52 protein-coding genes and 2 pseudogenes (1 of these 54 running past the window's edge) are annotated in these 56,273 nt (G+C 65.4%); 14 read left to right on the forward strand and 40 right to left on the reverse strand.

Features of this window, described 5'->3' with window-relative positions; translation table 11 throughout:
* From IFT60_RS23225 to IFT60_RS23255, 7 genes are all read right to left on the reverse strand, one after another.
* On the reverse strand, positions 1-229 hold a 229-nt coding region (locus tag IFT60_RS23225), incomplete at its 3' end, for an IS110 family transposase (protein ID WP_192056256.1).
* A 307-nt stretch (positions 230-536) separates the two neighbouring features.
* Positions 537-1,682, reverse strand: a complete 1,146-nt coding sequence (locus IFT60_RS23230; RefSeq protein ID WP_192056258.1) for an MFS transporter — start codon at positions 1,680-1,682, stop codon at positions 537-539.
* On the reverse strand, positions 1,679-2,560 hold the full coding sequence (gene nadC / locus IFT60_RS23235) for a carboxylating nicotinate-nucleotide diphosphorylase (RefSeq protein WP_192056260.1): 882 nt from the start codon (positions 2,558-2,560) through the stop codon (positions 1,679-1,681). The genes IFT60_RS23230 and nadC overlap by 4 nt, the downstream gene beginning before the upstream one ends.
* Before the next feature lie 7 nt (positions 2,561-2,567).
* Positions 2,568-3,737, reverse strand: coding sequence for an acyl-CoA dehydrogenase family protein (locus IFT60_RS23240; RefSeq protein WP_192056262.1), 1,170 nt, complete (start codon positions 3,735-3,737; stop codon positions 2,568-2,570).
* Between the two features lie 49 nt (positions 3,738-3,786).
* On the reverse strand, positions 3,787-4,689 hold the full coding sequence (locus IFT60_RS23245; RefSeq protein ID WP_192056264.1) for a VOC family protein: 903 nt from the start codon (positions 4,687-4,689) through the stop codon (positions 3,787-3,789).
* An 87-nt stretch (positions 4,690-4,776) separates the two neighbouring features.
* Positions 4,777-5,619 carry an alpha/beta fold hydrolase gene (locus tag IFT60_RS23250; RefSeq protein WP_192056266.1) on the reverse strand — a complete coding sequence of 281 codons (843 nt, stop codon included), beginning with the start codon at positions 5,617-5,619 and terminating at the stop codon, positions 4,777-4,779.
* Positions 5,620-5,764: 145 nt separating this feature from the next.
* Positions 5,765-6,460: a TetR/AcrR family transcriptional regulator gene (locus IFT60_RS23255; RefSeq protein WP_192056268.1), complete on the reverse strand. Its 696-nt coding sequence runs from the start codon at positions 6,458-6,460 to the stop codon at positions 5,765-5,767.
* A gap of 248 nt (positions 6,461-6,708) precedes the next feature.
* On the opposite strand from IFT60_RS23255, the gene IFT60_RS23260 reads away from it, so the two are divergent.
* From IFT60_RS23260 to IFT60_RS23275, 4 genes are read left to right on the forward strand one after another with little or no spacing between them, the layout of a single operon-like run.
* Positions 6,709-7,695 carry a substrate-binding domain-containing protein gene (locus IFT60_RS23260; RefSeq protein ID WP_192056271.1) on the forward strand — a complete coding sequence of 329 codons (987 nt, stop codon included), beginning with the start codon at positions 6,709-6,711 and terminating at the stop codon, positions 7,693-7,695.
* An 8-nt stretch (positions 7,696-7,703) separates the two neighbouring features.
* Entirely contained in the window at positions 7,704-8,732 is a 1,029-nt protein-coding gene (locus IFT60_RS23265; protein ID WP_192056273.1) for a cupin domain-containing protein, read from the forward strand.
* Positions 8,729-9,592 (forward strand): fumarylacetoacetate hydrolase family protein, encoded by an 864-nt coding sequence (locus IFT60_RS23270; protein ID WP_192056275.1) that lies wholly within the window; start codon positions 8,729-8,731, stop codon positions 9,590-9,592. The genes IFT60_RS23265 and IFT60_RS23270 overlap by 4 nt, the downstream gene beginning before the upstream one ends.
* Before the next feature lie 5 nt (positions 9,593-9,597).
* Positions 9,598-10,596 (forward strand): PDR/VanB family oxidoreductase, encoded by a 999-nt coding sequence (locus tag IFT60_RS23275; RefSeq protein WP_192056277.1) that lies wholly within the window; start codon positions 9,598-9,600, stop codon positions 10,594-10,596.
* A gap of 255 nt (positions 10,597-10,851) precedes the next feature.
* Here IFT60_RS23275 and IFT60_RS23280 read toward each other — a convergent pair whose 3' ends face one another.
* The 15 genes from IFT60_RS23280 to IFT60_RS23350 form a co-directional block, all read right to left on the reverse strand.
* Positions 10,852-12,252 (reverse strand): MFS transporter, encoded by a 1,401-nt coding sequence (locus IFT60_RS23280; RefSeq protein ID WP_192056279.1) that lies wholly within the window; start codon positions 12,250-12,252, stop codon positions 10,852-10,854.
* A 60-nt stretch (positions 12,253-12,312) separates the two neighbouring features.
* Positions 12,313-12,864: a DoxX family protein gene (locus IFT60_RS23285; RefSeq protein ID WP_192056281.1), complete on the reverse strand. Its 552-nt coding sequence runs from the start codon at positions 12,862-12,864 to the stop codon at positions 12,313-12,315.
* Between the two features lie 46 nt (positions 12,865-12,910).
* Entirely contained in the window at positions 12,911-13,420 is a 510-nt protein-coding gene (locus IFT60_RS23290) for a hypothetical protein (RefSeq protein WP_197986440.1), read from the reverse strand.
* 55 nt (positions 13,421-13,475) lie between these two features.
* Positions 13,476-14,519 (reverse strand): DctP family TRAP transporter solute-binding subunit, encoded by a 1,044-nt coding sequence (locus IFT60_RS23295; protein WP_192056285.1) that lies wholly within the window; start codon positions 14,517-14,519, stop codon positions 13,476-13,478.
* 122 nt (positions 14,520-14,641) lie between these two features.
* Entirely contained in the window at positions 14,642-16,135 is a 1,494-nt protein-coding gene (locus tag IFT60_RS23300; RefSeq protein ID WP_192056287.1) for an MmgE/PrpD family protein, read from the reverse strand.
* Positions 16,136-16,161: 26 nt separating this feature from the next.
* Positions 16,162-16,347, reverse strand: a complete 186-nt coding sequence (locus IFT60_RS23305) for a hypothetical protein (protein WP_192056289.1) — start codon at positions 16,345-16,347, stop codon at positions 16,162-16,164.
* Positions 16,347-16,880 (reverse strand): hypothetical protein, encoded by a 534-nt coding sequence (locus IFT60_RS23310; protein WP_229511127.1) that lies wholly within the window; start codon positions 16,878-16,880, stop codon positions 16,347-16,349. The genes IFT60_RS23305 and IFT60_RS23310 overlap by 1 nt, the downstream gene beginning before the upstream one ends.
* 69 nt (positions 16,881-16,949) lie before the next feature.
* Positions 16,950-18,077, reverse strand: coding sequence for a porin (locus IFT60_RS23315; protein WP_192056291.1), 1,128 nt, complete (start codon positions 18,075-18,077; stop codon positions 16,950-16,952).
* A 194-nt stretch (positions 18,078-18,271) separates the two neighbouring features.
* The gene (gene dmpG / locus IFT60_RS23320) at positions 18,272-19,306 is read right to left on the reverse strand and encodes a 4-hydroxy-2-oxovalerate aldolase (RefSeq protein ID WP_192056293.1); all 1,035 of its coding nucleotides are present in this window, start codon (positions 19,304-19,306) and stop codon (positions 18,272-18,274) included.
* A gap of 16 nt (positions 19,307-19,322) precedes the next feature.
* Entirely contained in the window at positions 19,323-20,282 is a 960-nt protein-coding gene (locus tag IFT60_RS23325; protein ID WP_192056295.1) for an acetaldehyde dehydrogenase (acetylating), read from the reverse strand.
* A 24-nt stretch (positions 20,283-20,306) separates the two neighbouring features.
* Positions 20,307-21,107 carry a 2-keto-4-pentenoate hydratase gene (mhpD, locus tag IFT60_RS23330; RefSeq protein WP_192056297.1) on the reverse strand — a complete coding sequence of 267 codons (801 nt, stop codon included), beginning with the start codon at positions 21,105-21,107 and terminating at the stop codon, positions 20,307-20,309.
* Between the two features lie 37 nt (positions 21,108-21,144).
* Positions 21,145-22,290 (reverse strand): CaiB/BaiF CoA transferase family protein, encoded by a 1,146-nt coding sequence (locus IFT60_RS23335; protein WP_192056299.1) that lies wholly within the window; start codon positions 22,288-22,290, stop codon positions 21,145-21,147.
* A 16-nt stretch (positions 22,291-22,306) separates the two neighbouring features.
* Positions 22,307-23,479, reverse strand: coding sequence for an acyl-CoA dehydrogenase family protein (locus tag IFT60_RS23340; protein WP_192056301.1), 1,173 nt, complete (start codon positions 23,477-23,479; stop codon positions 22,307-22,309).
* A gap of 34 nt (positions 23,480-23,513) precedes the next feature.
* Positions 23,514-24,695 carry a Rieske 2Fe-2S domain-containing protein gene (locus IFT60_RS23345; protein WP_192056303.1) on the reverse strand — a complete coding sequence of 394 codons (1,182 nt, stop codon included), beginning with the start codon at positions 24,693-24,695 and terminating at the stop codon, positions 23,514-23,516.
* A gap of 20 nt (positions 24,696-24,715) precedes the next feature.
* Positions 24,716-25,642: an SDR family NAD(P)-dependent oxidoreductase gene (locus IFT60_RS23350; RefSeq protein WP_192056305.1), complete on the reverse strand. Its 927-nt coding sequence runs from the start codon at positions 25,640-25,642 to the stop codon at positions 24,716-24,718.
* A 245-nt stretch (positions 25,643-25,887) separates the two neighbouring features.
* Here IFT60_RS23350 and IFT60_RS23355 point away from each other — a divergent pair, with 245 nt between their 5' ends.
* Both IFT60_RS23355 and IFT60_RS23360 read left to right on the forward strand, forming a co-directional pair.
* Positions 25,888-27,087: a flavin reductase gene (locus tag IFT60_RS23355; protein ID WP_192056307.1), complete on the forward strand. Its 1,200-nt coding sequence runs from the start codon at positions 25,888-25,890 to the stop codon at positions 27,085-27,087.
* A 77-nt stretch (positions 27,088-27,164) separates the two neighbouring features.
* A complete protein-coding gene (locus IFT60_RS23360) occupies positions 27,165-28,058 on the forward strand; it encodes a LysR family transcriptional regulator (protein WP_192056309.1) in 894 nt (297 codons plus the stop codon).
* Between the two features lie 18 nt (positions 28,059-28,076).
* On the opposite strand, the gene IFT60_RS23365 is transcribed toward IFT60_RS23360, so the two are convergent.
* Together IFT60_RS23365 and IFT60_RS26365 are read right to left on the reverse strand one after the other, a co-directional pair.
* The gene (locus IFT60_RS23365) at positions 28,077-28,493 is read right to left on the reverse strand and encodes a hypothetical protein (protein ID WP_192056310.1); all 417 of its coding nucleotides are present in this window, start codon (positions 28,491-28,493) and stop codon (positions 28,077-28,079) included.
* Positions 28,494-28,528: 35 nt separating this feature from the next.
* On the reverse strand, positions 28,529-28,690 hold the full coding sequence (locus IFT60_RS26365; RefSeq protein WP_192088059.1) for a hypothetical protein: 162 nt from the start codon (positions 28,688-28,690) through the stop codon (positions 28,529-28,531).
* A gap of 603 nt (positions 28,691-29,293) precedes the next feature.
* Here IFT60_RS26365 and IFT60_RS23370 point away from each other — a divergent pair.
* A complete protein-coding gene (locus IFT60_RS23370) occupies positions 29,294-34,318 on the forward strand; it encodes a diguanylate cyclase (RefSeq protein ID WP_192056312.1) in 5,025 nt (1,674 codons plus the stop codon).
* Positions 34,319-34,670: 352 nt separating this feature from the next.
* On the opposite strand, the gene IFT60_RS23375 is transcribed toward IFT60_RS23370, so the two are convergent.
* The 5 genes from IFT60_RS23375 to hxsB form a co-directional block, all read right to left on the reverse strand.
* Positions 34,671-35,786, reverse strand: coding sequence for a hypothetical protein (locus IFT60_RS23375; RefSeq protein WP_229511128.1), 1,116 nt, complete (start codon positions 35,784-35,786; stop codon positions 34,671-34,673).
* Complete coding sequence (locus tag IFT60_RS23380) at positions 35,783-36,322, reverse strand: hypothetical protein (RefSeq protein ID WP_197986441.1); 540 nt, start codon at positions 36,320-36,322, stop codon at positions 35,783-35,785. Before IFT60_RS23380 ends, IFT60_RS23375 begins: the two co-directional genes overlap by 4 nt.
* A 287-nt stretch (positions 36,323-36,609) precedes the next feature.
* Positions 36,610-37,182 carry a His-Xaa-Ser repeat protein HxsA gene (gene hxsA, locus IFT60_RS23385; RefSeq protein ID WP_192056314.1) on the reverse strand — a complete coding sequence of 191 codons (573 nt, stop codon included), beginning with the start codon at positions 37,180-37,182 and terminating at the stop codon, positions 36,610-36,612.
* Positions 37,179-38,306 (reverse strand): His-Xaa-Ser system radical SAM maturase HxsC, encoded by a 1,128-nt coding sequence (hxsC, locus tag IFT60_RS23390; RefSeq protein ID WP_192056316.1) that lies wholly within the window; start codon positions 38,304-38,306, stop codon positions 37,179-37,181. Before hxsC ends, hxsA begins: the two co-directional genes overlap by 4 nt.
* Positions 38,294-39,829, reverse strand: coding sequence for a His-Xaa-Ser system radical SAM maturase HxsB (gene hxsB / locus IFT60_RS23395; RefSeq protein WP_192056318.1), 1,536 nt, complete (start codon positions 39,827-39,829; stop codon positions 38,294-38,296). Before hxsB ends, hxsC begins: the two co-directional genes overlap by 13 nt.
* Positions 39,830-39,994: 165 nt before the next feature.
* Between hxsB and IFT60_RS23400 the strand changes: the two genes are divergently transcribed.
* From IFT60_RS23400 to IFT60_RS23405, 3 genes and pseudogenes are all read left to right on the forward strand, one after another.
* Positions 39,995-40,597, forward strand: a complete 603-nt coding sequence (locus tag IFT60_RS23400; protein WP_192056320.1) for a hypothetical protein — start codon at positions 39,995-39,997, stop codon at positions 40,595-40,597.
* Positions 40,598-40,798: 201 nt separating this feature from the next.
* Positions 40,799-40,954 (forward strand): annotated as a pseudogene (locus IFT60_RS27125) (DUF4236 domain-containing protein); the annotation flags it as partial.
* A gap of 72 nt (positions 40,955-41,026) precedes the next feature.
* Positions 41,027-41,989 carry a DUF4236 domain-containing protein gene (locus tag IFT60_RS23405; RefSeq protein WP_229511129.1) on the forward strand — a complete coding sequence of 321 codons (963 nt, stop codon included), beginning with the start codon at positions 41,027-41,029 and terminating at the stop codon, positions 41,987-41,989.
* 295 nt (positions 41,990-42,284) lie between these two features.
* Here the strand turns inward: IFT60_RS23405 and IFT60_RS23410 are convergent.
* From IFT60_RS23410 to IFT60_RS23425, 4 genes and pseudogenes are all read right to left on the reverse strand, one after another.
* Positions 42,285-43,265, reverse strand: a pseudogene (locus tag IFT60_RS23410) (aldo/keto reductase).
* Positions 43,266-43,386: 121 nt separating this feature from the next.
* Entirely contained in the window at positions 43,387-43,908 is a 522-nt protein-coding gene (locus IFT60_RS23415) for a (R)-mandelonitrile lyase (RefSeq protein ID WP_192056324.1), read from the reverse strand.
* Positions 43,909-44,074: 166 nt separating this feature from the next.
* Positions 44,075-44,686 carry a flavodoxin gene (locus IFT60_RS23420; protein WP_192056326.1) on the reverse strand — a complete coding sequence of 204 codons (612 nt, stop codon included), beginning with the start codon at positions 44,684-44,686 and terminating at the stop codon, positions 44,075-44,077.
* Positions 44,687-44,739: 53 nt separating this feature from the next.
* On the reverse strand, positions 44,740-45,030 hold the full coding sequence (locus tag IFT60_RS23425) for a carboxymuconolactone decarboxylase family protein (RefSeq protein ID WP_192056359.1): 291 nt from the start codon (positions 45,028-45,030) through the stop codon (positions 44,740-44,742).
* A gap of 115 nt (positions 45,031-45,145) precedes the next feature.
* On the opposite strand from IFT60_RS23425, the gene IFT60_RS23430 reads away from it, so the two are divergent.
* Positions 45,146-45,703 carry a zinc-binding dehydrogenase gene (locus tag IFT60_RS23430; protein WP_192088063.1) on the forward strand — a complete coding sequence of 186 codons (558 nt, stop codon included), beginning with the start codon at positions 45,146-45,148 and terminating at the stop codon, positions 45,701-45,703.
* A 166-nt stretch (positions 45,704-45,869) separates the two neighbouring features.
* Here IFT60_RS23430 and IFT60_RS23435 read toward each other — a convergent pair whose 3' ends face one another.
* Positions 45,870-46,697, reverse strand: coding sequence for a 3-oxoadipate:acetyl-CoA acetyltransferase (locus tag IFT60_RS23435; protein WP_192056329.1), 828 nt, complete (start codon positions 46,695-46,697; stop codon positions 45,870-45,872).
* 252 nt (positions 46,698-46,949) lie between these two features.
* On the opposite strand from IFT60_RS23435, the gene IFT60_RS23440 reads away from it, so the two are divergent.
* Positions 46,950-47,090, forward strand: coding sequence for a hypothetical protein (locus IFT60_RS23440; RefSeq protein WP_192056331.1), 141 nt, complete (start codon positions 46,950-46,952; stop codon positions 47,088-47,090).
* A gap of 31 nt (positions 47,091-47,121) precedes the next feature.
* Here the strand turns inward: IFT60_RS23440 and IFT60_RS23445 are convergent, their stop codons facing one another.
* Entirely contained in the window at positions 47,122-48,000 is an 879-nt protein-coding gene (locus IFT60_RS23445) for a sugar phosphate isomerase/epimerase family protein (protein WP_192056333.1), read from the reverse strand.
* On the reverse strand, positions 47,987-48,892 hold the full coding sequence (locus tag IFT60_RS23450) for a 4-hydroxyphenylpyruvate dioxygenase (RefSeq protein WP_192056335.1): 906 nt from the start codon (positions 48,890-48,892) through the stop codon (positions 47,987-47,989). The genes IFT60_RS23445 and IFT60_RS23450 overlap by 14 nt, the downstream gene beginning before the upstream one ends.
* A gap of 294 nt (positions 48,893-49,186) precedes the next feature.
* Between IFT60_RS23450 and IFT60_RS23455 the strand changes: the two genes are divergently transcribed.
* Positions 49,187-50,311 (forward strand): porin, encoded by a 1,125-nt coding sequence (locus tag IFT60_RS23455; protein ID WP_192056337.1) that lies wholly within the window; start codon positions 49,187-49,189, stop codon positions 50,309-50,311.
* Positions 50,312-50,377: 66 nt separating this feature from the next.
* On the forward strand, positions 50,378-51,787 hold the full coding sequence (locus IFT60_RS23460) for an MFS transporter (RefSeq protein WP_192056339.1): 1,410 nt from the start codon (positions 50,378-50,380) through the stop codon (positions 51,785-51,787).
* 62 nt (positions 51,788-51,849) lie between these two features.
* On the opposite strand, the gene IFT60_RS23465 is transcribed toward IFT60_RS23460, so the two are convergent.
* From IFT60_RS23465 to IFT60_RS23480, 4 genes are all read right to left on the reverse strand, one after another.
* On the reverse strand, positions 51,850-52,707 hold the full coding sequence (locus IFT60_RS23465) for an IclR family transcriptional regulator domain-containing protein (protein WP_197986442.1): 858 nt from the start codon (positions 52,705-52,707) through the stop codon (positions 51,850-51,852).
* Between the two features lie 102 nt (positions 52,708-52,809).
* Positions 52,810-53,763: an AEC family transporter gene (locus IFT60_RS23470; protein ID WP_192056341.1), complete on the reverse strand. Its 954-nt coding sequence runs from the start codon at positions 53,761-53,763 to the stop codon at positions 52,810-52,812.
* Between the two features lie 26 nt (positions 53,764-53,789).
* On the reverse strand, positions 53,790-55,715 hold the full coding sequence (locus tag IFT60_RS23475) for a bifunctional sugar phosphate isomerase/epimerase/4-hydroxyphenylpyruvate dioxygenase family protein (RefSeq protein ID WP_192056343.1): 1,926 nt from the start codon (positions 55,713-55,715) through the stop codon (positions 53,790-53,792).
* Between the two features lie 9 nt (positions 55,716-55,724).
* Positions 55,725-56,273, reverse strand: partial view of a shikimate dehydrogenase gene (locus IFT60_RS23480; protein WP_197986443.1) — the 3' portion only. 321 nt of this gene lie beyond the right edge of the window; only the last 549 of its 870 coding nucleotides appear in the window; its start codon lies off the right edge, out of view; its stop codon occupies positions 55,725-55,727.

Raw genomic sequence — 56,273 nt, forward strand, 5'->3', positions numbered from 1 at the left:
CCACCAGGCCTGCATCGGCTAATGCCAACGCAGCGCTTTCGTGATACATCCCCGTCGGTTCCATGATGACCTGGGGATTGATGGCTTTATTCTTTTCCAGCCATTCCAGCAGCTCTTTAAAACCAGCTAGTGTGTTTGGAACGACCTTCGATTTCGTCTTGCCGCTCGAGGTGTCGAGCAGCATGCAATCAAGCTTTTTCTTGGCAACGTCTACACCCAGGTAAAACATAGTCTCTCCTTGTGTTCTCGATCAACACACCCACTCTCCTTGTGCATACAGGGTCATTGCCCTTGGCTACCGTCCAGTGTTTGGTATGGTGTGGGAACGAGGTGAAGGGCTTGATCTACCTTCCAAGGTCGAGCCTTAAGGGTGGGCCCAAGCTGGTCTTCACCTCTGCTGGTAGTAGCTAACCACCAACTCGTCCAAGATACAAGGGTGGGCGCCCTGTGCCCACGCGTGGACGTCATGTCATGTTGGCGCGCAAAGCAGGCTGACAATGTGCAGGCTTCACGCGTGGACACGGGCGCCCACCCTACTATTGGTCAGACAAACCCTGGCGCGCCCGGTTCAGGGCGAACCCGATCCCGCACGCCAGGATCGTGGCCAATGCCCAGAACACGAATCCCGTCCCCCCGGCCGCACCGAGCGCGCCGAACACCAGCGGCAGGGCCGCCTGGCTGGCATTGGCCAGCATCGTGCGCACCCCGATCGCTTCGCCGCTGCGGCCGGGCGGCGCGCTGCTTTGCAGTTCGCTCATGATCATCGGCAGCGCCGAACCGAGGCCCACGCCGAGCACGAACGACAGCATCAACAGCACCGGCAGCGCGTTCGACAGCGGCAGCAGCGCATACACGAGCGCCGCCAGCGCCAGCGCGCCGGCCAGCACGCGCCAGGGCGCGAGCGCGCGGCCGAGTACCGGCAGGGCGAGGCGCACGGCGAAGGTGCCGGCCCCGAATGCGCCCATCACCAGCCCGATCGCCGACGCCGACAGACCGATGCGCGCGCCGTGCAGCGGCATCATGAAGGTAAACAGGTCCCAGCCCATCGACAGCAAGGCGCTGACGATGAACACGGCGCGCAGCGGCGCGTGGCGCAGCAGGTCGCGCATGCGCGCCCGCGTGGGCTGCACGGCGCGCACCGGCGCCAGCGCGGCGCCGGCACGTTCGTGCCACAGCAAGGCCAGCGCCAGCAGCGGCAGCGCGGCCAGTAAACGGAAAGCGGCGCCGTGGCCGGCGGCGTCGACCAGCGGACCGGCGATCACGGGGCCAAGGATGGTGGAGGTGGAAATGCCGAGCGCCAGCATCGAGTAGCGCTGTGGGCCACCGTGTGGGCTGCCGCTGCCGACCGCGTTGTTGACCGCGAGGTGCACCAGCATGAAGCCGCAGCCGAGCAGCACGGCGGCCACGCCCAGCACGGGCAGGCGCGGCACGGGCGCCAGCAGCAGCCCCGCCAGCAGCATGGCCAGCGCCAGCAGGAGCGGCTTGCCGACTGCGCTGCGGTCGGTCCAGCGCCCGGCATGCACCGACAGGAATACCGGCATCACCGCCAGCAGGCTGACCACCAGCCCGACCTCGAACGGCGTGCCGCCCAGTTCGACAGCGCACAGGGTCAGCACGACGCGGCCGCCGGCGAACGCGGTGTGCGCCAGCACCATCAGCGCAATCAGGCGCGACAGTTTCACGCGGCGGCGCGCGTGCTTTCGACCGGCGCCGCATTGAAGCGCATCGAGAAGTCGATGGCGCGCAGGTCCTTGACCAGGGTGCCGGCGGAAATCCGGTCGACCCCGGTCTCGGCCAGCACGCGCAGGCGCTCGAAACTGACGCCGCCCGAAATCTCGAGGCTGCAGCGGCCGGCGGCGAGCTGCACCGCTTCGCGGATGCGCGCCAGCGGCATGTTATCGAGCAGGACCATTTTCACGCCGGCGGCAAGCGCTTCCTCGAGCTGGGCCAGCGTCTCGACCTCGACCTGGATGAAGTTCGCGGCGGCCCCATTCGCCTTGGCCGCGCGGTAGGCGGCCCGGTAAGCAGCCGTCAGGCCACCGCAGGCGGCGATGTGGTTTTCCTTGATCAGGATCGCGTCGTGCAGGCCCATGCGGTGGTTCTTGCCGCCGCCGCAGCGCACCGCGTACTTCTGGGCGACGCGCAGGCCGGGGATGGTCTTGCGCGTGTCGAGGATGGCGGCGCGGGTGCCGGCCACCGCCTGCACGAACTTGGCGGTGGTGGTGGCGACCGCGCTGAGCGTCTGCAGGAAGTTCAGGCAGGTGCGCTCGGCCGTCAGCAGGCCGCGCGCGCTGCCGCAGATCTCGACGATCGTCGCGCCCGGCGCGCACAGCCTGCCGTCGGTGACGTGCCAGATCGCCTGGCTCGACGGCGCCACCTGGCGCAGCGTCTCCATCACCCAGGGCTGGCCGCAGATGACGGCCGCCTCGCGGCAAACGATGGCGGCACGCGCCGTCTGCCCGGCCGGTACCAGCGCCGCCGTCAGGTCGCCGGCGCCGACGTCTTCCTGCAAGGCGCGCCGCACGTCGGCCTCGACCTGCTGCGCAAATGACGTTCCCATGCGCGCCTCAGATGACGACGCCGCGCGGCACCGGCACGCCGTACAGCGAGCCGGCATAGGCCGCATACACCGGATCGTCGACGTTGCAGGCATGGCCCATCGCCACCGACAGGTCGCGCCAGGTGCGCTGGATCGGGTTGGTGACGCGGCTGGCGTTGCCGCCGGCGTGCTTGAAGACCTCGGCGGCGGCGTTGGCGGCGCGGCGCACGGCGCGCACCTGGTTCACGCGCGCCTTGTACTTCATCTCCCTGGTGACCTTGCCGCCGGCCTGCACCAGCTTGTAGATCTCGCCGATCTCGCCCAGCACGTGCTGGCAGGATGCGTCGATGTCGGCCAGCGCCGCGCCGAGCGAAGCCATGTGGTAAGGATTCTGCGTCTGGCTGGTGCCCATGCGGGTCACGCGCGAGCCGGTGTATTCGGCGAAATGCTTGACGACGCCGGCGGCGATGCCCAGCGTGGCGGCCGAGATCGCGCCCGGGAAGAACAGATCGAACGGAATCTGGTACAGCGCCGTGCCCGGGCGGTTGCGGCTGGCGTAGACGCAGTCGTTCAGGTCCTGCACGTTGTAGGTGCGGTATTCAGGCACGAACACCTCGTTGACCAGCACGTCCTTGCTGCCGGTGCCCGACAGGCCCATCACGTTCCACGAATCCTGCAGGATCTCGTAGTCGGCGCGCGGCAGCACGAAGTGGGTCAGCACGTTGAACACGCCCGGCGCCTCGGCGCTTTCGGCGAAGCCGCCCAGCACGGCCCAGGTGCAGTGGTCGGTGCCCGACGAGAACGGCCACTGGCCGGAGAGGATGTAGCCACCGTCGACGCGGCGCGCCTTGCCGATCGGGGCGTAGGGCGAGGCGGTCCAGGTGTCGTGGTCCTGGCCCCAGACTTCTTCCTGCATGCGCGGGTCGCCCTGGCCGAACTGGAACGGGTGCACGCCCACCACCGAGCCGACCCAGCCCATCGACGAAGCTTTCGAGGCCAGGTCGATGACGGTCTGGTAGAACTCGCGCGGATCGGCTTCGAAGCCGCCGTACTCCTTTGGCTGGAGCATGCGCACCAGGCCGCTGTCGCGGATCAGGCGCGCGCCTTCGTCGGTGATGCGGCCCAATGCGTTGCTGGGCAGTTCCTGGGCGGCAAAGCTGTCGATGTTGCCGATGATGGTTTCTCGTACCGGATGCATGCTATCTCCTGAATGTGTCGTTTGTGTGGGTGCGGATGGCTGCGCCGGCTCAGCGCCGCGGCGCTTCTTCCATCATCAGCGCGGTCAGTTCCTTGTGCTGGCGGCGGTGGCCCCAGCTGCTCGGCTTGTCGTAGGTGCGCGGCACCCACAGGTCGTGCTCGACGTCCAGCCCGCCCCAGCCGTATTCGAGGCGGAAGCCCGACGGCGTGTACATGTAGAACGAGATCATGTGGTCGTTGCTGTGGCGGCCCAGCGTGGTCGTGATCGGGATGGCGCGTTCCTCGCAGATGTCGTGCGCGCTGCCGACGTCGTCGAGCGCATTGACCTCGATCATCAGGTGCAGGAAGGCGACTTCGCGGGTCGGCAGGCTGGCGATCGCCAGCGAATGGTGGCGCCCGTTGATGTGGTAGAAGTGCGCTTCGAGCGGACCGTCGCGCACGATGTCGGACGGGTGGAAGCCCATCGCCTCGCGGTAGAAGCGGTCGCCCTGTTCGAGGTCGGCCACGGCCAGCACGACGTGGCCCAGGCCCTGCTCGGCGGTACGGAAGCCGCTCATGGCACGGCTCGGGTGGAAGGGCGCGACCGTGTGGTACTGGCCCCAGCTCAGCTCATGGCGAAAGCCCGACGGGTCCTTGAACCAGTAAAAGCCCTCGACCTTGCGCTCGGCGCTTTCCTCGCGGGTGCAGCGTGCCGTCTCCAGGCCCCAGGCGCGCACGCGCTCGATCACGGCCAGGGCGCCGGCCTCGTCCTGCACGCTCCAGCCGATGTAGGCGACCGCATTGCGCGCGCCCGGATGGATCGTGATGCGGTGGGCCGCTTCGTCGAGGCGCAGGCGCACCGCGCCGTCGGCGCCATGGCCGGCCAGCTGCAGGCCCAGCACTTCCGGACCGAAGGTTTCCCACGCTGTGTGTTCGGGGGATGCGACCCCGAGATAGGCAAGCGACTTGATCATGCGCCGTCTCCGATTATTTTGTTGAGTACAAGCTCTGGAATATTCATTCATCCAGGGCCGCAAGCGGCCCGGATTGCGTGCGGATTGTCAGGCGGCGACCGGATTGCCTTCGATGAAGGAATCGATCACGCGGTTGAATTCCTCGGTGTGCTCGAGCTGTACCCAGTGGCCGCAGCGATTGACGATGTAGGCGCGCGCATTCGCGATCGTACGGGCCAGCACCAGGGCCGAATTGAAATGCACGGTGCGGTCGTCGCGGCCATGCATCAGCAGGGTCGGCGCGGCAATGGTGGCCACGCGCATCGGGTCGAGTTTGACCATCGGCTTGCCGTGGCCGCTCTTCCAGCCTTCGATGTGGTCGGGACGCGCCAGCGTGGCCTTGACGCGCTCGGCCAGCAGTTCGTCGGTGACGTGGCGCGTATCGAAGGCCATGCCCTCGACGAACTTGCGCATGGTCTCGATCGACGGATTGAAGTAGGCCGCTTCCAGCGCCTTGACGCCTTCGGACAGGCCGGCCGGATCGAAGATGCCGGGCACGCCGGCGGACGAACCCATGGTGATCAGGTGCGTCACCAGCTCCGGACGCTCGTAGGCCAGGCGGATGCAGGACGAACCGCCCATCGAGTTGCCGACAAAGGCGGCGCGTTCGATGCCGAGGGCTTCGAGGAATTCGGCCAGCGCGCCGCTGTTGTCGCGCTGCTCGTAGTGGACGGCCTGGGATTTGCCCCAGCCCGGCAGGTCGATCGCCAGCACGCGGTACTTCTTCGCCAGCGCCGGGATGTTCGGGTTGTAGTTGCTCCAGGACGAAGCGCCCGGTCCGCCGCCGTGCACCAGCACCAGCGGGTGGCCCTCGCCCGCCTCGTGATAGTGGATGTCCCAGGTCCTGGTCTTGATGCGCTTGCTGGTGCTCGCTTCGGTGATGTTCGCCACGTCTTCCTCCATTGAATAAGGGTATCGGTCGCCTGCTGGCGCCGCGCTCAATGGATATTAACTGAATCTCCGTTCTAGAATCAATATTTTATTTTCGCGTGATTCGGCGTCTGCGCCCACCCGTGTGTGGGGGGCGCCTTCCCCGTCAGGCCTGGCGTGCGCGCCGGGCCGGCTTGCGTGCAGCGGCGCCCGCGGGCAGGCTGGCCTGGGCCTGGGCGACCAGGTGGACCAGGCTCGCCGCCAGCATCGGCCTGAAGGACTGGATCGATTCGCCCGATGCGCCGGCAATGGCGTTGCCGTCCTGCAGCGCCAGTGCGAAACCGCTCAGCCGCTCCGGCAGGTCGGGGTCGTGCGCGACCAGGGCGTCCGGCATGGCATTGCGCCACCAGGCCGCCAGCTCGGCGCGCTGGCGCTGGCGGATCGCCAGGAAGCGCTCGCGCGCCACCTGTTCGCGCACCGATTTTTCCACGCTCAGGATGACCCCCAGGCGCCAGAAGTCGGCGGCGTCGTATTGGCGGCCCGGTTCCGCACTGCCGAAGATGCGCGCGATGTGCTGTTCGAACGCTTCGCCCGGTCCGGGCTGGAGGGTCGCGGCGACCTGGCTGTGCCAGCGCTCGAAGCTGGTCTCGATGAGCGCGGCCAGCAGCAGGTCCTTGTTTTCGAAATGCCAGTAGACGCTGCCGACCGGCAGCTCGGCCCGTTTGGCGACCTTGGCCATGGTGGCGCCGCTGTAGCCGTCGTCGCAGATGACTTCGAAGGCGGCATCGAGGATGCGTTCGCGCGAGGCGGCGCTGGTGCGGTGTTCTCCCGAACGGCGGGGACGTGGTGGGGTGAGGGACATGGTAGCTGGGGCATTCTCCTGAATCGAAAAAAAATGGTAACACGGGCGTTGGCAAATTACTTACTGCCGAGCGATGCCGCGCACCCTGCGCGCTTGCGTGGAACGGTGACGTTCCATGCGTTTTTCGAATGATGCATGGCGATTCATGCTTGATATGCATAGCTGAAATGAAGCTTTCCGCGTTGCTTCGCTTGCCCCGATCACAAAAAATAGGGCCAGTTGATCACGCCTCAATCGTCAAGGAACACATGAACAAACTGAATCTCTCCGTGGCCATCGGTAACTACGACCGCTGCCGTCCCCTGATCGACGGCGCCGTCCAGATCGATGGCGTCAATCCGATCTTCATGACGCTGTCGCCGGAAGAGATTTTCTTCCGTGCCTTCCGCGGCGAAGAATTCGACATCTGCGAACTGTCGCTGTCGAGTTCCACCGTCAAGACCGCCGACGGCAAGCTGCCCTATGTCGGCGTGCCGGTGTTCCTGTCGCGCGCCTTCCGCCATACCGCGGTCTACGTGCGCACCGACCGCATCAGGAAGCCGGAAGACCTGCGCGGCTGCCGCATCGGCCTGCCCGAATACCAGCTCACCGCCAACGTCTGGGTGCGCTCCTTCCTGCAGGACGACCATGGCGTGGCGCCGGAGGACGTGACCTGGGTGCGCGGCGGCATCTCGCACGCCGGCCGCCCCGAAAAGATCAAGCTCGACCTGCCGCCGAACGTGAAGCTGGAAGACGCGCCGGAAGGCGAGACCATCTCCAGCCTGCTGGCCAAGGGCGAGATCGACGCCTATGTGGCGCCGCGCGCACCGGACCTGCCGCCCGGCACGCCGAACGTCGGCTGGCTGTATCCGGACCCGGTCGCCGCGGCCCAGGATTACTTCCGCCGCACCCGCATCTTCCCGATCATGCACATCCTCGGCGTGCGCCGCGAACTGGCCGAGCAGCACCCGTGGCTGCCGGGGGCCGTCTACAAGGCGTTCAACGAATCGAAGGCCGTGGCGCTGGAACACCTGAGCGAAACCTCGGCCACCAAGATCACCCTGCCCTTCGCCGAGGAGCGCCTGAAGGAAGCGCGCGACCTGATGGGCGAGGACTTCTGGTCCTACGGCATCGACGGCAACCGCCACGTGCTCGAGAAATTCTTCGACCACCACCACCGGCAAGGCCTGTCCTCGCGCCTGGTGACGCCGGAAGACCTGTTCCATCCGGGTACCTTCGAATCCTTCAAGCTGTAAGGAATGCCATGATCGAACATACTTCCGCCGTCTATGCACAGTGGCACGCCGCCCACCTGGCGCCATTGTGGGCCAGCCCGAACGCGCACAAGCCGCCGCCCGGGCCGCTGGGGCCGCACATCTGGCGCTGGAGCGAGACCCGTCCGCTGGTCGACCTCGCCTTTGCCGAAACCTCGCCGGCGGCGGTGCAGCGGCGCGTGCTGCAGATGCTCAGTCCGCACGCGGCTTCGCCCGCCGACGAACATACCTGCGGCAACGTGCTGGCCGCGCTGCAGTGCCTGCTGCCGGGCGAGACCGCGCGCCCGCACCGCCACACCATGAACGCGCTGCGCTTCCTGCTCGAAGGATCGGGCGCGGTCACGCTGGTCGACGGCAAGGCCTGTCCGATGGAATTCGGCGACCTGGTGCTCACTCCCGGCATGTGCTGGCACGAACACCGCCACGACGGGGCCGAACCGGTGGTCTGGCTCGACGTGCTCGACGTGCCGCTGCACCAGAATCTCGGCACCGTGGTGTTCGAGCCGGGCCCGATGGAAACCGCGCCGGCCACCATGACGGACGCGGCCTTTGCCTCGGCGGGCATCCTGCCGGTCGAACTCGCGGGCCGCAGCGCGCACTCGCCGGTGTTCCGCTATCCCTACGCCGACGCCGTGCGCGCGCTCGCCCATGCGCCGCGCTCGCCCGACGGTGCGCGCCGCGTGCGCTACGTCAATCCCTTGAACGGCAGCGGCGCCGTTCCGCTGCTCGACACCGCGATGCTGCAGCTCGACGCCGGCGTGGCCACGCTGCCCACGCGCAGCAACGCCAACCTGGTCTGCACCGTGGTCGAAGGCAGCGGCGAAACCCGCATCGGCGAGCGCACCATCGCCTGGGGCCCACGCGACACCTTCACCATCCCCCAGCACAACTGGGCGGCGCACCGCAGCTTCGACGCCGCCGCGCGCCTGTTCATCGTTTCCGACGCCGACATCCTGCGCCGCCTCGGCCTGCTGTCGGAAGACATCGCAACTGCTTCCTTGAAAGACGCAACACCATGAATATCTGCTGGTACGACCAACACCAACTCGGCGTCGTCGCCGACGGCCGCGTGTATGCCGTGGGCGGCGCCCTCGCCGCCCTGCCGACGGCGCGCTACCCGGCCGCGCCGGGCGACCTGCTGATCGCCCACCTCGACACGGTGCGCGCGGCGATCGAGCGCCTGCTGCCGAACGCGCCGTCGAAACCGGCGAGCGAAGTGCGCTTCCTGAGCCCGGTAGCCAACCCGGGCAAGATCATCGGCGTGCCGGTCAACTATGCCGACCACGTGGCCGAGGCGAATGCCGACCAGGCCACCTTCACCGACCGCTACAAGGGTCCGATCCGCGAACAGGGCCTGTTCCTGAAAGCGGCCAGCGCCCTGGTGGGGCCGAGCGAGGGCGTGGCCCTGCGCTTCCCCGAGCGCCTGTCGCACCATGAAATGGAACTCGGCGTCGTGATCGGCAAGACCGCCGCCAACGTGGCGCAGGAAGACGCGCTGTCGTACGTGGCCGGCTACGCCATCGCGCTCGACATGACCGTGCGCGGCCCGGAAGACCGCTCGCTACGCAAGTCGCTCGACAGCTACGCCGTGCTCGGTCCGTGGCTGGTGACCGCCGACGCCATCGGCGACGCCCAGCGGCTCGACATCAGCCTGTCCGTGAACGGCGAACTGCGCCAGCGCGCCAGCACCGCCGAGATGATCATCGGGATCGCCGAGCAGATCGCCTGGGCCTCGAGCTACTACACGCTGCATCCGGGCGACATCATCATGAGCGGCACCTGCGCCGGCGTCGGCCAGGTGCTGCCGGGCGACGTCATCGACTGCGCCATCGAAGGCGTCGGCGAAATGCGCGTGGCCGTGCGCGCGGCGCAGGGGTAACCGGCATGTCCGCGCCCTCCTCCGTGGCCGCCGCCGCAGTAGCAGCAACTGCACCGGCGCGCGAGCGCCTTCAGGTGCGCCTGCAGTCGGTCGCCTACGCCACGCCCGACATCCAGGTCTACGAATTCGTGCGCCCGGACGGCGCGCCGCTGCCTGAGGCCAGCGCCGGTGCCCACGTCGACGTTCACCTGGCCAACGGCATCACGCGTTCGTATTCGCTGCTGCACGCGGAGCCGGCGCCGGCGCGCTACGTGGTCGGCGTCAAGCGCGACCCCAACAGCCGCGGCGGCTCCCAGTACATGCACGAGCAGCTGCGCGTCGGCACCCTGCTCGAGCTGTCGGCGCCGCGCAACCACTTCCCGCTGACCGAAGACGCGCCGCACAGCGTGCTGTTCGCCGGCGGCATCGGCATCACGCCGATCCTGTGCATGGCCGAGCGCCTGCGGGCGCTGGGCGCGTCCTGGGAACTGTGGTACGCCGTGCGCGCACGTTCCGACCTCGCCTTCCTGCCGCAGCTGGCGCGCTTCGGCGAGCGCGTGCGCGTGCACGTCGACGCCGAAGCCGACGCCGTACTGGACATGGCGGCCATCGCCGCGCAGGCGCCGGCCGGCACGCACTTCTATTGCTGCGGTCCGGGGCCGATGCTGACGGCCTATGAGGCGGCCACCGCCGGCTGGCCGCCGGAATCGGTACACCTGGAACGCTTCGGCGCCAGCGCCCCGCTCGTCACGGGCGGCGACGGCTTCGTGGTGCAGCTGGCGCGCAGCGGCGTCGAACTGCGCGTACCGGCCGAGTCGACCGTGCTGCAAGTGCTGCAGCAGAACGGCATCGCCGTCGATTCGTCGTGCGAAGCCGGCATCTGCGGCTGCTGCGAAATCGGCGTGCTCGACGGTGAAGTCGACCACCGCGACGAAGTCCTGACGGCGTCGCAGCGCGCCGCCAACCGCTCGATGATGGTCTGCTGCTCGCGCGCGAAAAGCGCACGCCTGGTGCTCGACCTGTAGTCCTCCCCGCTTCCTCCTTTACCGCGCACCGGCACCTGCCGCTGCGCGGTTTTTTCTTGTTGCTCCTCCTTCGGCATGCGGCCTGGCCCGCAAACGTGCGTTGAACGCGTGGGCGGCGCGGTGGGCGGCTATACCCGGCGGCCGGCGGGCACGCTGCGCCTGCGCCGCCCACGCGTTCAAGCAGCGCGTGAAACCACGCGCCCATGAAAAACGGACCCGCGCGGGGTCCGTTTTTCATGCTGCGGCCGGAAGACGTCAGCCGGCGCGCGCCTTGCCGATGCCATTACGCAGCGCCTCGGCCTCGGCCGCGGCCTCGTTGGCCTCGTCGGTGCCGGCGGTGTGCACCGGCAGTTCCTGGTCGAAGCGCTCGGCGCTGAAGTAGAAAGCGATCGCGCTGACGATGCACAGGCCGCCGAAGAACAGCGCCACCAGCACCGGGTCGGTGCCGCCGCGCACGGCCAGCAGGGCCGAGGCGATCAGCGGCGCCGTGCCCGAGCCGATGGTCGAGGCCAGCTGGAAGGTCACCGCGATGCCGCTGTAGCGTACGTCGGCGGCGAACTTCTCGCCCATCCAGGTGTTGACCGGGCCGCCCATCATCGCCTGTACCAGCGGCAGCGCCAGGATCAGCGCCAGGATCAGGCCGCCCAGGCTGCCCTCGTTCACCAGCATGAAGATCGGCCAGGTGACCGCGACGCCGAGCAGCGCGCCGGTGATCAGGAGCGGACGGCGGCCATAGCGGTCCGACAGCGCGCCGAAGCACGGCATGGTGAAGATGTGCAGCAGGTTCGCCACCGTCATCGCCAGCAGCGCGTCGCTGCGCGAGTGGCCGACGGTGACGGCGTAGTTCAGCAGGAAGGCTGCGGCGAAGGTCGCAAAGGCGAGCGGCGCCAGGCCGCCGATCACGCCCGACAGCACCTGGGCGCGGTTGTGGCGGAACACGGTCACCACCGGCAGCACGCTGACCTTCTTGCCCGAGGCCAGGCGCTTCCTGCGCGCTTCCTCGAATTCCGGCGTTTCCTCGAGCTGCATGCGGATCACGACGCCAAGCACCACCAGCAAGGCGCTCAGCAGGAAGGGCACGCGCCAGCCCCAGTCGAGGAACTGTTCGTTCGGCAGCTTCGAGAACATCATCATCACCAGGGTGCCGAGCACGGCGCCGCTGGGGCCGCCCGAGGCGACGATCGAGACCGCCAGCCCGCGTCCGCCGGGCTTGGCGTGCTCCATCGACATCAGGGTCGCCCCGCCCCACTCGCCGCCGATGGCCAGGCCCTGGATCAGGCGCAGCGCGACCAGCAGGACCGGCGCCCAGATGCCGATCTGCTGGTAGGTCGGCAGCAGGCCGATCAGCACGCTGGCGCCGCCCATCATCATCAGGGTGATCATCAGGATTTTCTTGCGCCCGAGTCGGTCGCCGTAATGGCCGAACACGACGGCGCCCAGCGGACGCGCGAAATAGCCGGCCGCCAGCGTGGCGAAGGCCGACAGCGTCGCCGCCGCCGGGTCGAGGTTGACGAAGAAGATATGGGGAAAGACGATCGCCGCGGCGACGCCGTAGAGCAGGAAATCGTAGTACTCGAGCGTGGTGCCGAGGTAGCTGGCGATGATCGCGCGGCGCCGGCTCTTGATCTGGGTATCGGTGCTTGAATGGTCAGCCATGGTCATGTTCCGCAAATGTGGTGAATGGAATATCGGATGAAGCAGGTGGACCCGCGCGCGTCATCGCGCGCCGTTGCCCGGTTCCTGCGGCTTCTCGAAAATCGCCGGCAGCGCCTTGAAATCGGACGGCGTGCCCATCGGCGCGTGCATGCGCAGCATCGGCAGGTAGTAGCGGATGTACGCCAGGATCAGGATCAGGTTCAGGTACAGGCACCAGACCGACATGTAGGTGCTCAGGATGCGGTCGTAGCGCAGGTTCAGCACGATCGAGTTGTGGAACACCATGTACGAGACCGGCAGCGCCGCGGCCAGCGCCAGCGGCACGAAGACGTTGAACACGAGGCACAGGCCGACGATCAGCTCGACCGTCTTGACGAGGTCGAACATGCCCACTTCGAGCAGCGAGACCAGCATCACGTTCGACGGGTGCAGGGTGCCCAGCGGTTGCGGAAAGATCGGCGCATGGCCGAACATCGACAGCAGGTGGCTGGCGCCGCTGACGATCATCCAGGCGCCGAGCATGATGCGGCAGAAGACCAGCACCAGCTTGCCGATGAAGCGCAGGTCGAGTTTGTTGGTGCGGTCATGCACCGCGGGGGTGGATATTGCCATGCTGCGTGTCTCCGGTTGAAACTGTTTTGTGATGGATGGGGCGATGCTATGCCTTGGGTGCGAGGCCCATGTCGAGCGCCCTGCCGAGGGCGCTGCCGGCGCAGTCCTGGCCGTCCAGCGGTTGGGCGATGGTCTTGCGCCAGACGATGCGTCCGTTCCCGGTGCGGAACATGTCGACCAGTTCGTAGGCGCCCGGTCCTCCGCCCTGGACGCAGTGGTGCACGGCGACATTCAGGCCTTCGGCGACGACCTGGCGCACCGTCGAGGCGAGCGGGGCGCCGCCGTGGCGGTAGACCGCGTCCGGCGTGAAGTCGATCGTCTTCGGCGTGTAATACAGCTTGGCGGCTTGCGCCGCGTCGCCCTGCCCGTAGGCCAGCGCCATGTAGCCGGCCACGACCTCGCGCGGCATCTGGCCGACCCCGGGGCCGGTGTCGCCATACCAGCGCGGATTGAAATGCAGGTCCTGCGCGACATACCCTGTCAGCAGGACGCCCAGTGCGATCGAGATCGCGTTCAGTTTTTTATCGGTGATCACCGGGAAGTCTCCTGTTTGCATGCTTGTAGTTTGTTTGTTTTCCATCGGCGCCCCAGCGCGCTTTTCAGACCGCTTTTCAGTGCGCCTGCGCCGTCCCGGCGTCGTACAGGGTCCGCAGTTCCGGCTCCTGCCCGGCGAAATGGCGTTCGCGCAGCGGCGCCGTCAGCGCGCGCAGCATGGCCGACTGCGCCGGCGCCGGCGTGTAGACCGCCATGCCGCGCGTGGCCAGGGTGTCGCGAGCGGCCGCAGCCTCGGCGCGCGCCGCGCTGCGCTGCACCCGCGCAGCATCCGCCGCCGCCTGGCGCAGGATGCCCTGCTCCCGCGGCGTCAGCGCGGCCCAGGCGCGCGCGTTCGCGGCCAGCACCAGGGCGCTGTAGGAGTGATTGGTCAGGCTGAGCGAGGCCTGCACTTCGTACAGGCGTCCGGCCAGGATCTGGGAAATGAAATTGTCCTGCGCGGTGACGCGCTTCGCCTTCAGCGCGCCGTACAGTTCGCCGAAGGGCAGCGCGACCGGGTTGGCGCCAAAGGCGCGCGCCGTCTCGACGAACACCGGTTCGCCGATGACGCGCATCTCCAGGCCGCGCAGGTCGCGGGCGTCGCGCACCGGCGCGCCCGAGGTGGTGATCTGGCGAAAGCCGTTTTCCCACCACGCCAGCCCGACCAGTCCGGCCGGCGCCAGGCGCGCCAGCAGGGCCTGGCCGAAGGGACCGTCGAGCAAGGCATCGGCCTGCCGTTCGCTGGCCACGAGGTAAGGCAGGTCGAGCAGTTCGAAGGCTTTCACCTGCGGCGCCAGGCCGGTGCCGGCAACCAGCATCAGCGTGGGCGCACCGGGCGCGCCCGCCTGCAGCGCGGCGATCTGCGCGGCCGGCGAGCCGGGCACGGCATCGCTGCGCACCTTGACCTGCAGGCTGCCGCCGCTGGCGCGCGCGGCGCTGTCGGCGAAGGCGCGCATGCCCTGGCGTACCGGATGCTGCTCGGGGAGGTAGGCGCGGTAGTCGGCGATCTCGAGCTGGCGCACGGCGGGCGCCGCGGTGGCGGACACTGCCAGCAAGGCCAGGCCGCACGCGGATAAAGCACGGCGGGCCGGCTGCCCCGCACGTCGGAAGATTGTCTCCAGCATGGCTCTTTGCTTTCTAGTACTTCTGAAGATTATCATAGTTGCCCACCGTGCCTTCCTTCAATGCCGTCCATGAAATGTCAGCTATGCGGCAAGCGCATAGCTTATGGGTGGCAACTACCCGCCTAGCCGATCGCCAGCGCGGCGTTCAGGGCCGCCACGTCGGCCTCGGCCTCGAGCTTCTGCAGGCGCGCCACGACGGCGTTCGCCTGCGCCCGCTTCATGCCGGCCGCGTCGGTGCACTCGAACACCTTCTTGCGGTACTCCTCGGCCGTCATCGGGTTCTTCGGGTCGCCCTTGGCGAAGCGCACCTCCTTGCCTAAGCGCCGGCCGTCGCGCGTCTTCAGTTCGAGGCGCACGAAGCCGGGACCGCCGTCGGGGCGCACCAGGCTCTTGTCCTCGACGGTGACCATGCGTTTGGCGAGCGCGCGCAGGTCGGCGCGGCGCAGGGCCGCATCGGTGAAGTGGCGCAGGCCGACCTCGCGGTCCTGGATCGCCGCCGCCACCATCCACGGATTGCTGAACTGCGCTTCGACCACCGTTTGCGGGTTCTGCTTCTTTTCCAGCGGCGCGCCCAGCAGCATCATCTCGGCCGGAGGACTGTAGATCGTCACCGTGTCGACGTCCGCGGCGCGGATGTCGTTCGCCTTGACCAGTTCCAGGATGCCGTCGATGGCGACGTGGCCGCCGCGGCAGGACGGATACGGTTTCGGCGCGATGTCGACACCGGCGAAGCGCGTGCCGAGGCCGCCCAGCAGCGCCTCTTCCGAGTACTTGCCGCCGTGGTACTGCCGGAACAGGCCCTTGACCCCGCCCAGCACCCGGTCCGAACCGATCACGCCGTGCTTCGCCAGCCGCGCCGACATGATGCCGCCGTAGGCCGCGAAGCCGGCGCCGAGGCGCTTGGCATGGGTGCCATCGACGCTGGCCTGGGCATTTCCCGACAACTGGTGGTAAGCCAGGCCGACCGCCGACACCAGCTGGGCGCGGTTCAGGCCCATCAGGCGCCCCGCCACCAGGGTCGCGGCCAGGAAGCCGTACATCGGGGTCGGGTCCCAGCCGACGATGAAGGGCGACACGCCGGGCGAACCGGCACGCGACAGGCGGCAGGCGGCGTCGGTGCCGACCGCCACTGCGGCGATCAGTTCCTTGCCGCTGACGCGCCCGACGAAGTCGGCCATCGCCAGCGCCACCGGCACCGTGACGCAGGAGGCGTGCAGCAGCGACGGCTCGTAGGTATCGTCGTACTCGAGCGCGGCGGCCATGGCCGCGTTCAGGCGCGCCGCCTTTTCCGCCGGCAGGCGCAGCTTCGTGCCCAGCACCAGGCTTTCCGCCTTGCCGCCGGTATCGCGGCTCCAGGCGGCCAACTGGCGGATGCCGTCGGCGCCCAACGCCGGCAGCGCGACGGCCACCGTGTCGAGGATCTGGGTGCGGGTGACCGCGACCACCTCGGCCGGCAGCGCCTCGTAGCGCGTGTCGAGGCAGAAGTCGACCAGGGCGTAGATGGCATCCGGCACCGCGCCCGGCGCCGGCCCGCCCTGGAAGGCAAAGGCCGGGACGGCCCAGCTCGACGCCATCAGCGCCGATAATTGTACGAATTTCCTGCGGCTCGTTTCCATGTTCGTCTCCTCGTCTCGTCCGGTGCTCAGTGACCGCGCTTGCTGTCGCGTACCAGCATCCAGACCAGGCCGGCCCATGAGGCGCCGAAGGCGACCAGGTCGTAATTGCGGATCGGGCGGAAGCTCGTGTAGAACAGGCCCGTCGAGCCGATATAGGCGGCAGCCGTCAGCAGCAGGCACACGGCCACGGCAATCCATTTGTTCTTGGTCATCAGTTCACCTCGCCATGCAGGGAGCGTGCGCGCACGCCAGGGTTGTCGGTATTGTTGCGGGCCGGGACGGCGTCGTCGATGCGGCTGCCGATGCCGGGCTGGTAGGCCTTGCGCCCATCCCACAGCCACAGCGGTTCGAGCTTCGGCTTGACGGCGGCGTAGATCCAGCCGCTGTAGGCCAGCAGCAGCACGCCGTTCATGAACAGTTCCTGCGGGCCGGTGAACAGCTGGCGCGGGGTGGCGACGATGAAGGTGTTGAGCCAGAAGATGTTGACGGTGGCCGGGAATTCGAGGATCAGCCCGAGCAGCGTGAAGCGGTTAAAGAAGATCATCGCGCCGGTAACGATCTCGAGGTACTTGATGAGTTGATACAGGTAGATGTTGGCGTTGGCCTGGACCCACTCGCCGCCGACGCCGGGAATCTCGGGCACGTAGCCGGTCACCGCATAGCGGATGCCGGAAAACAGCAGGTGGGCGCCGAAGTACAGGCGCAGCCAATGGACGATGTAATACCAGGGTGAATTGTTCGACATGACGTTTCCTCGGTTGGACTACGATGGTCCGGGTGCGTGGGCACCCGGTGCTGCGCATGAAGCGAAGAATCAGAAACGCCAGGTCAGGCCGGTGGTGATGGCGCTGACCGGCTTCCCGGCCTGCGGCACGGGACTCTGGAACACGGCGTAGCGCGCCGCGCCGTCCTGTTCGAGGCGGGTGACGGCGGCCATCAGCATCAGGCGCCGGCTGACCTCGTAGGTGTAGGCCAGGCCATAGTTGGTGGCGTCGCTGTCGGCCGCGCCGCTCGAGTAGATGCCGTAGGTTGCGCGCAGCGCGCCGCGCTGCGACACCGGCACGACGACGCCGAACAGCTTCACCGATTCGCTGTTGCCGTTGAGGACGCCGCCGCCGGGCGCGCGCGTCGGGTCGGTCGATTCGCGCCGGATATAGCTGAAATACGGCTGCACCGGGCCGGCCTGGTATTTCGCGCCAAAGGCGATTTCGCTGTTCGAATCGGTGGCCCGGATGGCGCCGGCGCCGGGCGTGCTGCCGGCCTTGACGTAAAGGACGCCGAACTGCAGCGGGCCGGTGACGTAGTCGATGCCTGCTTCGAGCAGGCTCGGCTGGCTGGCCGCGCTTTCGTCGGGGCTGTACGACAGCTTGCCCTGCACGCCGGCCAGGCGCGGCGAGATGTAGCCGACCGTGTTTTCGGTACGGCCGGTCGGATTGATCAGGAAGCCGGTCGGCTGCCCGGTGCCGGAGGCGACGCCCGGCGCCGGCTTGCCCAGCGTGGTGACGACACCCCAGGCGTCCATCGCCGGCAGCAGCATCGGGTCGTAGGTCGGAAAGAAGGCGTAGGTCGGGCCTTCCTGGCGGCCCAGGCGCAGCGCGCCGAAGCGTTTGTTCTCCAGCTCGACGTAGGCCTGGCGGCCGAAGACGCGGTTCGGGTTGCCGTTGGTCGAGCTCGAGGTGCCCGAGTCGAGATTGACGCCTGCTTCGAGGCGGGCGTTGGCGTTCCAGCCCATGCCCAGCGCCTCGCTGGCGAGGAAGCCGATGCGCGAACCGGAACCGCCGGCATGCATGGCGGTTTTCGATTCACCCGAGGTGCGGTAGTGGGCGAGCGAGATATCGGCCACGCCATAGATTTTCAGGCCGGCCGCGGGGGCCTCGGCGGTCTGGGCGAACGGGGTGGCGGACGCGCACAGGGCGGTCATGCCTGCTACGAACTTCTTCATGCTGTCTCCATTGTTATGGTGCTGCTACGCGAATACCGCCGCCCGTCTGCGCGGGCTGTGCGGCTTGCTTGGCCAATCCTCTTTCCGGGACCGATGCTCTGGAATTTCTGTTCTAGAATTCTCCACGGATGCTGCACTTATTGCAACCCGGAAGGCTGCATCGCAGCTATACGCTTTTTGCATCGAAGCCGGCCTCAGGCCGCGACCGCCTCGCGCGCCTTGAGCATATCGAGCGCGACGTCGACGATCATGTCTTCCTGTCCGCCGACCATGCGCCGCTTGCCGAGTTCGACCAGGATGTCGAAAGCCGGCAGGCCATACCGTGCCGCCGCCGCTTCGGCATGGCGCAGGAAGCTCGAATACACGCCGGCATATCCCAGCGCCAGGGTCTCGCGGTCGACCCGCACTGGACGTTCCTGCAGCGGGCGCACGATGTCTTCGGCGGCGTCGATCAGTCCCTTGACGTCGCAGCCGTGCGTCATGCCCATGCGGTCGGCGGCGGCGATGAAGACCTCGAGCGGCGCATTGCCGGCGCCGGCGCCCATCCCGGTCAGGCTGGCGTCGACGCGGTCGCAGCCGTGTTCCAGCGCCACCAGCGAATTGGCCACGCCCAGGCTCAGGTTGTGGTGCGCATGCATGCCGGTCTGCGTTTCAGGTTTGAGCACCGCCTTGAAGGCCTTGAAGCGCGCCGCGATGTCGTACATGTTCATCGCCCCGCCCGAGTCGACCACGTACACGCACTGGGCGCCGTAGTTCTCCATCAGCCTGGCCTGCTGCGCCAGCGCCTCGGGCGTGGTCATGTGGCTCATCATCAGGAAGCCGACCGTGTCCATGCCCAGTTCGCGCGCATACTCGATGTGCTGCTGCGAGATGTCCGCTTCGGTGCAATGGGTGGCCACGCGCACGATGCGCGCGCCCGCGTCGTAGGCGTTCTTCAGGTCGTGGATGGTGCCGATGCCCGGCAACAGCAGCGTCGCCACCTTGGCATGGCTGATGCTGGCGGCCACCGCCTCGATCCATTCGAGGTCGCTGTGGGCGCCGAAGCCGTAGTTGAAGCTCGAGCCGCGCAGGCCATCGCCGTGCGCCACCTCGATCGAATCGACTTTCGCCGCATCCAGGGCTTTCGCAATCGCCACGGCCTGGTCGATCGAATACTGGTGGCGCACCGCGTGCATGCCGTCGCGCAGGGTAACGTCCGAGACGTAGATTTTTTTGTCGGTGTCAAACATGGTGTTCTCCGAAGCCTTATGCCGCCAGCGGCGCGGCGCCCATGCCGGCGGCGATGCGCTCGGCGGTCGCCAGCGCGGCGCTGGTCATGATGTCGAGATTGCCCGCGTAGGCCGGCAGGTAATGGGCCGCGCCCTCCACTTCCAGGAAGATCGAGACCTTCAGGCCTGCCTGGCGCCCGATGCCGGGCACGTTCAGGGCGTTCGCCTCGCCGAAGCGTTCGAACTGCACTTCCTGCTTCAGGCGGTAGCCCGGCACGTAGGCCGCCACCTGCGCGGCCATGTCGCGCACCGAAGCGCGGATCGCGTCCTGGTCGGCATCCAGGTCCGCCAGGCAGTAGACGGTGTCGCGCATCATCAGCGGCGGTTCGGCGGGATTCAGGACGATGATCGCCTTGCCGTGGCGCGCGCCGCCGACGTCGACGATCGCGTCCGAAGTCGTTTCGGTAAATTCGTCGATGTTGGCGCGGGTGCCGGGACCGGCCGACTTGCTGGCGATCGAGGCGACGATCTCGGCGTAATGCACTTCGGCGATGCGCGAAACGGCCGCCACCATCGGGATCGTGGCCTGGCCGCCGCAGGTGACCATGTTCACGTTCGGGGCATGCGCGTGCAGGTCGCCGTTGACGACCGGGATGCAGTAGGGACCGATCGCCGCCGGGGTCAGGTCGATCATGCGCAGGCCCGGCTTCAGGCCGCGCAGGAAGGCGTCGTTCTTGACGTGGGCGGCGGCCGAGGTGGCGTCGAACACGATGTCGATGTCGGCGAAGCCGGGCATGCGCGCCAGGCCTTCGACGCCTTCGTGGGTGGTGGGCACGCCCATGCGCGCGGCGCGCGCCAGGCCGTCGGAAGCAGCGTCGATGCCGACCATGGCGCCCATCTCGAGCCCTTTGCCGCCGCGCAGGATCTTGATCATCAGGTCAGTGCCGATGTTACCGGAGCCGATGATCGCGACCCGCTTTTTTTTCTGCTGGTTCATGTGGAATCCTTGTCCTTGTGTGCTTCAGTTGCCGAACACGGCGCGTACTTCGCCCAGTCCCTCGATGCGGGCGCTGAAGGTGTCGCCCGGCGCCACCGCCACCATCGGGCCCAGGGCCCCGGTCAGCAGCACGTCGCCGGCGCGCAGCGGGGTGCCGACGCGCACCATCATGTCGGCCAGCCAGACGGCGGCATTGAGTGGATTGGCCAGGCAAGCCGCGCCGCTGCCGCTCGACACCGTTTCGCCGCGGCGGTCCATCGCCATCGCGCAGTTCACCAGGTCCAGGCGGCCCAGGCGCACCGGGCGCGAGCCGAGCACGAACACGCCCGAGGAGGCGTTGTCGGCCACCGTGTCGAGCAGCTTGATCTGCCAGTTCTCGATGCGGCTGCCGACCACTTCGATCGCCGGCAGCGCGTAGGCGGTGGCGGAAATCAGGTCGGCGAAGGTATGGCGTTCGTGGGTCAGGTCGCGTTCCAGCACGAGGGCGATCTCGGCCTCGACTTTCGGCTGCAGGGTGCGCGCCAGCGGAATCGGTTCGCCGTCGCCGAAGGCCATGTCGGCGAACAGCATGCCGAAGTCGGGCGAATCGACGCCGAGCTGCTGCTGCACGGCGGCCGAGGTCAGGCCGATCTTGCGCCCGGCCACGCGCGCGCCGGCCGCGATGCGGCGGCGCACGTTGTGCTGCTGGACCGCGTAGGCGGCCGCCACCGGGTCGGCGCCGCCGGCCGCGGCCAGGATGCGTTCGCGCAGCGGCGCGCAGGGTGCGCGCCCGGTCTCGGCCGCCCACAGCACGTCGGCGATGTCGCTGATCTGTTGTTGGTTCATGATGTCGTGTCCGTCGAAAAGTGGAAGTGGTGGAGGATCAGCCGAGTCCGTTTAGTTCAAATTCGCGCCGGATCGCCTCGCTGTGTTCGCCCAGGGTAGGCGCCGCGCGCGTGGCCGGGCCGCGCGCGCCGTCGATCGTGACCGGGCGGTGGATGCCGACCAGCGCACCATGTTCCGGATGCGCGACCTCGTAGAAGGTGCCGGCCTGGCGCACCTGCTCGTCCTGCATGACCTCGGGCACCGTGTACACCGGCGCCGAGGGCACGTCGTGTTCGGCCAGGCGCGCGCACCATTCCTCGCGCCCGCGGCTGCGGAAGGTGGTGGCCGCCTCTTCGTACAGGAGCGCGTAGTTGCGGGTGCGCAGTTCGGCACTGGCGAAGCGCGCGTCATCCAGCAGGTCCGGGCGTTCCAGCACCGCCACGAAGGCTTGCCAGAACTTGTCGACCGACGACAGGTGCACCGTCAGCAGGCGGCCGTCCGCGCAGGGGAAGGCATAGGATTGCGAGATCGCGACCCGCGTTTGCGGTTTCGGGGTCACGCCCAGGCGCGTGAACTGGGCGAAGCCTTCCGGCGAAAACGCGATCGACGCTTCCAGCATGTTCACTTCGACGCGGGCGCCCTCGCCGCTGGTGGCGCGCCCCATCAGGGCGCCCAGGATGCCGTAGGCGGCATACATGCCGGTGATGTTGTCGGAAATCGTCGGGCCATTCATCGACGGCTCTGCCGGATCGAGCATCTGGCTGGCCAGTCCCGACAGGCCGAGGGCGACGGCGTCGTAGCAGGGCCGGTCGCGATACGGTCCGGTGGCGCCGAAGCCGGTGATCGAGCACCACACCAGGCGCGGGTTGAGTTCCCTCAGCCTGGCGTCGGTCAGGCCGAGGCGCGCCATCACGCCGGGACGGTAGTTTTCCAGCAGGACGTCGGCTTGCGCCAGCAGGCGCAGCAGGTCGGCCTTGCCGGCCTCGCCCTGCAGGTCGAGCTGGATGCTTTCCTTGTTGCGGTTGTAGGATGCGAAATGCGGGCTGTAGAGCTTGCCCGCATGGCGGCGGAACGGGTCGCCGCCGTTCGGGTGTTCGACCTTGATCACGCGTGCGCCGAGGTCGGCCAGCATCTGGCCCGCCAGCGGTGCGGTGAGCACGGTGCCCAGTTCGATGACCAGCATCCCGTCGAGGGGGTTTTTCATGTTCGGCTCCAGATGGTCAGCTGTAGTGTTTCAGGATCTGGCGCGCCAGCGTGGTGCGCAGCACCTCGGTCGGGCCTTCGGTGATGCGGTAGCTGCGCAGGTCGCGCCAGAAGCGCTCGATCGGCGTGTCCTCGGTCAGGCCCATGCCGCCGTGCAGCTGCATGCAGGTATCGGCGATGCGGAAGCCCGCCTCGACGCCGAAGGTCTTGATCATGAAGGTTTCCATCTTCGCGTCGACGCCGGCGTCGGTCTTGCGCGCCGCATCGTAGACCAGCAGGCGGGTGCAATACAGCTCGGTGAAGGCGTCGGCGATCATCCACTGCACGCCCTGGCGGTTGGCCAGCACCTCGCCGAAGGTCTTGCGCTGGTGCGCGTATTCGGCGGTGAGCGCCAGGCAGCGCTCGGCGGCGCCGCAGGCATGCGCGCCCTGGCGCACGCGGCCATAGTTGATGTAGCCCTGGGCCAGCGCGAAGCCGCGCCCTTCCTCGCCCGCCAGGTTCTCGAACGGCACCTCGACGTCCTCGAAGCTGATCTCGCAGGGCGCATCGCCCATCAGGGTCTTTTCCGAGGTGGCCAGTTTCACGCCCGGCGCATCCATGTCGACCAGGAAGCAGGAGACGCCGCCCCTGGCGCCCTTCTCCGGGTCGGTAATGGCCATCACAACGGCGAAATCGGCCACCGCCGCACGCGTGATGTAGCGCTTGACGCCGGTGAGGCGGTAGCCGTTCTCGGTGCGTACGGCACGCATGCGCATCATCGACGGGTCGGAGCCGGCGTCGGGTTCGGTCTGGGCGAAGCAGGAGCGCTTGGTGCCTTCCAGTACCGGGGTCAGGTATTTCTCGCGCTGCCGCGGGTTCAGGCCGAGCAGGATCGGGCCGACCATCGGGCCGAACAGGCCGTGGTCACGCACCCAGGAAGCGACGGTGCTGCGGCCGACTTCTTCCCAGAACACGGCCAGCGCCAGCAGCGGCAAGCCCTGGCCGCCGAATTCCTCGGGCACGTCCATCAGCCAGAAACCGGCTTTCTTGGCAGTCTCGCGCAGGGCGGCGGCCTGCTCGGGCGGCAGCATGCCGTTCGGGCCGAGCGCGTGTTCGAGCGGGATCAGTTCGCGTTCGACGAAGCGGCGGATGGAGTCGCGAAACTGCAGCAACTCCTCGGGGAGCGAATCATAAGGTGTCAGATCGAGCATGGGATACCAGTTGTCGGAAGTAGGAAGTCAGGCATCAGGCGCCGGGCTGGGTCGGCAGTGGCGCGGCCTCGTCCAGCTTGCGCCAGTCCTTGGTCGGCTGGCCCGCTTCCAGCAGTTCCAGTTCGCGGAAGAACAGCTTGCGCAGGGTGACGATGCCGAGGTCGGAGCGGCCCAGGATCTCGTCCTCGCGCGCGGTGATGCGCGCCTGGCCGCGGATCGACAGGTAATCCTGGGCGGCGGTCAGGCCGACGAACTTGTCGTCCGGGTTGTTCCATTCGCGCGAGGCGAACAGTTCGTCATGGTGCTCGGCCGGGTCGTACTTGCCGTACTTGGCGAAGTAATCGGTGAAGCGCCGGCGCGACTCCTCGCTGGCGCCGGGCTGCTGGCCATAGATCATGAAGCGCGTCGTGTTCTGTTCGTCGTTCGGGATCATCCACACGAAGACGTCGATCCACGGATCGTCAGGGCTCAAGCCGGGCACGGTGACGTGGTTATTGTTGGGGAAGGTCCAGTCGCTGACGCGCACGTTGGTTTCCGAACGGCGCGCCGTCTGGCGGATGCCGGAACTGGTTTCCTCGTACGACAGCTCGGGGATGGCGCCGGTCACGGCGGCGCCGAAGGGGCCCACCGTCAGCGCCATGTGGACGAAGCTCACGTGCACGGCGTCGAGCGAGTTCTCGACCTGCTGGAACCAGTTGTTGTCCCAGCGTTCGCGCCCGTTGGCGACCAGGGTGCCTTCGCGTTCGAGCTGCAGCTTGCGCGGCAGGTCGAATTCCGGCGCCTCGCCCTCGCCCATGTAGGCGAACACCAGGCCCATGTACTCGCGCACCGGGTAGGCCGGGATCTGCGTGCGCGGCATGCCGGTGTTGGCTTCGGCCGGGCGGTTGACGCAGGCGCCCTTGCCGTCGAATTGCCAGCCGTGATAGATGCAGCGGATTTCCTCGCCCACGATCCAGCCCGTGTGCAGCAGCGTGCGGCGGTGCGCGCAGCGTCCGCCCACCAGGTGCAGCGCGCCGCTCTCGCCGCGGTACAGGGTCAGTTCCTCGCCCATGATCAGGAGCGGGATTGCGGCGCCGGCCTGCACGCTCTCGGCCAGCGCCACCGGCTGCCAGAATTTGCGCAGCAGGCGTCCCATCGGCTTGCAGCGGCTACATTCGGTCAGTTGCTTGAATTGCTGGGCGCGTTCTTCGCGCCGTTGGTCCTGGATAGGGATCATGCTTGTCTCCGTAAGAATAATTAAGAACGCTCGACCGGCTGGCCCAGCAGCTCGGTCAGCAGTTCCTGCTCGACCCCGTAGCGGGTGACGCGGGTGGCGCGTGCGTAGTCGTTGATGGCAAGCGGGTCGTGCTTGCCCGGGGTCCAGGTGGGGTACTTGTGGCGCAGGCCGGCGTCGACCGCCATGTCGGAGCCGGTCATGCAGGACGATTCGTCGGAGGCGAGGAAGACCGTGGCCCAGGCCAGGTCGGCCGCGCGCGGGAAGCGCCGCAGCGGCAGCTGGTCGAGGTATTCCTGGCGCGAATAGAAGCCCCGCCGCGCCGGCTGCTGCCAGGCGGGATCGAACATTTCGTCGCGCATCGTGGTCCACAGCTGGTGCTCCATCGAGCACGGCGTGACGGTGTTGACGCGGATGCCGTGGTGGGCCAGGTCCATCGCCGCCGAGCGCGCGAAGTTCAGGAGGCCGGCCTTGGCCGCGCAGTAGGAAGCGCCGTCGGCCTCGCCGAAGTGGGCGGCCGTGGACATGATGTGGATGATGCTGCCGTGCGCGCCGCAGGCGAGCATGGCGCGGGCGCCGTGCTGGGTCGCCAGCAGGCCGGCGGTGGCGAAGCTGGCGACCGAATCGTCCCAGTCGTCCGTCTGCATGCCGAGCACGTCGTCCCAGTGCACGCGCCCGGCCATGTTCACCACGATGTCGAGGCGCCCGTACTGCTCGACCGTCGCGTCGACGATGCGCTTGACGTCGGCGTCGATGCGCGCATTGCCGACCACGCTCATCGCTTCCCAGCCTTCGCCGCGGATGAAAGCGACGGTTTCCTCGGCCGCTTCCGCCTTGACGTCGCTGACGCACACGCTGGCGCCTTCGCGGGCCAGGAAATGGGCAATGGTGCCGCCGATGTTCGGTCCGGCGCCAAACACGATCGCTACTTTGTTCTTCAGTCTGTCCATGGTCTCACTTCGTCTCAGGTTCTCGGGCCGGCAGCTGCGCCGCCAACGTAGAGCATTGTTAGCCTTGGGCCGAACACGTACAAGGCGAATACCTTCAAGGCTAATATGCAAAAAATGCATGAATGCCCGCAGCTGGAAAAGCCGCAAACTTCTTGAATTATGGTTCTAGAACGGATACTCTTATCCGAGGCCGCCGCCTGGCGCGGCGCAACAAGAACGATTCATGACGAGACAGTGAGGCCCTTATGCAGACCCCTACCACAGCGACGCAATTCGACGGCACCCGCTTCCGCGAGGTGCTCGGCAGCTATCCGACCGGCGTCGCCATCGTCACCTGCATCGACGAGAGCGGCCGCCCGATCGGGATGGTGATCGGTTCGTTCACTTCGGTGTCGCTCGACCCGCCCCTGATCGGCTACCTGCCGATGCAATCCTCGCGCACCTTTGCGCGCATGCGCGCCGCGCCGACCTTTTGCGTGAACATCCTGGCCGCCGACCAGGAAGCGTTGTGCCAGCAGTTCGCCTCGCCCGCCGAGGACAAGTTCGCCGCGCTGGCATGGCACCCCAGCCCGGCCGGCAACCCGGTGCTCGACGGTGTCGTGGCCTGGATCGACTGCGACTACGCCAGCGTGACCGAAGCGGGCGACCATTTCATGGTGCTCGGCGGCGTGCTGGACATGGCGCTCGAACGCGACACCGCGCCGCTGCTGTTCTTCCAGCGCGGCTATGGCCGCTTTGCCCCGGGTCCGCTGGTGGCGGTCGCCGAGCGCGAAACCATCGAGGCGGTGCGCCTGGCGGAAATCGGCCGCGACGAGATGGAGGCGGTAGCTACCGAACTGAATGCCGAATGCAGCATCGTGGCGGCGGTAGGCGGCGACATCGTCTACGTCGCGGTGGACAATTCGTCGCCGCAGTGGCGCCTGCGCAGCCGGCTCGGCTTCCGGGTACCGTGCGCGCCGCCGCTCGGCCCGCTGTTCGTCGGCCAGCCCGGCGCCCCGGCCGACGCCGAATGGCTGCGCCGCCTCGGACGGCCGGACGAGGAAACGACCGCGCGTTCGCTGGCACAGCTGGCGCAGGTGCGCGCGCGCGGCTGGTCGATCGCGCTGATGGGCCCGAACGATGGCGAGAATCTCGACGAGATGGTGCAGCTGTATTCCAATCCGCACCGCACCCCGGGCCAGGAACGGCGCCTGCTGGCGGCGGCGAAGGAGCGCGCCGGCCTGCACGAGCCGGCCGAGCTGCGCGAGGACGTGGCCTACGACGTGCGCCACCTGTCGGTGCCGGTGCACGGCGAGGCCGGCCAGGTCGTGCTGGTGCTGCGCCTGGGCGCGCTGCCCGCGGGCGTGCACCTGGCGCAGATCCACCTGTGGCTGGCGCGCCTGCAGCAAGCGGCGGCGCGCCTGGAAACCACCCTCGCCGCGCGGCCGCAACTGCTGCGCGCCTGAGACGGCAATCCCGGCGCCAGCCCCGCGAACGGTAAAATGCAGGACCACGCGACACCAACCAGGATAGCCGACCCAGTATGGAGATTACCCAGATCCGCCATTTCGTGCGCATCGCCGAAACCGGCAGCTACATCAAGGCGGCCGACCTGCTCGACATCGGGCAGTCGACCCTGAGCCGGCAGGTGCGCGCACTCGAAGTCGAGCTGCGCGCCAGCCTGTTCTACCGCCACGGCCGCGGCGTGCTGCTGACCGAAGCGGGCAAGAAGTTCCTCGAATACGCGCGCGGCGTGCTGCACCTGATGGATGCGGCCGCGATCGCCGTGCGCGACTCGGAATCGGCGTTTTCCGGCCAGCTGGTGATCGGCATGGCGCCCAGCATCGGCCGCGCCTGCATCCCGTCCTTGCTGCCGCAGCTGACGCAGCAGTTCCCGCGCGCCTCGATCAGCGTGGTCGAAGGCCTGTCCGGAACGCTGTACGACGCCGTCCTGCTGGGCCAGCTCGATTTCGCGCTGCTGTACAACCCTGCGGCCTGCCCGAACATCAAGATCACGCCGATCGTCTCGGCACCCCTGTACCTGATCGGCGCGGATGCGGTCGGCCCCGACCCGGTCAGCGTGACCCTGGCCGAAGTCGCCGCGCTGCCGCTGATCCTGCCGCACGGGAATCACTCGGTGCGCGTCGCCGTCGAGTCGGCCGCGGCGCGGCTGGGACTAGGCGTGAATGTCAGGCTGCAGGTCGATTCGTCGCACTCGACGATGGAACTGGTGGCGCAGGCGATGGGCTATTCGATCATGCCGCGGCTGGTGGAACGGGGCTCCCACCTGCCCTCGCTGTCGTGGCAGAAGATCGCCGCCCCGGCCCTGGAGACGACGCTGAGCATGGTGTTGCCGGCGCAGCAACCGAGCAACCCGCTGGTACTGGCGGCGGCGGAGGTGACGCAGACGGCCTTGGGCAAGCTGTTTGCGGAGTAGGCGCGGCATCATGCCCCATCAAACAGGATGCTCGACGCAGGGTCCGAGGCCTGATATCACCTGGGCTGCAGTGGACCCGGCGCCAATCAGGACCAGACGCGTGTGCAGGTCGTCCTTGAGGTACCTGCCTAAATCGTTGCCCAGGTAACGGAGGACTTTGTCGCGTATCTCCACACAAACAAGCGGGTAGCTGGTGCCAAGGGAACGCCATAATGCATGTGCTCCGTTCGATTGGCGTGCCCCACTGATCTCACTGGTAGGGCCGAACTGGGTCAGCAGCCAGGAAGCGTCGTCGGCGCGGCCGGCATCGACCAGGGCATCGAGGAGAGGCTGGTAGTTCGACCCATTTTCATAGTGGCGCAGGACCAACGCAGCCCGCTGGAACAAGGCTGCTTCGCCTTGATAAAATCGTTTGTGATATCCATACCATTTCATGCACGTCTTGCCCGGTCCACGCCGAGGCTGGGTATTCAAAGAGCCGCCACGGCAAAGGCAGCAGCACCGGCCATCATCACAGCAGCGGTCACTGCCATGAGACGGCTATCGCGTTCATTCCTGTTCTTTTTCTCCCTCCAGGCGGTCCAGAGCACACACATGCCCATGACGCCAAGCCCGATTGATGCTGTGCTCATTCGAAACCCCATTCAAATTGATCCCGGAGCGGCGGGACGCCGTTCCGGTGTTGTGTCGATCGGATATCGCCAAGTCCATCGGCGAGTATCGGCCATCGAGAATCGTTTGACCATTCGGGCAGGCGCGTAAGGGGAACGCGTATATGGCACCGCTTCTGCAGACTCACGATACCTGACGATCGGCGAATTACATCTATAAGAGATAGCCTGATTTTGTAGACACGCTTGTCGGATAAAGTTATCTGACAGGGGCCTTTTTGAAGACATCGAAAAAGACATGCATCCTTGAATTTACGGAAGAAGCCGTGAAGCTGGCAGCCGTAGCGCCGGACTGGCCGATGGCTTGGTGCAGGGATTGCGCTTCGAGATCCGCAGCGGGGAGGCTTTGCCTGATGTAGGAGCCCATCCTGCAGAAGGGGCCGACGTCACAATCGCGCCCCCGGCCGCCGGATAGCAGCGCCGTCACGGCGGTCCCGACGTCGTCCGAGCAGGATGTGGATATCCCTGCAGGCAGACGCACTTGCTATAATACTTGCCTGCAAGTACTGTGGCGAATCCTGCCCGTTTCATCCAGCCGCCATCGGCACACTGCAAGCCCAGCCCATGAGCGTCCTCTTCGACTACGAGATCATCGAACAATTGCACGACAGCGCTCGCTCGCTGGTCTACCGTGCCCGTGGCGCCGATGGCGCCGCGCTCATCGTCAAGCTGCCCAATCAAGCCGTCCCATCGTTTCAACAGCTGGCGCAATTCAAACGCGAATATGAGATCGCGCGGCGCTGCCGTCATCCCGGCGTGGTACGTCCGCTTGCGCTGCAATTGCACCGCGGGCGCTGGACCATGATCCAGGAGGATACCGGCGGCCTGTCCCTCGACAAGGTGTTACGCGCACGCACGGCCAGGGGCATGTCCGCGCTGGCTCTGGATGACTTCCTCGACATCGCGCTGCAACTGTGCGTGGCGCTGGAAGAAGTGCACCGACAGGGTGTGATCCACAAGGACATCAATCCGTCCAACCTGGTTTGGAATGGTGAACGGCGCCTGCTCCAGCTGATCGATTTCGGCATCGCCAGCGAGCTGCCGCACGAGAATCAGGCCATCGTCAATCCCGCCTCCCTGGAAGGCACGCTACGCTATATGGCGCCGGAACAGACCGGGCGGATGAACCGGCGGATCGACTACCGCGCCGACTTCTATGCGCTCGGCGCGACCTTTTACGAACTCCTCGCTGGCCAGCCGCCCTTCATGGCGGACGACGAGATGGAGCTGGTGCATTGCCACATCGCGCGCACACCCGGCTGGTCGCATCCGGCCTTCGATGGTTTGCCGGCCCGGCTGGTGGCGATCGTCCAGCGCCTGCTTGAGAAAAATGCCGAGCAGCGCTACCAGAGCCTGCAAGGTCTGCGCAGCGACCTCGAATCCTGCCGCGCGGCGTCACCGTTGCAGGCGCTCGGGCTGTCCGATCACAACGGCCGCTTCCTCGTGCCGCAAACGCTGCACGGCCGCGAGGATGCAATCGCCGCGCTGCTCGGCGCATTCGAGCGCAGCGCCGCCGGAAGCCGTGAAATGGTCCTGGTGGCGGGTTATCCGGGCATCGGCAAATCGGCGGTGGTGAACGAAGTGCAGAAACCGATCGTTGCCCGGCGCGGCTGCTTTTTGGCCGGCAAATCCGACCAGTTCAGGCGCGACGTTCCGTACGCATCGCTGATCCAGGCTTTCCAGGAACTGGTGCGCGAGCTGCTCTGTGAGCCCGAGGAATCGTTGCGACAATGGGCCGTGCGGCTGCGCACTGGCCTGGGCGACGGCCTGGGCGTGATGGTCGAGCTGATTCCCCGGCTGACGCTGATCGTCGGCCCCACCGAGCCTGTTCCCGCGATGGCGCCGGAACAGGCTCAGCTTCGGCTGAACCGCGCGTTCCCCCGTTTCGTCGACGTGTTCGCGACCGCCGGCCGCCCGCTGGTACTGTTCCTCGACGACCTGCAATGGGCCGATGCGGCCACCCTGCGGATGATCGAGCTGCTCATGAGCTCGCGCGACAAGGGTCACCTGCTGCTCATCGGCGCCTGTCGCGACAACGAAGCCGGCGCCCTCGCCCCCCTGATCGCACTGCGCGACAGGCTGCTGGCGGGCGGCCTGCGCCTCCCCACGCTGGTGCTGGGCGCGCTGACCGAGCCCGAGGTGGGACGCATCGTGTCGGCGGCCGTGCGCGCGGCGCCGGCCGATTGCGCCGCGCTGACCCGGCTGTGCTTCGCCAAGACCGGCGGCAACCCATTTTTTCTCAAACAGTTCCTCGGCTCGATCCACGATGCCGGCCACCTGCGCTACCGCGCCGATGATGACAGCTGGGAGTGGGACCTAGCCGCGATTCAAGAGGCCGGCTACACCGACAACGTCGTCGAGCTGCTGGTCAATAAAATCCGCCGCCTGCCGCCCGCGACGCAGCGTCTGCTGCAACTGGCGGCGTCGAGCGGCAGCCGTTTCACGCTTGATATGCTCGCGCTGGTCCTCGAATGCAGTCCATGGGAGGCGCAGCAGGTCTTGTGGCCGGCGCTTGACGCGGGACTGATCCAGCCGCTCGATGGCGGCTACAAGTACGTCGACGCCAACGCGAGCGAAAGCGGGGTCGGCTACCGGTTCCTGCACGACCGCGTGCAGCAGGCCGCGTATCTGATCGTGGATACGGACACGCGCGCGCGCAACCACCTGCGCATCGGCCGGCTCCTGTTGCGGCAAACGCCGCGGGAACGGCAGGACGAGAGGCTATTCGAGATCGTCGATCAGCTCAACGCGAGCCGCGCGCTGATCATCGACGCCGGCGAACGCGTGCAGCTGGCGCAGATGAACCTGCGCGCCGGCGCCAAGGCGCGGCGCTCGGCGGCCTTCACGGCCACACTGGAGCACATGCGCACGGGCCTCGGTTTGCTGCCGGCGGACGCATGGCGAAGCCACGCCGGACTCTGGCTCGACCTGCAACTCGGCACGGCGGAAGCGGCCTACCTGTGCGGCCAGTTCGACGCCGCCGAGGCGATCTATCCGGAGGTACGGGCGCGTAGCCCTGCTCCGCTGCTGCAGGTGCGAAGCATCGTGGTCCAGGCGCACCAGTACCAGCTGCAGGGCCGGCTGCAGGATGCCATCGCGGTGCTGTGCGAGGGACTGGCGCTGCTCGGCTTCGACATTCCACACGATACGGCGCAACAGAAGGCGCGCTTCGAGCACGTCCTGGCCGACATCGAGCACTCGGGCGGCGCGCGCATGCCCGACGATTTGCTCGCAGCTGGCGACATGCACGATGCGGCTTCAGTAGCGGCGCTGCAGATGATGCACGGCCTGTGGATGGCCTGCTACTATGCCGGCAAACAGGAGCTGTGCCAGCTGATGGTGCTGTCGATGACGCATTTGTCGATACAGCGGGGCAGCAGTGATTTCAGTGCGGTCGCCTACGTCGCCTACGCGTCTATTTTGGCGCTGCAGGATGGCAACTTCGCGCGCAGCTACCGTTTCGGCGCGATGGCGCTGGCGCTGGCAAGACGCCGCGCCAACCTGCAGGCACGCACCCAGACAGCCTTGATGTTCGCGGCGCTGATCAACCACTGGACGCAGCCGCTGCGCAGCTCCGACGCGCTGTATGAGGAAGCACTCGGCTGGGCGCTGGAAATCGGCGACTTCGTCCAGGTCGGGGTGGTAGCCGCCGTGCGCGCGACCGAGCGGATCATCCAGGGCGACTATCTGCCGGACCTGATGCACGCCATCGAACATGACCTGGTGCTGATGCGCGCCAATGGCCAGCAGGCGATGGCCGATTGCTGCATGGCGGCGGCGATCCAGCCCATCAAGTCCCTGATCGGCCTGTCGCCGCGCAGCGACAGCTACGACGACGCGGTGTTCAACGAGACGGGCTTCCTTGAACAATATGGCGCATCGAGCTTGTATCGCGCCTACTACCTGCAGGGGAAGATCCGCAACGCTTATCTGTTCGACGCCGCCGATGCCGAGGCGCTGGCCAGTCAGCTCGACATCGTGACGCGGATGATGCGCAACCAGGCCAAGGTGCCCGAGACCTGCTTTTACGCGGCGCTGATCTGGATCCGCGCGTTACGGCGCGATCCCGCGCGCGCCGATGCGGACGATGTGCTGGCGCAGATCGGCGTGTTACAGGCCAGCCTCGCCAAGTGGGCCGAGCATGGCCCGGGCAACGTCGGCGCCAGGCATGCACTGGTGCGGGCCGAAATGGCTCGCTACCGGCAGGACCTGGCGCTGGCAACGCGTTGCTACCAGCAGGCGATCGACGAAGCCGCCCTCGCCGGCTACGTCAATGTCCAGGCACTGGGAAATGAGCTGTGCGGCGAGTGCTGGCTCGAGCAGCAGCAGCCGCGGGTGGCGACGGTGTTCATCAAGGACGCCGTCGCGTGTTACGCCCAGTGGGGCGCGGAGGGCAAAGTGACGCAACTGCGCGAGCGCCACAGCGACTTGCTGTCAAAGGCGGATGGACGCGCCATGCAGTCGTATGCCGGCACGCATACGCAAGGCGGCGCCGCCCTCGACCTGGCTTCGCTGCTCAAGGCGGCGCAGACCCTGGCGAATGAGACGGGCCTGCGCAACGTGCTCCAACGCCTGATCGCCATCGCGCGCGAAAACGCAGGTGCGCAGGTGGCGCGCCTGCTGCTGCTGTCCGACAGCGCCTACCGGCTCGAAGCTGATATCGACGGCGATGCCATCACCGTTTTGCAGTCCCGCCAGATTCATCTCGACGCCGCCGGCGATCCGCAATTCCCGCTGTCGCTGCTGCGCTACGTCATCCGTACCGGCGCCGAGGTCATCGAGGACGACATTGCGCAGGACCCGCACTTTGCCGCCGATCCCTATGTACGACAACACCAGCCGCGTTCAGTCATGTGCCTGCCGGTGCGCCACAGGGGCGGCATCGACGGCGTCCTGTACTTTGAAAACCGGCTGGCCGAAGCGTCGTTCACCGATGAGCGTGCAGCGTTCCTGCGCATGCTCGGTGCACAGGCAATGATCTCGATCGCCAGCGCCAAGCTGCATGACAGCCTGGAACAGCGCGTGGCCGAGCGCACCGCGCAACTCGAGGACGTCAACCGCAAGTTGGCAACGCTATCCATCACCGACGGCTTGACGGGCCTGGCGAATCGGCGTCACTTCGACGAGGTCTTGCGCAGCGAAAGCACGCGCGCCGTCCGCGCAGGCCTGCCGCTTGCCGTCATCATGCTCGACGTCGACTACTTCAAGAAGTTCAATGACCGCTATGGCCACCAGGCTGGCGACGCATGCCTGGTCCGGGTAGCGCATGCGCTCGCGGCCGGCACGCATCGAACCGGCGACCTGGCGGCGCGCTACGGCGGCGAGGAATTCTCGATCGTGCTGCCCGATACCGGCGCCGGCCAGGCGTACTACGTCGGCGAATCGCTGCGCGGTGCAATCGAAGCACTCGACATCGCCCATGCGAGTTCGCCTACGGGACATGTCACGATCAGCGTCGGCATCGCGATCCAGGCAGCACAGGAAGCGCACGATCCGGATGCGCTGCTGCAGCGCGCGGACGTCGCGCTGTACCGGGCCAAAAATACGGGACGTAATTGCGTCGTGCTGAGCGAGGACATCGAACGCTAGTGTCCAGTCGGCCGCTTGCGCTACGACGGTGGGAATTCGACAAACAGCGAGGTCTTGCCACAGTTGGCAACGTGGCACATCAACCCAGAGCTGTGATTCCTGGCGCGTCTGGTCACGCCTGCTTGAGTGATAATGGTATCGATGATTTCAAGCCCATGTACTCTCAAAAAAATCTCGCCTAAGCGAGCTTTTGAAGACTAGCGCAAAAAAAAAATTTTCCAAAAGGAAACTCATTCCCACTCGATGATCAACGGATGAGCTAACCCTCTGATTGCGCAGGAGATCTCATCGATACCTTCTAATCGATACCATGCGCGATACCATGTTGAGGTCGCCTGTACAAAGCCAACGCTTACTCGTCAAGCTCAATGTCATCGAACTTGTATTTCAATAACGCGTCGCGCCTCACCTTTACGACGACGCGTCGGTTGACCATCGGGCCAATGACATCGTCTAGCGCCTCTGCTAAGCCGACGATGTGATGTGTGCCGACGTCGGACGCTACCTCGATCCAGTCCTTGTCCAGATTGACCGCACGCAGCACGCCACGCAGCGTCTCTTCGACCGTCTCCGAGTCCGTAACGCGTTTAGGCTTAAGGCGGCTAATTTCGGCGCTGATCGTCTTGCGGTTTTCTGGCCGCAGTTCCACGACGTCGCCTCCCAAAGCGGAGCTGATCTCCATTTGTCCGAACGTCGTTCCGGTTGGAGCGAGATTGCGTGCGAGCTTTAAGAAGGTGGACCTGTAATCGGCGTCTGGTATGATCAATTCCAACTGCGCGGCGTCGCCGGCGGCGCTTGCGCGAAGCACTGTCAAGAAGCGCTCAGCGATCAGGTCAGGATCAACCGTCGTTTTAAAGAAATCACGTTGGGGAGGCTCTTGAATCGCGACACTGAACTGATAACTTCCAGGAGGCATTTGGAAAAGCCAAGCGCGGCAAGCGTCCTGAACTTCACGCTTGGGGTCGCCCCTGCGCCGCAAAGGCATATCCTGCGACTCTTCGATGGTCCGATAGAAGATCGACTGAATGGTTTTCACCTTGTCGACAATAAGGTCAAGCGGCGCACCGCCGACCACCACCTCCCCTCCCTTCACAGAGAAATTGACTTGCCCTGGCAGGAACGCCACCTCGGCCTCGCTCTTGGACTCCTCAATCCATATCGCTTGCACTAACGCTTTGAGCTGATCTACCGCGAAATCCGGCAAGTCCCCGCGGCCGAGCATCAGATAGCACAACTGAGAGGCTTTTTTGAAGGAGCGCGCTTTGAACCACAAAGATGCTGCGCTCACGGCCGTAATGCCAAGGGTGCGCGGCTTGTTCGGCGCTAGGTCGAGCAAGGCTTGATTCTCGGCTTCGGCAGCTTTCAGATAAAGGCTTCTGGCTGTGGTCGCATCCTTGCGTCGCGTATGCACCTCAGCTTCGGACGCGAGGCGTTCGCTTTCGGCGTGCCAATGCACCCACGTCATCATTCGTCTCCCATGTGGGCAATGGCGATCAACTTCTCTCGAAAACCGATCACCGCCGCCAATGCCGGGAGGTTGCTGCGGCCTTTTTCAGTCTGCCGCAGCTTTTGGCGCAGCCGAGCCCGAACCACCGCTTCGTTGCCGGCTCCGACCCCAGACACCTCCATCCGCAGGCAACCCTCCATGTCATCGGGGTCTGAACCAATAGGAGCGATATAGTAGTCTGCGCCGGTGAGCGTCTCGGCCCGCCGGACCGCAACAAGTCCCGCCAAAGACTCGATTGCGGCGAAGGACACGGCATAGGCTCCTTGCTCCGTGGCGTCGATCTCGTTCGAATGCGCCCTCGACACCGCGGGCGTTGGCTCAACCCAAGACAACAGGCAGGTGGGCGCACGATTTTGATATTGCGCGGTTATCTCGGTCGGCGCTTGGTGATGTTCGCTTAAACAAACAGCCGCCGCTTCCGCATACGCATCGCCTAATGCGTTAGTAACGCCTGGATGCCTCTCGCCGAGTCCTTCCAGTCTCAATACAATCGCCATGTCCACGCCCGTTATGGTTTTTATAAGGGAATAATATTGCAAAAACTAGCGCTCAGCTACGGTCACTTGGAGCGAGTCAAATGAATTCAAACATCATGAAGACTGCTTTTAGTCTTTTTATTCATGACAAGCAAAAACTCGCCGATCATTGCGTTCATCTCTCTAATAATTTTCGTATGGCAGCCGTTCAATCTGATCTATTCTAAGGCCGTGAGGCAGCTCTGCCGGAGCTTTCGGCCGAAAATTCAAAACGCCCGTCAATCTTTCTAACAGTTTCTATAGCCGCACTATCTCACTGCGGAGATTCCCAACGCATTCAATGTCGACGTACTCATCAACCCCGTATCCGGAAGCCCCTTCACCTTCTGGAACAGCTTGAGCGCATCCTTCGTCTCGCTGTTAAAGATGCCATCAACCTGCCCGTCATACAGGTGCAAGCTGTTCAACCTGATTTGAACCCGCATCACTTGCAACCTGCGCTTTTCGTCAGTAGTCAGGGCAGGAGTTCTGGCATCTTCAGGACTCGTCGCCAAGCTTGAGTCCGTAAGCCTCGCTGCGCGTGTCGTGGCTACCGGTTCCGGCAGCGGCGCCGGGGTCGGCGCCGTATAACTCGGCACATAAGTTCTGCTCCCGCCAGACCCCGAATAGTGCGAACTGTGGCTCGAGTGCGAACGATGGGACGAATGGGAACGATGCGATGCAAACAGGTTGTCCATCTCCAGGTTCAGCGGCCGCAGCGAAACCGCCTTGTCCAAGTCTTCGAGACGAGGCGCCTGCGGTGACGGAACTTCCACGGCCCGGCTAGTCGCTAAGGGAAGCCCGGCGATAAACAGGGCGAGGTTTCGGATAAATTTGCTCATGCAATCGCTTCCTCAATTGGCTTCAACTTGGTTGGCTTCCAGTTCTTCTCATGCCACGCGAACAACCCGCAACAGCGATCCCTGACCGAACATTTGGTACAAGCGTCAGCGTACGTATTCTTCCAATCCGAAATGCTGCGGGTTGCCCGCGGCCACAGGCGCGGCGGCAAGGCACACAGCGGTGCATTCATGAAGACATGGCGGACCTGGTAACGGTCGAGCACTCGTGACGCCCGGTCCAGCATCGGTCCCGCATCGCACAAGTCCAACTCGCAAATGTCACGGTTCGCAAGCGCAAATCCTGTCGGTTCGCATGCCATCAAGGCGACGCACTCGACGAATGGCAAGTTCTTTCCGATAAAGCGGCACAATTCGTCCAGGACGTCCAGCACCGGCTGAATGAGCACGATCCTCAGCTGGATCGGCTGGCGCATCTCCTGCAGGGTAAGCAAGCCATCGAGCGTCTCGTCGAACGCTCCAGGCGACTGGACGATAAAGTCATGCAGGAAGTCGGCGTGACCGTAAAGCGGCACCAGCCAGCGCACATTGGTTGGGGGATCGCCGAAAAGTGCCTGCCTGACTCGCGCATCGTGCAGGAGGCGCCCGTTTGTCAGCACCTCTGCGGCGGTCTCGGGCCAGTAGTCCTTGATCGTCGCGAAGACGCGTTCCAGTCCTGCGGCAGCAAGCAAGGGTTCGCCGCCGGAGATACCAATCACAGCCGGCGGCACTCGCACATGACGCACGATGTCGATTGCCTGATCGACCAGCCACCCATCATCCTGGCGAGTAGGCGGCTGGGAGCACATCAAACAGTAGCTGTTGCAACGGTTTGTCAGAAACAAACTGTGGTGCACGTCGCTCTCCCGGAAAAGCACAGTCGCTTTTCCACGGCCTGGATCGAGGTCGACGATGTCGCCCTCCTCCAGCCCCTCCACTCCCACGACCGCAATATTGCGAAGACCCTTCTCGCGCCAATTCTCGACCTGGGCAATCGCCGCTGCGTCGGGTGCGGGCACGAGGAACTGAAGGTCGTCCTGCCACTGCTCGGCCAATGACGTGACCTCGACAACGCGATGGATGCCGCGCACCCCGGTCGTTCGAATATTAACGCTTACCTGTCGCATCGCGCCTCCTGCATGCCACTCGGCCGTGCCCAGATATGGAACATCTCTTCGGCATCCGTGTCAGCCGCGTGCAGCAGCGTGAAGGCTGTGTCGAACAACCATTGATGACGACCGCAGTGTTCCGTCTGGAGTGCCGGCATATCCGGCCTGCCGAACTGAGCCTGGCTGTCCACGGGATTCGGTGCGCAATAGTGGCGGTACGCGCAAGCCGCGCAGTCAACTGCTGCTGTCTCGCTCGCCTGCCTCAGCTGCTGTCTGGTTGTCGAAGCCAGTAGCTGATCCAGCGAATCGGTCACCCTGCCCATGCGCAGGCTGGCATCGCCTGTCTCGACAAGCATGCGTGCCTCATCGCTTGGATAGACCCAGCCATCATAGTTATAGACCAGGACACTCGAACCGGCGCCGGTCGGACTTTGAAGATCGACATAGCCGGCGTCGAACGTCGACAAGATCTTGTTCATCACGATCGACATATAGACCTCGCGCAGCTGAACGCCCTTCTCGTTCCACCACAGGACGCGCCGCAGCGCGCGCTCGTAGAAGGCCTGGAATTCCTCCTGCGTGTAGCCGAGGCGCGTCAGGTTGCGCTTGGCGAAGCCGTAGATGCTAAGGGGACGCAGGAAGATCTCATCCATGCCGAGCCGCACATACTCGTCCACGATCTCTTCGGGAAACGCCAGGGACGCTTTAGTCGTCGTCATCAACGCCGAGACAGCATGCTGGCCAATACGCTGCCGGGCTAGTGCGATCCCTTCGAGGGTGCGCTGGTAACTGTCTCTTCCGGGTACGGGGCGGTTGCGGTTGTGCAGCTGCGCTGGCCCATCGAGGCTGGTTGACAGGACAACGTCATACGTTCGGAAAAAATCGCACATTTCCTCGGTCAGTTGGTGCAACGTCGAGGCCACGACGAACCGCAGGCGCTTCCGGCCTTCGTGATTCATTCGAGTCAGCTTCTCGACTGCCCGGACGATCAGATCGAAACGCAGCAATGGGTCGCCGCCCTGGAACTCGATCGTCAGCACGTCTGCGGTGCTTTCCCAAATACGCGCACAGGCGGCGTCAAGCATCTCGGGCGTCATGGAAAATCCCAAGTCGGTCTGCGCGCGGCTGACCTGGCAATACTGGCAGGTATGGCCACACTGAAGCGTAGGGACGATGATATGGAGCGACGGACCGGCGGCAACGGTTTCGCGTTTCGCGGCGAGCCGGGCGGCCAGCAGACGTTCCTTGCCTAGGTTGCGGCCGTGGTTTGGAAAAAAGAAACGCGCTGCCAGCTCAGCCTTGCGCATGAGGGGAAGCATGGCCGGATCGTCAATCAAGGCTTTTAGCTCGCTTCTTTGGAGAAAAGCGTGATCGCCTGACGCCGAGATTCCGACTAATGTGCCGTCCGCGAGTGTTCGTAGATCGAACGGTAGTTTGCGGCCCTGCGTATTTGTAGCCAACGCTTTGCTCCCACGTGGGCGTTCGATCAAAGCCGTGGTATGGCCCTCTTTTACGCGCGGATGGAATACCAGCGGATGCATCAATCAGCTCTTTCTCGAAGTTTTAACAAGTAAGCTTATCAGTATCTTTTGGGAAAAATATCTCACATTGTCACTTTCGGTAAATTCGTCTAGCAAAACGACCAACTGTCGGGCTATACGCGAAAATTTCCAAATGGCATTACTGGCAATCGTATAATCGACAACATGAAAAAATTATTGCTCTTGTTATTGGCATCTACGCTGACTCTTCCGGTAGAGGCCCAAGTTGTCGTCCAGGCAGCGACTGCTAAGCTCCAGCCCCAGATCGGCCGAGACGCAGACGGGTACACTACTTGTGGCATACGTGCCATCGTGCTCGACCTCAAGCCAGACGTTGTGGAAGCGTACGATTTTTCTCTTAACCTTCGGCTGGGCATGACCACTGGAACACTCAAAGCGGGCAAGCTGCAGACACCCGCAGCAACATTCAGGAAGCAGCAGTTCGAGCAAAAGGTAGTGCTGCCTGGTCCGACTAACTTCTGGATTGCGAAGGAATCGGAAGGAAAAGCGCTCATCCCGATAAAGGTGCTCGCTGCAGACTCGCCAGGTTATATCTTGGGTCTGGCTGACTTTATCGGTACATGGTCTGTAGTAGTGGCAATGCTGGGCGGCGAGCGTATGCAGTTTGCGACCCGTTATAAGAGTCAACCATATGACACGGTAGTCAGTTTCTCAGGTGCGCTTTCTACCGAGGAGGCAAAGCCGCTAATGGCCTGCCTTGGGGGACTGATCGACCGAATGCAGGAGAAGGCAGGCAGCGCGAACTAGTAATCGCAGTCCGCCCAAGGCTTCGTTGCCCACCCAATTAGATTTTTGAACGTCATAAAAAATTCATGTGCTAAGTATTGGACCGCAGGTGGCCAAGGGTCACCGTCTTCTCCCGGAGATACATCTCTTTCAACATCCTGCTTGCCATTATTGCCACACCCCAATATCATCGACGGCAGTCTTCCATTACTCGGGATATCCATGGGATTGCGCTTCCGTAAGTCTTTCAAGCTTGCCCCCGGCGTCAGGCTCAATGTCGGCAGTGGCGGAATGTCCTGGTCGCTTGGCCCTCGCGGCGCGTCGGTTAGCATCGGCAAGCGCGGTACTTACCTCAATGCCAGTCTGCCCGGCACTGGGCTGTCTTCTCGAACACGGTTGGACCGCCCTGCTCCTGCACGACAAGCAAGGTCAGCGCCTGAAACCGTCACGATGTCGCTGTCGCTGCAGCTCGACGACGACGGGGTGGTGCGCTACCTGGACCAGGATGGCAACCCCGTGTCGCCGGCCCTGATCACGGCGGCGCGGCGCCAGCACGGCGACACGATCCGGCAGCTGCTCGAGCGCAAGTGCGACGAGATCAACGCCGACATCGCGGCACTGGGCCAGTTGCACTGGCACACGCCGGCGCCGCTCCCGCCGGGCCCATTTACACCCGATCCCTTCGACGCGTTGCCACCGGTGCCCCCTGTTCCGGTCGTGCTGGGCTTTGCAGAACGGCTACTACCCGGGCGGCGTCAGGCAGCCGAAGCCGAGAACGCGCGCCGCCAGGCCGAACATGAACGGGAGTTCGCGCAGTACGAAAGCGATAAAGCTGCGCATGCAACGCGCAACGTCCAGGCTCGGATGGCCTATAGCGCGGCGATTGCCGGAAACCCGGAACCGATGCAGCAACTGCTGGAGCAGCGCCTTGGCGAGATCGTATGGCCCAAAGAAACCTTGGTGGCGATTGAAGTAAGCGACGATGGCAGCGCGTTGGCGATCGACGTCGACCTGCCCGAGATCGAGCACATGCCGACCAAACGCGCTACGCTCGCCGCGCGTAGCTGGGACTTGTCCTTGCGCGACGCGGGGGAGGTTGCGACGCGCAAGCTATATCAAGGGCATGTGCACGCACTCGGCTTTCGCATCGTCGGCGAAGCGTTCGCCGCCCTACCGACGGTGCGCACAGTCGTGCTGTCGGGTTATTCGCAACGCCTCGACCGCGCGAGTGGCCATGTCAACGATGAGTACCTGTACTCGGTTCGAATCGACCGCGCGCGATGGAGCGAATTGAATTTCGATGCGCTCGACCAGATCGATCCAGGTGAGACCTTCACACGTTTCGAACTGCGTCGCACTATGACGGCAACAGGAATTTTCAAGCCAGTCGCGCCGCTGCAGGCTGGACAATAAAAAAGCCCCTGAAATCAGGGGCTTCGGTCAACTCTATTGCCTGAGCTTGCCAGCTATTGCCGAGTTACGAATTATTCCCACTCGATGATTAAGGCCTGCGCTAACCCCTTGATCCAGCGGAAATCTCATCAATACCGCCCTATCAATACCATGACCAGTACCATGGCAGTCTCGCCTACCGCCGCTCTGGCATCGTCAGTGCCGAAAGCGCCATACGTCCTGGCCCGGCCCTGTTATCCGCTGTCGCGGAACGCTTGAACATGGATTCATTAAAGCGTGGCTCCTTCGGCCCAGCTCAGCGGCTGACGAGCTTCTGGCGTTCGGCCGAGTAACGCGCGCCCAGCACCGGCACGGCAGCGATGGCCTTGTCGATATCGGCCACGTCCTGTGCACCAAGCTGGACATTCGCCGCGCCGATGTTTTCCTCGAGGCGATGCAGTTTGGTCGTGCCCGGTATCGGCACGATCCACGGTTTGCGCGCCAGCAGCCATGCAAGGGCAATCTGCGCCGGTGTCGCCCCATGCTGGCGAGCGATCTCCTTTACCACCTCAACCAGCACGCCGTTCGCCTTTCGCGCCGCCTGGCTGAAACGCGGCACCTGGTTGCGGAAGTCCGTGCGGTCGAACCTGGTGTGCTCGTTGATCGCGCCGGTGAGAAATCCCTTGCCGAGCGGGCTGAAGGGCACGAAACCGATGCCGAGTTCGGCAAGCGTCGGCAGGATGTCGGTTTCCGGCTCGCGCCACCACAGCGAGTATTCGCTCTACAAGGCCGCGACACGCTGCACCGCGTGGGCACGGCGGATCGTTTCCGCGCCTGCTTCCGAGAGGCCGAAGTGCCCTACTTTACCGTCGCGGATCAGGTCGGCCACGGCGCCGGCCACGTCCTCGATCGGCACGTTCGGGTCGACCCGGTGCTGGTAGAACAAGTCGATACGCTCGGTTCGCAGGCGTTTGAGCGACGCTTCAGCCACTGCGCGGATGCGCTCCGGACGGCTGTCGAGTCCGGCAGTAGCATCGCCGTTGCGGAAGCCGAACTTGGTGGCGATCACCACTTGGCCCCGTACCGGAGCCAGGGCTTCGCCGACGATTTCTTCATTGATGGCGCCGTAGGCTTCGGCCGTGTCGAAGAAAGTGACGCCGCGCTCGACGGCGGCACGGATCAGCGCAACCGCCTCTTGTGTATCGGTGGCGGGACCATAGCCGTGGCTCAGGCCCATGCAGCCCAATCCAATGGCGGAAACGTCGAGGCCGCTGTTGCCGAGTTGTCTTGTTTGCATTGCATTCTCCTTGAAATGTACAAGCGGGGGCCGTTGGCGATCTATCGGGTGCGGTAGGTATGCACTGCGCCAAGGGGTTTTCTTTTGTCTATGTTGAATCCGGCGATAACGGAGCAGACGTTCATTTGCCGTATTGCTCGTCGCTGACCTTCTCCATCCACGTGACCCCCTTTCCCTCCTGTTGCTCCGAGATCGCCATATGGGTCATCGCGGTCGTCGGAGCTGCGCCGTGCCAGTGCTTCACGTCCGGCGGCGTCCACACGACGTCGCCCGGGCGGAGTTCCTGCACCGGGCCGCCCCAACTCTGCACACGCCCTACACCTGCCGTCACGACCAGGGTCTGGCCCAGCGGATGGCTGTGCCAGGCGGAGCGCGCGCCGGGCTCGAAAGTGACGTAGGCGCCGGTGGTTCGCGACGGTGCGTTGGTACCGAACAGCGGGTCAACGCGAACCGAGCCGGTGAAGTTCTGTGCCGGACCCCTGACGGACGCCTGTGTGCCGTTCCCAGCGAATTTCATCCCATGCAAGGCAGACGGTCTGGCCGCCTGGCCCCGGGTCTCCGGCACGCCCTGCGCACCGATCGGGGCGGCCAGAGCGAGCGCGATGGCTGCAACGGCTGCTTGCCTGAATCTATGATCCTTCATGACTGCTCCTATCAATATGCACATCGTGTGCATCAACGGTTTTCGCATGGAACGCTGCCAGCTTGCCGATTGCGGCTTTCACATACGCGGGGATCCAGCAGCTTCCCGGCTTCCCAAATGCTTCAACGGCTAAATGGGCGTCGACGCAAGCCACTTCGTATCAGTGCTAGTTTGCCGGCCGGCTGCCTGGCCTGGCGTCGCCAAGCCAGCGGTTGACGCGCTCGGTGGTCTGCTTTTCCTGGTCGGCCTGCATGACCAGCGCCGCCTCGCGCAGGCGGGCTCGCGACGCATGCGCGGCGACGACCTTCAGGCTGTCACCGACGCCGTAGCCGCCGTGGGTAATGAAGGGAGTCAGGGTCTTTCCTGCCAGGTCGTGTGCGGCCAGGAACGAGCGGACGACAGGTGGGGCAGTTCCGCCCCAGATCGGAAAACCGAGATAGACCACGTCGTATGCGTCAAGGTTCTCCACCCTGTCCTTGAGCGGTGGCCTGAACCCGCTGTCGCGCTCGCGCCGCGCCTGCTCGACGGTCTGGAAGTAGTCCTCGGGGTAAGGCTGCGCAGGCTGGATCTCGAAGACAGTGGCGCCCAGCGAGCGGCCGATGTGGCCGGCGATGACCCTGGTATTTCCACTACGCGAGAAATAGACCACCAATACGCGGCCAGCTGCCGGACGCTTCGTGTCGGCCGCCGCGCCAAGCGGGGCGACAAGGGCCGCCAGCGGCAGCAGGGCGCACGGCGCCATGAAGCGCCTGCGTGAGATGGATTCGGGGCAGTTCATCGTTGGTTTCCCGTAAGTGGTGTTCGGGCCGGCACGGTAACCGGCCGGGGGCTTCACTTTTTCTGGAATACTTCCTTGGCGACGGCGATCGCCGTGACGGCATTGGGCCAGCCGCCATAGAAGGCCAGGTGCGTGATCGCCTCGACCAGTTCGGCTTCGCTCAGGCCGTTGTCGCGGGCACGCTGCAGGTGCGAGCGCAGCTGATCCGGCCGGTTCATTGCGACCAGCGCACTGACCGTGATCAGGCTGCGGTCACGCTTCGACAGGCCGGGACGCTCCCAGACGTCGGCGTACAGGACATTGTCGGTAATCTCGGCGAACTTGGGGGCGATGTCGCCGTACATGCGCTGGGCCGGCGTTTGCGGCTGCGCCGGCCTGGCGGCCGTGGCGGCCGTGGCGGCCTCCCGGGCGCGTTGGCGGTGTCTGCGCCTGGGCCGGCGTGAGGGGGGCTGCGGCGTCATGACCGGCGTCGGCGCGGTCGTCTTCGGTTGCGGCGACGTGGGCCTGAACGCGATCCAGGGCTGCCGCATCGCCGGCGCCGCCATGATCGTCGCCATCGACATGTCCGACGCCAAGCTCGAACTCGCAAGGAGCTTCGGCGCCACCCACACCCTGAACGCCGCCACGCCGGACCTCGTGAAAGCCGTGCGCAAGCTCACCGGCGGCGGCGCCGACTATGCCTTCGAATGCGTCGGCAAGGGCGACATCGTGGCCCAGGCCTACGGCGTGCTGGCCAAGGGCGGCAAGGCGGTGGCGGTGGGCGTGGCGGCGCCGAAGGACAGCACCACGATCCGCACCGGCAGCCTGACCTTCGAGGAAAAGACCCTGACCGGCAGCTACTTCGGTTCGGCCCGGCCGCGCCAGAACTTCCCGCGCTTGCTCGCCCTGTATCGCGAAAAACGCCTCAAGCTGGACGAGCTCATCACCCGCCGCTACCGCATCGAGGAAGCGCCGCAGGCCTTCGCGGACCTGGGCGAAGGACGCAATGCGCGCGGCGTGATCGTGTTCGACAAATAAGGCATCGAGCTCGGGCAAACTCGCCTGTTATCTGCCCAAATCCGCAGGCTTGCCGGAAACTCAAGCAGAACTGCACAGGCGAGCCTGGTTATGACGAACACCTGCAAGCGAGATCCACTTGCGCTGTTCGATGAGCGCCCCATTCATCCCGATGTGAACATTCCCTTCAAGCCGGCAGTCCCAACCTGGCACGCGCTTCGGCTGGTGTCGCCGGGCGCCTGCCATGGCGCGCGCAGAGCTCGACTGCAAGCTTGACCAGTTCCGCGTTGCTCGTTGCCAGACGCTCGCGATCGATGCGGATATTGTCCTCGAGGCCAGTGCGCACCGCATCGCCCTTGCGCGCGAGTACCCACTCGATCACGTCGTTCTGATGGCGTCCGATGCCTGCGGCGGTCCAGGTAGCGTTTGGAGCCACACGCTTCAAGGCCGAGAGCAGCAAGTCGAGCACATACTCATCGACCGGTAGCGCATTCTTGATGCCCATGACGAACTGGACATGCGGGCGGTCATTGACCAGGCCTTCCTCCATCAGCCTGCGCATGCCATACAGGTGCGACAGGTCGAAGATCTCGATCTCCGGCAAGATCGCGTGCTCCTTCATGCTGCTTGCCAGCTGCGTGACCAGCGCCGGCGCGTTCTCATAAATAATTGTCGGAAAATTGACGGTCCCCGTTGCCAGCGACGCCATGTCCGGCTTGTGGTGCAGAGCGGCGCCCCGTGCAGCCTGGTCGCGCCCGCGTCCCCCGGTTGAAAACTGCACGATCATGCCTGGGCAATGTTTGCGTATCCCTTCCAGGACACCGGCAAACAGGTCCGGATCGGACGACGCGCTTTCATCTGGATTGCGCACGTGCAGATGCACGAGGGTGGCACCGGCCTGATAAGCTTCGTGGGTCGACTCGATTTGTTCCGCGACTGTCACAGGTACCGCGGGATTGTCCTTCTTGCGTGGGACCGAGCCGGTGATGGCAACAGCGATGACGACGGGATCCATGTCCATTCCTTGTTGTGGTGAGGGTCGAAAACAGTGCTCAGGGACCTGCATCGTATAACGCAGAAAACGAACAGCGAGTGCGTCCAGCGCCAAAGTGTGCGCATTGCGCCCAACAACGCAAGGGCTCCTGTGGTACCCCCAAGCACATCACCGAAACGAATACCTGAAATTGCGAATAAAAATTGGATGAATATCTTGCGCTGGCGTAGAGTCGCCTCATCGACACACAAATTGATTCAGAGGAACCCCGACATGCACGCCATCACCCTTACCTCCTACGGTAACCAACCAGAAAACACTTTGCGCAGCAAGGTACGCATCCTGCTGGACGAGATCCTGTTTGCACTCGAGCTGTCCAACCGGGCCTACTACCAGGGCATCAACCGGTTTTGAGATCCACGCGGGAGAAGCTACAAGGTGCCGCTTACAAGGTACGTCCCGCATAGGCGCGCACCGGCAGGCTGCGCCGTAATACTTGATCGGTAATCCATTTCGCCGCGTTCAAGGCCCGCCCACAGACCAGATCCGGCGCCAACTGCAGGTAATCGTCATTGATCACTTCCAGGCTGTAACTGCCGCGATAGCCACCGCGGTCCAGCAATCGCAGCATGCGCGACAGCTCCGCCGAGTGGCTGCCCTCGCCGGGATAGACGCGCAGGTGCCCGGCCGTCTCGATACGCTCCTCCAGGCTGCGCAGGTCGCGCCACATGAAGTCCGACAGCTGCACCAGCGCGATTTTTTCCGCCTGGATGTCTTCCAGCCCTTCCAGTTCGTCTCCACCTGCCAGCATGTGGAAGGAATCGAGCACGATGCCGAGATTGGCGTGTGCGGCCATGTCCACCACTTCCCATGCATCTTCCCACGCGTGCACGTGCCGGCCCCAGGACAGGGCTTCATAACCGATCCGGACACCGAGCGGCACCGCCGAATTGGCCAGCTTGGCCAGGTCGCGGGCAATCCGTTCGCGCTCGCCGCTGGCGTGACTGGAGGTGCTGGAAGAGACGATCAGCAGGCGCGCCCCGACCGCCTTGCACACGCGTAGCAAATGGCGTGCGATATCGAGCTTGTACTCGTGCAGGGCGCCCTCCAGGCCTTCGTAATCGCGCATGACCTGAATCCCGGTTACGCGCAAGCCGCTGCTCCTGATCATCCGGACCGCGTCCTCGGTGCCGCCCGGATGCTCCACCAGGTCGCGCGCCCACAGCATGATCTGCGAAAAACCGGCTGCGCGGCAGGCCGCCAGCTTCGCTTCGAGCGGTCCGGCCAGCGTCACGCTGTCCATGCCGAAATTAGACAGGTTCATCGCACCCCTCGCTGCCAGCGCCCCGGTCGCTGACCACCAGCTCGAAGCTGACGCCCCCCTTGTACAACTGGGTCAGGGCACCCTTCCCTCCCTTCTGCTGCGGCTCGCGGTCGATGAACACGATGCCGCGCGCCTCCAGCCGGCGCACGGCGGCCGGCACGTCCGGCACGCCGAAGCCGATGCGCACCATCCGCTCTTCCCACTGCAGGCTGCCCGCGCCCGGCGGCGGCTCGATCAGCTGCAGGTAGAAGCTGCGGCAGGGGCTGGCCAGCAAGGTTCCCTTCGGTACGACACCGAAGAACTGGCCTTCCGGAAGCGCTTCGAAGTGCAGAAGCTGGCGGTAGAAATCGCTCCATTCGGGCTGGCGCCCCTCATCGATCGATTGCACGACACCGAAGAAATGCATGCCGGCGAGCGCGGGTGGCTGTTGCGGCGCATTCGGGATCGGCTTGAAATCGACGTCGTAAATGGAAAAATCCCCGACCCGGTCGACGAAATACAGGATCGAGTCGCCGGCGCCGTGCACGCCGGGGATATTCAGTTCCATCACGCCGACCCGGGTCTGGATCGCCCAGGCCCCCATCTCGACGGCATGGCGGTAGGCGACGTCGGCATCGCGCACGCGCAGCGCCAGCGCGCTGATCACAGTGGTCGGCAGGTCGTCGCGCGCCGTGGAAGGCAATGCGCGCTTGTCGGCGTTGACGACGATGTTCATGTCGCCCTGCCGGTACAGCGTCACTTCGCGCGAGCGATGCCGGGCGATCGCCACAAAGCCCATTTGCTCGATCAGGGCCCCGAAAGCGAGCGGCTCGGTGGTGGCGTATTCGATGAATTCGATGCCGGCAATGCCAAGTGGATTGCCGCTTGCTGCGTCGTGGTCGATATTGATCATTCCTGTCCTTGCTCCGGTGCGGTCGGCTGCTGAAATGATAACGCGTTTTACCCGCCGCAATGCCGCGGTATGCCACGCGGGCAGTCAGTGGCCGTATTCGGACACTTCCCGACACCGTGGGCGGCTAGCGCACACATAATCGATTATCGCCCATTCTCCGGCCATAATCTGTTTTACCATTTTTTCATCGCACAGCATCCGGCACCTGCATGCACATGGCAGAACGGATGCCGGACCCAGACACGGGCGGCACACAGAAGGCGCGCCCGGCCGACAATCGACATTGGAGACACGATGAAGAACAAAATCGCCGGCGCCCTGGCGCTGACCGCCTGCGCCGGCCTGGCCCAGGCCCAGTCGAACCTTACGCTGTACGGAAACTTCGACGAATACATCGGCTACATCCGCAGCAGTAACGGAAGCCACATCACCGGCCTGAACGACGGCGCCATCCTGCGCACCCGTCTCGGGGTGCGCGGCTCGGAAGCGCTGCGGGCGGGCTACGAGATCAAATACACGCTCGAAATGGGGATCAACGCCGACACCGGCGCCGCCGCCGACAGTTCGCGCCTGTTCGACCGCCAGTCCTGGGTGGGATTGAATACGCCGGCCGGCGAAGTGCGCGTGGGCCGCCAGAATACGGAAATCTTCCTCACCGGCGGCGCGATCGACTACACCGAGCGCACCACCTTCGGTTCGGTGATCAATACCTTTGGCATTCCCTCGCGCTACGACAACGACATCTCGTACCGCTCCCCGCGGGTGGCCGGATTGATGCTGTCGCTGCACTACGCGCTGGCGGAAAACGGCGGCGCCGCGCGCGGCAACCGCCCGATCTACCAGGCGGCCCTCGACTTCGAGCGGGGTCCGTACCGGTTTGGCTACGCAGGCCTGCAGGCGGCTCCCAACCAGCTGACTGCCACCGTGCGTGAAAAGGTGAATTATCACCACGTCTACACCAACTACAAGTACGGGGCAGGCACTATCTACATTGCTTTTGTACGCAGCAATAACTCCACGGCAAACGCGAACGGGCGCAATGCCGGCGCCATCCTTAACAACATCAGCGTCCCGAACAATTATTTTGCCGGCACCGACCTTAACGCAGAGCGCTACTACAACATCTGGCAGGTTTCGGCCGATTACCGCGTGACACCAGCCCTGCGCGTGGGCGCCCTGTACGGCGCCATGCGCGACACCTCGGGCGGCGACGCCGGCACACGCGGCGCCAACGTCGGCGCCTACTACACGATGTCGAAACGCACGAGCCTGTACAGCTTCCTCAGCTACCTGAAGAACGACACGAATGCGGGTTTCCGCTTCAGCAGTTCGGCCGGCCCGTCGGCAAACCTGGCCGGCGATGCCATCAACGGCCGCACGCTGACCGGTTTGCAACTGGGTATCCTCCATCGCTTTTAACGCGGCAGCGCGCCGCACGACATGACACGCACTTCCCATACCGACTTACAAAACCAGGAGACAAACATGGCGTCCGTACCAAAGCAGGCATCGCATGACAAAGGTCAGGCGAAAAAGGCGACACTGAGCGGTTGGATCGGCTCGGTGCTCGAATACTACGACTTCTTCATCTACGCCACCGCGGCGTCGCTGATCTTCCCGCAGATTTTTTTCCCAAAGGGCGATCCGAAGACCGCCATCATCGCCTCGCTGGCCACCTACGGGGTCGGCTACGTGGCACGCCCGATTGGCGCTTTCGTACTTGGCCACTGGGGCGACACGCGTGGACGCAAGCACGTGCTGGTGCTCTGCATGTTCCTGATGGGCTTTTCGACCGTCGCCGTCGGGCTCTTGCCGACCTATGACCAGGTCGGCATGCTGGCGCCGGTCCTGCTGGTCCTGATGCGCCTGATCCAGGGCTTCGCGGTCGCCGGCGAGATTTCCGGTGCCAGCTCGATGATCATGGAGCACGCCCCCTTCGGGCGGCGCGGCTACTTCGCCAGCTTCACGCTGCAAGGCGTCCAGTTCGGCCAGATTCTTGCCGCCGCCGTGTTCCTGCCGCTCGCGCATTACATGCCGGAAGACGACTTCAACAGTTGGGGCTGGCGCATTCCCTTCCTGCTCAGCTTCGCGGTGATCGTGGTCGGCTTCCTGATCCGCCGCAACGTCGACGAAACCCCGGCCTTCGCGAAGGAAAGCATCGACGGCAAGGTGCCGAAGGCGCCGATGGTGCAGGCGGTCCAGGAAAACTGGCGCGACATGCTGCGCGTAGTCTGCATGGCTCTGATGAACGTGATCCCGGTGGTGGCGACCATCTTCGGCGCGGCCTACGCTGTGCAGCCGGGCTATGGCATCGGTTTCTCGAAAGACGTCTACCTGTGGATCCCGGTGCTGGGCAATATCGTCGCGGTGTTCGTGATCCCCTTCGTCGGCCGCCTGACGGACCGGATCGGCCGCAAGCCGCCGATCGTGGTCGGCGCAATCGGCTCCGGCCTGCTGTCCTTCGGCTACCTGTACGCCATCAGCATCAGCAACGTGCCGCTGGCCGTCCTGATGTCGGTGCTGATGTGGGGTATCGTCTACCAGGGCTATAACGCGGTGTTCCCGAGCTTTTATCCGGAATTGTTCCCGACCCGTACCCGCGTATCGGCCATGGCGATCTCGCAAAACCTCGGCACCCTCGTGACCGCGATGCTGCCGGCGGTGTTCGCGACCGTCGCGCCGCCGGGCACGGACAACATTCCGATGACCGTCGGCGCCATCGCGTTCGGGGTCACGATCGTCGCTGCGCTCGCTGCGCTGAGTTCGCGCGAAACCTTCCGTGTCCGCATGGAAGACCTGGGTAACCCGGCGGCCGTCCCGGTTCCCAAGGCCGAGTACGACCACCTGCGCGAACAGAGTATCGCTGCCGCGACGGGCTCCAGGGCAACGGCGTAATCGCTTCTCCCCGACCCGGCGCTGCCGGGCGAACGCCTTGCGCGTCGCCCGGCAGCGCCGTTTTACAGCATCAGCAAATGGCCGAGGGCGTTGGCCGCCTCGTTCAGGGGCTGGAAATAGCGGGCGGCCACCTGTTGTCCCGACGGCGGGCGGCCCGGCAGCAGGACATTGATGCCTGCCACGTATTGGCCGGAACTGTCGCGCACCGGCACGGCCAGCGAAGACAGCCTCGGTTCAATCTGTTCGCGCGAGAAGGCAAATCCATTCGCGCGCGCCTCCATCAGGATGGCGCGCAGTTCCCCGCGATCGGTCACCGTATGCTCGGTGTACGCCCTCAGGGTCGTATTCTCCAGATAGAAATCGAGTTCCTGGTCCGGCAGATGCGCCAGCAGAATGCGGCCGATCGAAGTGCAGTAGGCCGGAATCCGGCGACCGACGTTGAGCGAAGGAGAAATCACGCGCGAGGCCGAGGAACGCGCCAGATAGACGATTTCATCGCTATCGAGCACCGCCAGCGAACAGCTCTCCCCGGTTTCCTCGCCCAGTTTATCGAGGATGGGCTGGGACAGCATCGCCAGCGGCGACGCCGACAGGTAGGCATGGCTGAGCGAGAGGATGCGCGGACGCAGGTAAAACAGGTTGGCCTCGTCCATCGCCACGAAGCCGAGCTTGGCCAGCGTATGCAGGCTGCGGCGCGCGGCCGCACGCGGGATGCCCGTTACATGGCTCACCTGCGCGATTGAGATCCGGCGTCGCTTTTCCGACAGCGCCATCATGACCGCCAAGCCGCGCGCCAGCGCCGTCACGAAGTCGTCGTCGTCCTTGTGGCGCTCCATGGCCGTGGCGAACTGGCTTTGCACGTCGACCACCGGCGGCACGGACCGGTTGACGGGACGGGGTACTTCCGCTGGAGTTTTCATGGGCTTGCGTCCGTACGGGGGAACGCCGATATCATAGCATCGGGTGGGCGGCAAGCGAACCGGCCGGGCACGATGCGAACAATACAGCGCGCACCGGACCGCTCAGACCGGGTGCCTGAGCAGCCAGAGAGCGGCGCTCAGGGTCAGGAAGGACAAGGCGGTGGTAACCAGCAAGGCCCCGGCGCTGCGCTCGGCCAGGCCGTAGGCCTGGGCGAGGATCGGATAAATCCCGAGCATGGGCACCGCCGCCATCACGAGGCCGGCGGCGAGCAGGGAGGGGGCGACCGGCGCCATGCCGATCCACGGCAGCAGGCTCGCGGCCAGCAGCACCGACAGCGGATGCCCGACCAGCTTGCCGATGGCGATCGGCAGGACCGTCATCCCCATGCCTCGCAGCGGCAGCCCCACCAGCGTGCCGCCGATGACGAACAGCGATAGCGCGCCGGTCGCCTGGGCGAACAGGGTCACCGTGCGCGCTACCGGGGACGGCAGGCTCAGGCCCAGCAGGCTGACCGCCAGGCCCGCCAGCAGGCCGAGCACCAGCGGCATGCGCGCCACCCGCGCCACGGTCTCGGCGAAGACCCGGACGGTCGGACGCCCGCCCTGGCGGGCGCTCTCGGCCAGCATGAGCAGCAGGGGAATCATCACGACATTTTCGATGACGACGTTCATTGCCAGGGCCACGCTCGCCATCTCCGGCATGGTCAGCAACAGGATAGGCAGCCCGATGTAGCCGCTGTTGGAACACGACACGCCCATCGCGGCAAAGGTGCTGCCGACGCGGTTCATGCCGGCCAGGCGCCGCGCGCAGAACAGGCCGGCGGCCAGGATCAGGAGCGAGCCGCTCAGGTAGGCCGCCATGTAGCTGGCGTTGAGCACCTCGGCGATCGGCCGCTGCGACACGGCGTTGAAGATCAGCGCCGGCAGCGCGAAGCTCATGACGAATTTGCCGAATACCCGCATGTCCGCCTTGCTGAACAGCCCCATCCGTGTCGCGGCATAGCCGAGCAGGATGGCAATGTAAATGGGGCTGATAATCGCAAGAATGTCGGACATCCATCACTTTCGGGATCAATACTGCACTAGGGATTGGTCTTGCCTTGGCCGCTGGCCCAGTGTGCCAGCGCCGCCAGGTGGAACGGGGCGTTGCCGGCCCCATAAGCGTCGTAGCCTCCGCGCCGCTCGATGATCTCGAACAGGAAGCGCTTGTCGAAGGGCGCGGTATGGGCATGCAGGATCTCGCCCTCCCCGCTGCGTTCCATCATCACGCCCAGTGCACGCCACTCGTCGAGCGTCGCCTCGTCGACGCCGTACTTGGCGCCCAGGTCATCGTAGTAATTGGCAGGGATCGCCAGCATCGTCATGCCGCAGGCGCGCATCTTGCGCACGGCTGCGACGACATCCTCGACGGCGATGGCGATATGGTGGATGCCGGCGCCCCCGAACTGCCCCACGGCACGGCCGACGGCTGTACCGGAGCGCTCGGAGGCATTGAGCGCATAGCGCACCGTCTTGTTCGGCGCTTCCAGCGCCCGGCTGCGAATGATACCGTAGGGATCGTGCAAGACCGTGTTGGGGGTCGGCTCCAGCCCCAGCAAGGCGCGGTAGAACAGGACCCAGCTGTCGAGCTGCCCAGCCGGCAGGACGGCCGCGATATAGTCGATGCGCGCCTGGGCGCCGAGGCAGCCGGACGGCGCGCTTCGGTCTTCGATGACGAAATCGGCTTCGAAACCGTGGCTGCCGCCATGCTGGGTATCGAAGAAATACATCAGGCTGCCGTCGGGCGCCCGGACCGCCGGGATCGTCAGCTCGTTGGGGCCGACCTGGCCCTCGACGCGGATCGCGCCCAGGGCTTCGGCCCGGGCCAGCGCCGCCACGGCGTCGTTGGTGGCGAGCGCCAGCGCACACACCGAGCTGCCGTGCTGGTCGAAGTAACCGCGCGCGAACGAATCCTCTTCCAGGTTCAGGACGATGCGCACATCTCCCTGTCCCAGCAGCTCGACGTTCTTGGAACGGTGGCGGCCGATCAGGTGGAAGCCGAGGACCGCGAGAAAGTCGCGCAGCCTGGCCGCGGTCGGGCCGTCCACCGCGAACTCGACGAAGGCCCAGCCGTGCAGCACGGGCGGTGGCGGCGGGTCGAGCAGCACCGCGCGGCCAAGCGCGCCATGGGTCAGCTCCGGGCGCTTGAGCGAGGGCAGGCGCCGCACTTGCTCTTCCAGCCACAGGAGCGAACGCATGGCATCGAAGGCGGTCGCGCGCGCCGGGGCCGCGCGGCATTCGTCGCTGAAGATCTCGAGCGACATCGGCCCGTTGTAGCCGCTGTCGAGCACCGCGCCGACGAAGCCGGTGACCTCCATCTCGCCCTGTCCCGGGAAACAGCGGTAGTGCCGGCTGTGCGTCAACGGGTCGGTATTGACCCACGGCGCGTCGGCCAGCTGCATGTAGAAGATGCGCTGGCCCGGGATGTCCTTGATCGGGTGCCAGTCGTCGCGCAAGGCCAGCGTGTGGAAGCTGTCGAGCGCCACCCCCAGGTTCGGCTGGTTGGCGCGCTGCACGATGTCCCAGACCTGGCGAAAGGTCTTGACGGCGCCGCCCCAGGCCAGGGCCTCGAACGCGATACGGAACTTGCGCCGCGCGGCCCGCTCGGCCAGCAGGGCCATCTGCTCGGCGCGCAGGGCCAGGTCGCTGGATGCGTCGGCCGCGATGTTGGCGCACACCAGGATCAGGTCCGTGCCGAGCTGCTCCATGACGTCGAACTTGCGCTCGGCGCGGTCCAGGTTGCGCAGCAGCTGCTCGGGACTCACGCCGTCGAAGTCGCGGAAGGGCTGGAACATGTCGATGCGCAGGCCGAGGTCGGTGCACATGCGGCGCACGTCGGCCGGCGTGCCGGGGAACTGCAGCAAATCGTTTTCGAAAATTTCGACGCCGTCGAAACGGGCGGCGGCGGCGGCTTCCAGTTTTTCGGGCAGCATGCCCGAGAGCGATACGGTGGCGATCGATTTGCGCATGGCGGTCTCTCAGCTGCGTGCCTGCTTCGCCGCGATCATGGCGCGGAAATGGGCGTCGATGCGTGCCGCATCCGGCTCCTTCCCGGTGAACAGCCTGAAGGCGTCGACAGCCTGGCCCACGGCCATGCCGCCGCCGTCGGCAGTTGCGCAACCGCGCGCGCGCGCGGCCTTCAGCAGCGCCGTCTCGAGCGGGAAATACACGATTTCCGACACCCACAAGGCGGGCCGCAGCAGATGCTCGGGCAGCGGCAGCCCCGGCGACGAGTCCATGCCCGTCGGCGTTGCATGGATGAGGCCAGTTGCCCCTTCGAGCGCCGCGGCGACGTCGGTCGTGGCGCCGACCCGGCCGGCGCCGTGCTGCTCGTTCAGCCGCGCCGCGAGCGCATCGATGCGCCCCTGGTCGATGTCGACCACCGTCAGCTGGCCCACGCCCAGGCGCAGCGCCGCATCCGCCACGGCCGAGCCGGCACCGCCGGCACCGAGCAGCACCACGCGCGACAGGTCGGCTTCGGGCAGCGCACGGCGGAAACCCCAGGCCCAGCCGGAGCTGTCCGTGTT

The organism is Massilia sp. CFBP 13721, assembly GCF_014842025.1.
Taxonomy (GTDB): Bacteria; Pseudomonadota; Gammaproteobacteria; order Burkholderiales; family Burkholderiaceae_D; genus Telluria.

What these genes read in the sequence shown, in the direction of transcription:
- IFT60_RS23315 (WP_192056291.1), bottom strand. Translation starts at nt 18,077, where the DNA reads ATGAAGAAGTTCGTAGCAGGCATGACCGCCCTGTGCGCGTCCGCCACC.
- IFT60_RS23295 (WP_192056285.1), bottom strand. Translation starts at nt 14,519, where the DNA reads ATGCTGGAGACAATCTTCCGACGTGCGGGGCAGCCGGCCCGCCGTGCT.
- IFT60_RS23305 (WP_192056289.1), bottom strand. Translation starts at nt 16,347, where the DNA reads ATGACCAAGAACAAATGGATTGCCGTGGCCGTGTGCCTGCTGCTGACG.
- IFT60_RS23325 (WP_192056295.1), bottom strand. Translation starts at nt 20,282, where the DNA reads ATGAACCAGCAGAAAAAAAAGCGGGTCGCGATCATCGGCTCCGGTAAC.
- IFT60_RS23445 (WP_192056333.1), bottom strand. Translation starts at nt 48,000, where the DNA reads ATGAACCTGTCTAATTTCGGCATGGACAGCGTGACGCTGGCCGGACCG.
- IFT60_RS23335 (WP_192056299.1), bottom strand. Translation starts at nt 22,290, where the DNA reads ATGAAAAACCCCCTCGACGGGATGCTGGTCATCGAACTGGGCACCGTG.
- IFT60_RS23350 (WP_192056305.1), bottom strand. Translation starts at nt 25,642, where the DNA reads ATGGACAGACTGAAGAACAAAGTAGCGATCGTGTTTGGCGCCGGACCG.
- IFT60_RS23415 (WP_192056324.1), bottom strand. Translation starts at nt 43,908, where the DNA reads ATGAAGGATCATAGATTCAGGCAAGCAGCCGTTGCAGCCATCGCGCTC.
- IFT60_RS23465 (WP_197986442.1), bottom strand. Translation starts at nt 52,707, where the DNA reads ATGAAAACTCCAGCGGAAGTACCCCGTCCCGTCAACCGGTCCGTGCCG.
- IFT60_RS23460 (WP_192056339.1), top strand. Translation starts at nt 50,378, where the DNA reads ATGGCGTCCGTACCAAAGCAGGCATCGCATGACAAAGGTCAGGCGAAA.
- IFT60_RS23435 (WP_192056329.1), bottom strand. Translation starts at nt 46,697, where the DNA reads ATGGATCCCGTCGTCATCGCTGTTGCCATCACCGGCTCGGTCCCACGC.
- IFT60_RS23310 (WP_229511127.1), bottom strand. Translation starts at nt 16,880, where the DNA reads ATGTCGAACAATTCACCCTGGTATTACATCGTCCATTGGCTGCGCCTG.
- IFT60_RS23280 (WP_192056279.1), bottom strand. Translation starts at nt 12,252, where the DNA reads ATGGCTGACCATTCAAGCACCGATACCCAGATCAAGAGCCGGCGCCGC.
- IFT60_RS23375 (WP_229511128.1), bottom strand. Translation starts at nt 35,786, where the DNA reads ATGATGACGTGGGTGCATTGGCACGCCGAAAGCGAACGCCTCGCGTCC.
- IFT60_RS23475 (WP_192056343.1), bottom strand. Translation starts at nt 55,715, where the DNA reads ATGCGCAAATCGATCGCCACCGTATCGCTCTCGGGCATGCTGCCCGAA.
- IFT60_RS23360 (WP_192056309.1), top strand. Translation starts at nt 27,165, where the DNA reads ATGGAGATTACCCAGATCCGCCATTTCGTGCGCATCGCCGAAACCGGC.
- IFT60_RS23470 (WP_192056341.1), bottom strand. Translation starts at nt 53,763, where the DNA reads ATGTCCGACATTCTTGCGATTATCAGCCCCATTTACATTGCCATCCTG.
- IFT60_RS23255 (WP_192056268.1), bottom strand. Translation starts at nt 6,460, where the DNA reads ATGTCCCTCACCCCACCACGTCCCCGCCGTTCGGGAGAACACCGCACC.
- IFT60_RS23265 (WP_192056273.1), top strand. Translation starts at nt 7,704, where the DNA reads ATGATCGAACATACTTCCGCCGTCTATGCACAGTGGCACGCCGCCCAC.
- IFT60_RS26365 (WP_192088059.1), bottom strand. Translation starts at nt 28,690, where the DNA reads ATGAGCACAGCATCAATCGGGCTTGGCGTCATGGGCATGTGTGTGCTC.
- IFT60_RS23455 (WP_192056337.1), top strand. Translation starts at nt 49,187, where the DNA reads ATGAAGAACAAAATCGCCGGCGCCCTGGCGCTGACCGCCTGCGCCGGC.
- IFT60_RS23450 (WP_192056335.1), bottom strand. Translation starts at nt 48,892, where the DNA reads ATGATCAATATCGACCACGACGCAGCAAGCGGCAATCCACTTGGCATT.
- IFT60_RS23355 (WP_192056307.1), top strand. Translation starts at nt 25,888, where the DNA reads ATGCAGACCCCTACCACAGCGACGCAATTCGACGGCACCCGCTTCCGC.
- IFT60_RS23405 (WP_229511129.1), top strand. Translation starts at nt 41,027, where the DNA reads ATGTCGCTGTCGCTGCAGCTCGACGACGACGGGGTGGTGCGCTACCTG.
- IFT60_RS23365 (WP_192056310.1), bottom strand. Translation starts at nt 28,493, where the DNA reads ATGAAATGGTATGGATATCACAAACGATTTTATCAAGGCGAAGCAGCC.
- IFT60_RS23275 (WP_192056277.1), top strand. Translation starts at nt 9,598, where the DNA reads ATGTCCGCGCCCTCCTCCGTGGCCGCCGCCGCAGTAGCAGCAACTGCA.
- IFT60_RS23300 (WP_192056287.1), bottom strand. Translation starts at nt 16,135, where the DNA reads ATGGAAACGAGCCGCAGGAAATTCGTACAATTATCGGCGCTGATGGCG.
- IFT60_RS23380 (WP_197986441.1), bottom strand. Translation starts at nt 36,322, where the DNA reads ATGGCGATTGTATTGAGACTGGAAGGACTCGGCGAGAGGCATCCAGGC.
- hxsA (WP_192056314.1), bottom strand. Translation starts at nt 37,182, where the DNA reads ATGAGCAAATTTATCCGAAACCTCGCCCTGTTTATCGCCGGGCTTCCC.
- IFT60_RS23425 (WP_192056359.1), bottom strand. Translation starts at nt 45,030, where the DNA reads ATGTACGGCGACATCGCCCCCAAGTTCGCCGAGATTACCGACAATGTC.
- dmpG (WP_192056293.1), bottom strand. Translation starts at nt 19,306, where the DNA reads ATGTTTGACACCGACAAAAAAATCTACGTCTCGGACGTTACCCTGCGC.
- IFT60_RS23430 (WP_192088063.1), top strand. Translation starts at nt 45,146, where the DNA reads ATGACCGGCGTCGGCGCGGTCGTCTTCGGTTGCGGCGACGTGGGCCTG.
- nadC (WP_192056260.1), bottom strand. Translation starts at nt 2,560, where the DNA reads ATGGGAACGTCATTTGCGCAGCAGGTCGAGGCCGACGTGCGGCGCGCC.
- IFT60_RS23290 (WP_197986440.1), bottom strand. Translation starts at nt 13,420, where the DNA reads ATGCAAACAGGAGACTTCCCGGTGATCACCGATAAAAAACTGAACGCG.
- IFT60_RS23240 (WP_192056262.1), bottom strand. Translation starts at nt 3,737, where the DNA reads ATGCATCCGGTACGAGAAACCATCATCGGCAACATCGACAGCTTTGCC.
- IFT60_RS23370 (WP_192056312.1), top strand. Translation starts at nt 29,294, where the DNA reads ATGAGCGTCCTCTTCGACTACGAGATCATCGAACAATTGCACGACAGC.
- IFT60_RS23345 (WP_192056303.1), bottom strand. Translation starts at nt 24,695, where the DNA reads ATGATCCCTATCCAGGACCAACGGCGCGAAGAACGCGCCCAGCAATTC.
- mhpD (WP_192056297.1), bottom strand. Translation starts at nt 21,107, where the DNA reads ATGAACCAACAACAGATCAGCGACATCGCCGACGTGCTGTGGGCGGCC.
- IFT60_RS23400 (WP_192056320.1), top strand. Translation starts at nt 39,995, where the DNA reads ATGAAAAAATTATTGCTCTTGTTATTGGCATCTACGCTGACTCTTCCG.
- IFT60_RS23340 (WP_192056301.1), bottom strand. Translation starts at nt 23,479, where the DNA reads ATGCTCGATCTGACACCTTATGATTCGCTCCCCGAGGAGTTGCTGCAG.
- IFT60_RS23420 (WP_192056326.1), bottom strand. Translation starts at nt 44,686, where the DNA reads ATGAACTGCCCCGAATCCATCTCACGCAGGCGCTTCATGGCGCCGTGC.
- IFT60_RS23440 (WP_192056331.1), top strand. Translation starts at nt 46,950, where the DNA reads ATGCACGCCATCACCCTTACCTCCTACGGTAACCAACCAGAAAACACT.
- hxsB (WP_192056318.1), bottom strand. Translation starts at nt 39,829, where the DNA reads ATGCATCCGCTGGTATTCCATCCGCGCGTAAAAGAGGGCCATACCACG.
- IFT60_RS23245 (WP_192056264.1), bottom strand. Translation starts at nt 4,689, where the DNA reads ATGATCAAGTCGCTTGCCTATCTCGGGGTCGCATCCCCCGAACACACA.
- hxsC (WP_192056316.1), bottom strand. Translation starts at nt 38,306, where the DNA reads ATGCGACAGGTAAGCGTTAATATTCGAACGACCGGGGTGCGCGGCATC.
- IFT60_RS23260 (WP_192056271.1), top strand. Translation starts at nt 6,709, where the DNA reads ATGAACAAACTGAATCTCTCCGTGGCCATCGGTAACTACGACCGCTGC.
- IFT60_RS23270 (WP_192056275.1), top strand. Translation starts at nt 8,729, where the DNA reads ATGAATATCTGCTGGTACGACCAACACCAACTCGGCGTCGTCGCCGAC.
- IFT60_RS23285 (WP_192056281.1), bottom strand. Translation starts at nt 12,864, where the DNA reads ATGGCAATATCCACCCCCGCGGTGCATGACCGCACCAACAAACTCGAC.